At 34.1% G+C, this 57671-nt stretch carries 53 protein-coding genes (1 of these 53 only partly in view); 25 read left to right on the forward strand and 28 right to left on the reverse strand.

The features are described 5' to 3' along the window. Positions 1-38: 38 nt before the first annotated feature. Positions 39-920: a class A beta-lactamase gene (locus tag AMQ68_RS17515; RefSeq protein ID WP_054511908.1), complete on the forward strand. Its 882-nt coding sequence runs from the start codon at positions 39-41 to the stop codon at positions 918-920. Positions 921-983: 63 nt separating this feature from the next. On the opposite strand, the gene paaZ is transcribed toward AMQ68_RS17515, so the two are convergent. The 19 genes from paaZ to AMQ68_RS17610 form a co-directional block, all read right to left on the reverse strand. Continuing rightward, a complete protein-coding gene (gene paaZ / locus AMQ68_RS17520) occupies positions 984-3473 on the reverse strand; it encodes a phenylacetic acid degradation bifunctional protein PaaZ (protein ID WP_054511909.1) in 2490 nt (829 codons plus the stop codon). An 18-nt stretch (positions 3474-3491) separates the two neighbouring features. Continuing rightward, complete coding sequence (locus AMQ68_RS17525) at positions 3492-4040, reverse strand: hypothetical protein (RefSeq protein WP_054511910.1); 549 nt, start codon at positions 4038-4040, stop codon at positions 3492-3494. A 6-nt stretch (positions 4041-4046) separates the two neighbouring features. Further along, positions 4047-4874: an alpha/beta hydrolase gene (locus AMQ68_RS17530; protein WP_054511911.1), complete on the reverse strand. Its 828-nt coding sequence runs from the start codon at positions 4872-4874 to the stop codon at positions 4047-4049. A gap of 76 nt (positions 4875-4950) precedes the next feature. Then, positions 4951-5529, reverse strand: a complete 579-nt coding sequence (locus tag AMQ68_RS17535; protein WP_054511912.1) for a transposase — start codon at positions 5527-5529, stop codon at positions 4951-4953. 61 nt (positions 5530-5590) lie between these two features. Beyond that, positions 5591-6184, reverse strand: coding sequence for a transferase hexapeptide repeat family protein (locus AMQ68_RS17540; RefSeq protein ID WP_054511913.1), 594 nt, complete (start codon positions 6182-6184; stop codon positions 5591-5593). Positions 6185-6313: 129 nt separating this feature from the next. After that, positions 6314-7519, reverse strand: a complete 1206-nt coding sequence (gene pcaF, locus AMQ68_RS17545) for a 3-oxoadipyl-CoA thiolase (protein ID WP_054511914.1) — start codon at positions 7517-7519, stop codon at positions 6314-6316. A 45-nt stretch (positions 7520-7564) separates the two neighbouring features. After that, a complete protein-coding gene (locus tag AMQ68_RS17550) occupies positions 7565-7927 on the reverse strand; it encodes a four helix bundle protein (protein WP_054511915.1) in 363 nt (120 codons plus the stop codon). A 48-nt stretch (positions 7928-7975) separates the two neighbouring features. After that, positions 7976-8389: a hotdog fold thioesterase gene (locus AMQ68_RS17555; RefSeq protein WP_054511916.1), complete on the reverse strand. Its 414-nt coding sequence runs from the start codon at positions 8387-8389 to the stop codon at positions 7976-7978. 3 nt (positions 8390-8392) lie between these two features. Continuing rightward, positions 8393-8710 carry a hypothetical protein gene (locus AMQ68_RS17560; protein WP_054511917.1) on the reverse strand — a complete coding sequence of 106 codons (318 nt, stop codon included), beginning with the start codon at positions 8708-8710 and terminating at the stop codon, positions 8393-8395. A 103-nt stretch (positions 8711-8813) separates the two neighbouring features. Further along, complete coding sequence (locus tag AMQ68_RS17565) at positions 8814-9944, reverse strand: 3-hydroxyacyl-CoA dehydrogenase NAD-binding domain-containing protein (RefSeq protein ID WP_054511918.1); 1131 nt, start codon at positions 9942-9944, stop codon at positions 8814-8816. 118 nt (positions 9945-10062) lie between these two features. Then, positions 10063-10863 (reverse strand): enoyl-CoA hydratase/isomerase family protein, encoded by an 801-nt coding sequence (locus AMQ68_RS17570; protein WP_054511919.1) that lies wholly within the window; start codon positions 10861-10863, stop codon positions 10063-10065. 82 nt (positions 10864-10945) lie between these two features. Further along, positions 10946-11410 carry a 1,2-phenylacetyl-CoA epoxidase subunit PaaD gene (paaD, locus tag AMQ68_RS17575; RefSeq protein WP_054511920.1) on the reverse strand — a complete coding sequence of 155 codons (465 nt, stop codon included), beginning with the start codon at positions 11408-11410 and terminating at the stop codon, positions 10946-10948. Between the two features lie 80 nt (positions 11411-11490). Then, on the reverse strand, positions 11491-12240 hold the full coding sequence (gene paaC / locus AMQ68_RS17580; RefSeq protein ID WP_054511921.1) for a 1,2-phenylacetyl-CoA epoxidase subunit PaaC: 750 nt from the start codon (positions 12238-12240) through the stop codon (positions 11491-11493). A gap of 107 nt (positions 12241-12347) precedes the next feature. After that, the gene (gene paaB, locus AMQ68_RS17585; protein WP_034679196.1) at positions 12348-12629 is read right to left on the reverse strand and encodes a 1,2-phenylacetyl-CoA epoxidase subunit PaaB; all 282 of its coding nucleotides are present in this window, start codon (positions 12627-12629) and stop codon (positions 12348-12350) included. Between the two features lie 113 nt (positions 12630-12742). Next, on the reverse strand, positions 12743-13681 hold the full coding sequence (gene paaA / locus AMQ68_RS17590; protein WP_054512852.1) for a 1,2-phenylacetyl-CoA epoxidase subunit PaaA: 939 nt from the start codon (positions 13679-13681) through the stop codon (positions 12743-12745). Between the two features lie 62 nt (positions 13682-13743). Then, on the reverse strand, positions 13744-13995 hold the full coding sequence (locus AMQ68_RS17595; protein ID WP_054511922.1) for a hypothetical protein: 252 nt from the start codon (positions 13993-13995) through the stop codon (positions 13744-13746). A 39-nt stretch (positions 13996-14034) separates the two neighbouring features. Continuing rightward, complete coding sequence (locus tag AMQ68_RS17600; protein ID WP_054511923.1) at positions 14035-15120, reverse strand: 2Fe-2S iron-sulfur cluster-binding protein; 1086 nt, start codon at positions 15118-15120, stop codon at positions 14035-14037. Then, positions 15117-16436 carry a phenylacetate--CoA ligase family protein gene (locus AMQ68_RS17605; protein WP_082384222.1) on the reverse strand — a complete coding sequence of 440 codons (1320 nt, stop codon included), beginning with the start codon at positions 16434-16436 and terminating at the stop codon, positions 15117-15119. The genes AMQ68_RS17600 and AMQ68_RS17605 overlap by 4 nt, the downstream gene beginning before the upstream one ends. Before the next feature lie 346 nt (positions 16437-16782). Continuing rightward, complete coding sequence (locus AMQ68_RS17610) at positions 16783-17361, reverse strand: TetR/AcrR family transcriptional regulator (protein WP_054511925.1); 579 nt, start codon at positions 17359-17361, stop codon at positions 16783-16785. A 491-nt stretch (positions 17362-17852) separates the two neighbouring features. Between AMQ68_RS17610 and clpB the strand changes: the two genes are divergently transcribed. The 7 genes from clpB to AMQ68_RS17645 all read left to right on the forward strand — a co-directional run bounded on the left by clpB (position 17853) and on the right by AMQ68_RS17645 (position 26469). Further along, positions 17853-20447: an ATP-dependent chaperone ClpB gene (clpB, locus tag AMQ68_RS17615; protein ID WP_054511926.1), complete on the forward strand. Its 2595-nt coding sequence runs from the start codon at positions 17853-17855 to the stop codon at positions 20445-20447. Between the two features lie 676 nt (positions 20448-21123). Then, positions 21124-21684, forward strand: coding sequence for a hypothetical protein (locus AMQ68_RS17620; RefSeq protein ID WP_054511927.1), 561 nt, complete (start codon positions 21124-21126; stop codon positions 21682-21684). Between the two features lie 34 nt (positions 21685-21718). After that, positions 21719-22369 carry a hypothetical protein gene (locus tag AMQ68_RS17625; protein ID WP_054511928.1) on the forward strand — a complete coding sequence of 217 codons (651 nt, stop codon included), beginning with the start codon at positions 21719-21721 and terminating at the stop codon, positions 22367-22369. A 101-nt stretch (positions 22370-22470) separates the two neighbouring features. Further along, positions 22471-23133 carry a sensor histidine kinase gene (locus tag AMQ68_RS17630; protein ID WP_241775170.1) on the forward strand — a complete coding sequence of 221 codons (663 nt, stop codon included), beginning with the start codon at positions 22471-22473 and terminating at the stop codon, positions 23131-23133. Beyond that, on the forward strand, positions 23130-23771 hold the full coding sequence (locus AMQ68_RS17635; RefSeq protein ID WP_054511930.1) for a response regulator transcription factor: 642 nt from the start codon (positions 23130-23132) through the stop codon (positions 23769-23771). Before AMQ68_RS17630 ends, AMQ68_RS17635 begins: the two co-directional genes overlap by 4 nt. Positions 23772-23892: 121 nt before the next feature. Further along, complete coding sequence (locus AMQ68_RS17640) at positions 23893-25260, forward strand: phosphatase PAP2 family protein (RefSeq protein ID WP_054511931.1); 1368 nt, start codon at positions 23893-23895, stop codon at positions 25258-25260. Positions 25261-25473: 213 nt separating this feature from the next. Further along, entirely contained in the window at positions 25474-26469 is a 996-nt protein-coding gene (locus AMQ68_RS17645) for a zinc metalloprotease (RefSeq protein WP_054511932.1), read from the forward strand. A 50-nt stretch (positions 26470-26519) separates the two neighbouring features. Here AMQ68_RS17645 and AMQ68_RS17650 read toward each other — a convergent pair whose 3' ends face one another. The 4 genes from AMQ68_RS17650 to AMQ68_RS17665 all read right to left on the reverse strand — a co-directional run bounded on the left by AMQ68_RS17650 (position 26520) and on the right by AMQ68_RS17665 (position 32360). Beyond that, entirely contained in the window at positions 26520-28385 is a 1866-nt protein-coding gene (locus AMQ68_RS17650) for a M1 family metallopeptidase (RefSeq protein WP_054511933.1), read from the reverse strand. 100 nt (positions 28386-28485) lie between these two features. Then, a complete protein-coding gene (locus AMQ68_RS17655; protein WP_054511934.1) occupies positions 28486-30858 on the reverse strand; it encodes an outer membrane beta-barrel protein in 2373 nt (790 codons plus the stop codon). A 228-nt stretch (positions 30859-31086) separates the two neighbouring features. After that, a complete protein-coding gene (locus AMQ68_RS17660) occupies positions 31087-31923 on the reverse strand; it encodes a GLPGLI family protein (RefSeq protein WP_054511935.1) in 837 nt (278 codons plus the stop codon). Positions 31924-32015: 92 nt separating this feature from the next. Beyond that, on the reverse strand, positions 32016-32360 hold the full coding sequence (locus tag AMQ68_RS17665; RefSeq protein ID WP_054511936.1) for a GLPGLI family protein: 345 nt from the start codon (positions 32358-32360) through the stop codon (positions 32016-32018). Positions 32361-32557: 197 nt separating this feature from the next. Here AMQ68_RS17665 and AMQ68_RS17670 point away from each other — a divergent pair, with 197 nt between their 5' ends. From AMQ68_RS17670 to AMQ68_RS17680, 3 genes are all read left to right on the forward strand, one after another. After that, a complete protein-coding gene (locus tag AMQ68_RS17670) occupies positions 32558-33877 on the forward strand; it encodes a sensor histidine kinase KdpD (RefSeq protein WP_054511937.1) in 1320 nt (439 codons plus the stop codon). Further along, positions 33867-34553, forward strand: a complete 687-nt coding sequence (locus tag AMQ68_RS17675) for a response regulator transcription factor (protein ID WP_054511938.1) — start codon at positions 33867-33869, stop codon at positions 34551-34553. Before AMQ68_RS17670 ends, AMQ68_RS17675 begins: the two co-directional genes overlap by 11 nt. 90 nt (positions 34554-34643) lie before the next feature. Continuing rightward, positions 34644-35456 carry a DUF3658 domain-containing protein gene (locus tag AMQ68_RS17680; protein WP_054511939.1) on the forward strand — a complete coding sequence of 271 codons (813 nt, stop codon included), beginning with the start codon at positions 34644-34646 and terminating at the stop codon, positions 35454-35456. 117 nt (positions 35457-35573) lie between these two features. Here the strand turns inward: AMQ68_RS17680 and AMQ68_RS17685 are convergent, their stop codons facing one another. The 3 genes from AMQ68_RS17685 to AMQ68_RS17695 form a co-directional block, all read right to left on the reverse strand. Continuing rightward, positions 35574-37772, reverse strand: coding sequence for a M1 family metallopeptidase (locus AMQ68_RS17685; RefSeq protein ID WP_054511940.1), 2199 nt, complete (start codon positions 37770-37772; stop codon positions 35574-35576). Between the two features lie 78 nt (positions 37773-37850). Further along, entirely contained in the window at positions 37851-38732 is an 882-nt protein-coding gene (locus tag AMQ68_RS17690; RefSeq protein ID WP_054511941.1) for an SDR family oxidoreductase, read from the reverse strand. A 448-nt stretch (positions 38733-39180) separates the two neighbouring features. Further along, the gene (locus tag AMQ68_RS17695) at positions 39181-39591 is read right to left on the reverse strand and encodes a DUF1573 domain-containing protein (protein WP_054511942.1); all 411 of its coding nucleotides are present in this window, start codon (positions 39589-39591) and stop codon (positions 39181-39183) included. A 171-nt stretch (positions 39592-39762) separates the two neighbouring features. Here AMQ68_RS17695 and AMQ68_RS17700 point away from each other — a divergent pair, with 171 nt between their 5' ends. The 5 genes from AMQ68_RS17700 to AMQ68_RS17720 all read left to right on the forward strand — a co-directional run bounded on the left by AMQ68_RS17700 (position 39763) and on the right by AMQ68_RS17720 (position 46713). Beyond that, positions 39763-41010: a sensor histidine kinase KdpD gene (locus AMQ68_RS17700; protein ID WP_054511943.1), complete on the forward strand. Its 1248-nt coding sequence runs from the start codon at positions 39763-39765 to the stop codon at positions 41008-41010. A gap of 17 nt (positions 41011-41027) precedes the next feature. After that, positions 41028-41708, forward strand: coding sequence for a response regulator transcription factor (locus AMQ68_RS17705; protein ID WP_054511944.1), 681 nt, complete (start codon positions 41028-41030; stop codon positions 41706-41708). Between the two features lie 324 nt (positions 41709-42032). Then, positions 42033-44330, forward strand: a complete 2298-nt coding sequence (locus AMQ68_RS17710; protein ID WP_082384144.1) for a GH92 family glycosyl hydrolase — start codon at positions 42033-42035, stop codon at positions 44328-44330. A gap of 296 nt (positions 44331-44626) precedes the next feature. Further along, the gene (locus tag AMQ68_RS17715; protein ID WP_054511945.1) at positions 44627-45628 is read left to right on the forward strand and encodes an aldo/keto reductase; all 1002 of its coding nucleotides are present in this window, start codon (positions 44627-44629) and stop codon (positions 45626-45628) included. A 188-nt stretch (positions 45629-45816) separates the two neighbouring features. Beyond that, positions 45817-46713 carry an AraC family transcriptional regulator gene (locus AMQ68_RS17720; protein WP_054511946.1) on the forward strand — a complete coding sequence of 299 codons (897 nt, stop codon included), beginning with the start codon at positions 45817-45819 and terminating at the stop codon, positions 46711-46713. A gap of 197 nt (positions 46714-46910) precedes the next feature. Here the strand turns inward: AMQ68_RS17720 and AMQ68_RS17725 are convergent, their stop codons facing one another. Then, positions 46911-48248 (reverse strand): dihydroorotase, encoded by a 1338-nt coding sequence (locus AMQ68_RS17725; RefSeq protein ID WP_054511947.1) that lies wholly within the window; start codon positions 48246-48248, stop codon positions 46911-46913. Positions 48249-48402: 154 nt separating this feature from the next. On the opposite strand from AMQ68_RS17725, the gene AMQ68_RS17730 reads away from it, so the two are divergent. From AMQ68_RS17730 to ribA, 8 genes are all read left to right on the forward strand, one after another. Then, positions 48403-49830: an oligosaccharide flippase family protein gene (locus AMQ68_RS17730; RefSeq protein ID WP_054511948.1), complete on the forward strand. Its 1428-nt coding sequence runs from the start codon at positions 48403-48405 to the stop codon at positions 49828-49830. 155 nt (positions 49831-49985) lie between these two features. Further along, on the forward strand, positions 49986-51002 hold the full coding sequence (locus AMQ68_RS17735) for a sugar phosphate nucleotidyltransferase (protein ID WP_054511949.1): 1017 nt from the start codon (positions 49986-49988) through the stop codon (positions 51000-51002). A gap of 103 nt (positions 51003-51105) precedes the next feature. Then, positions 51106-51951 carry a DUF4292 domain-containing protein gene (locus AMQ68_RS17740; RefSeq protein ID WP_054511950.1) on the forward strand — a complete coding sequence of 282 codons (846 nt, stop codon included), beginning with the start codon at positions 51106-51108 and terminating at the stop codon, positions 51949-51951. Then, entirely contained in the window at positions 51948-53507 is a 1560-nt protein-coding gene (locus tag AMQ68_RS17745; protein WP_054511951.1) for a murein hydrolase activator EnvC, read from the forward strand. The genes AMQ68_RS17740 and AMQ68_RS17745 overlap by 4 nt, the downstream gene beginning before the upstream one ends. Positions 53508-53536: 29 nt before the next feature. Next, positions 53537-53749 (forward strand): twin-arginine translocase TatA/TatE family subunit, encoded by a 213-nt coding sequence (locus tag AMQ68_RS17750; protein ID WP_054511952.1) that lies wholly within the window; start codon positions 53537-53539, stop codon positions 53747-53749. 15 nt (positions 53750-53764) lie between these two features. Then, positions 53765-54376: a DUF4254 domain-containing protein gene (locus tag AMQ68_RS17755; RefSeq protein ID WP_054511953.1), complete on the forward strand. Its 612-nt coding sequence runs from the start codon at positions 53765-53767 to the stop codon at positions 54374-54376. Next, positions 54373-54831: a hypothetical protein gene (locus AMQ68_RS17760; RefSeq protein ID WP_054511954.1), complete on the forward strand. Its 459-nt coding sequence runs from the start codon at positions 54373-54375 to the stop codon at positions 54829-54831. The genes AMQ68_RS17755 and AMQ68_RS17760 overlap by 4 nt, the downstream gene beginning before the upstream one ends. Positions 54832-54851: 20 nt before the next feature. Next, positions 54852-55448 carry a GTP cyclohydrolase II gene (gene ribA, locus AMQ68_RS17765; protein WP_054511955.1) on the forward strand — a complete coding sequence of 199 codons (597 nt, stop codon included), beginning with the start codon at positions 54852-54854 and terminating at the stop codon, positions 55446-55448. A gap of 79 nt (positions 55449-55527) precedes the next feature. Here ribA and AMQ68_RS17770 read toward each other — a convergent pair whose 3' ends face one another. Continuing rightward, on the reverse strand, positions 55528-56052 hold the full coding sequence (locus AMQ68_RS17770; protein WP_054511956.1) for a hypothetical protein: 525 nt from the start codon (positions 56050-56052) through the stop codon (positions 55528-55530). 114 nt (positions 56053-56166) lie between these two features. On the opposite strand from AMQ68_RS17770, the gene AMQ68_RS17775 reads away from it, so the two are divergent. Beyond that, on the forward strand, positions 56167-57671 hold the 5' portion of the coding sequence (locus AMQ68_RS17775; RefSeq protein WP_054511957.1) for a glycoside hydrolase family 3 protein. The gene runs 235 nt beyond the window's last position; 1505 of the gene's 1740 nt are visible here — the first part of the coding sequence; its start codon is at positions 56167-56169; the stop codon falls past the right edge of the window.

Here is a 57671-nt window from a genome sequence, read left to right on the forward strand (position 1 = left end):
AAATTCTAATTTAATAACACAATGAAAAATTATTAATAATGAAAAATTTTAAAATAATTTATTTAGTCTTTTTAATTTGCATAATCGGATGCAAGAACATCGATAAAAGAAAAGAATTAAGCAATAACATTCATGAATTAATTTCAAATAAAAAACTTGATATAGGAATTTCTATTAGAGATCATTCGGGAGATGAGATTGTATCTGTTAATAATAAAAAGTACAAACTTTATAGTGTTTCTAAACTCTTCTTAGCCGTTTATATATTGAATCAAGTTGATAAAGGGAAACTTAATCTTAATCAACCTATCCTATTTTCTAAAAAAGATTTGAAGCCCGATCTTTATAGTCCATTACGAGACAGCATACCTCAAGGAACTACTCTTTCCTTAAAGCAATCTCTCAAGTTTATGATTAAAAGCAGCGATAATAATGTATTTGATAAGCTAGCTGTTGCTTCAGGCGGTCTCAGTAATTTAAATATCTTTATTCATCAAACTTTTAAAGCAACTAAAGATCAATTCTCTATCATGCATGATTATTCCAGCTCTCAACGTGATTTCGAATCCAATATTATTACGCCAAGCATGGCAACTGAAATTCTTTATCAACTCGAAAAAAAAGAAATATTATCTGATCATAGCTATGACTCATTGAAAAATTACATGGAGCATTCTGTTATAAATACAAGAATTCAAGGGCTTATAAAAAAGGATACCCAGTCATTTCATAAGTCTGGTACATCCAATCGAGAAAATGGTATTATAACCGCTTGTAATGATATAGGAATTGTAAATCTTAAAAACGGAAAATCATTTATGATTGCTGTCTTCATATCTAATTCTAAAGAGGATGATGCTACTAATGATAGTTTGATTGCAAAAATTACGGAACTAGCCTATACCAATTTAAATAACTAAACAATATAAAAATCCCTTCCAGTAAAAACCAAAAGGGATTATAAATTTATATTTTATTTTGAATTAAATCAATCCAAACTGCTCAAAATGATGCGTGAAATGTTTTTTATGCATCAGTTCCCACATTTCTTTGTTTAATTTTCCGAATACAAAATTCATGTGTTCAGCTTGTGGATTTTCTTTATAATACACTGAGAATTTCTTCAAATTATCTAGGAAAGACTGTTTTGCAACATCCAGATTTTTATGTCTTAATTCCAGTAACTTTTCATCTTCAGCTAAGAATGGCGCTGGGAAATCTTTAGGCATTTTTCTGTGATTGTAAAGAGAATCCTGCCATTTTTCCAACTGTTCTTCAGGAGTGAAACATTTATCAGCTTCCGGTTCGCCTAAACTTACCAAAACACCATGTTCCAAATGTTCTATCATTTGTTGAGGAGACATTTTACCCCAAGTTGGTTGAGTTGATTCAGCTAAACCTTTTACAATTTTCTGAACATTTTTAAGGTCAATAAAAGGAGAATGCTTTGCTACCAACGTTAAAATGGTGGCTACACAAACTACTTCCTCTCTCTGATTCACCACTTCAACCAGCCATTTTACCACACCGGAAGGAATATTTCTTCCTTTTACGCCTCTGTTGATTTTTTCTTTCGCTGTTAAATAAACCGTAATCGTATCTCCTGCATAAACAGGCTTGAAGAACGAACAGTTTTCTAATCCATAGTTCGCGATAACTGGTCCTTTTTTCCCTGATACGAACAATCCAGCTGCCGCAGAAAGGATGAAATATCCGTGAGCCACGGTTTTATCGAAAATAGTTCCCGTTAAGCTTGTAGCATCTGTATGGGCGTAGAAATGATCCCAAGAAACATTAGAGAAGTTCACGATATCTGCATCAGTAACCGTTCTTCCTGCTGTTTCCAACGAATCTCCTACTTCAACATCTTCAAAATATTTCTGGAAAGGATGCTTGTCTGCATATTTTTTCTCTGCTCCTTGCTGATATACTTTCGTAATAGCCGTCAAAATATCCGGAGAACCTTGAATTGCTGTTTTTTGAAGGAAGAAATGAAGACCATTCAATCCACCCATTTCCTCGCCGCCTCCTGCTCTACCAGGACCTCCGTGCATTAATGTAGGAAGTGGAGAACCGTGACCTGTACTTTCTTTTGCATTATCTCTGTTTAACACGAAAATTCTACCGTGCTGAGAAGCCATTTTCCAAGAAGTTTCTGCAACGAATTTCTCATCGTGAGAAACAATTGAACCTACCAAACTTCCTTTTCCTCTTTTTGCCAAGGCTGCCGCTTCTTCTGCATCTTTGTAAGGCATCAAAGTAGAAACCGGACCGAAAGCTTCTACATCATGAGAGATGTTTTTTGTAAATGGAGAATCATTTAAGAATAACTTTGGACTCATAAATGCACCATTTTCATAGTCTGCATCTACAAGCTCGTGTTTCCCATCATACACAAGTTCGTTTTCAGTTTTTAAGATATTTATTTTTCTTACAACTTCGTCATATTGCTGCTTTCCAACCAAAGATCCCATTCTTGTATCTCTGCTTAACGGGTTTCCTATTTTAGTTTGATCTAAAGCTTTAGACAAAGCATTTTGAACATCCCCAATTAAGTTTTCAGGAACAATAATTCTTCTGATCGCTGTACATTTCTGACCTGCTTTTGTTGTCATTTCTGTACGAACTTCTTTAATGAACAAATCAAATTCAGGCGTTCCCGGTTTTGCATCCAATCCAAGAATTGAACAGTTCAAAGAATCTGCTTCCATATTGAAACGAACAGAATTTCCTGAAACAGAAGGCAAAGCTTTTAATTTTCTACCCGTCGTTGCAGAACCAGTGAACAATACAGAATCTCCATCCTGAACATAATCCAAAATATTTCCCGGCTCCCCGCAAACCAATTGAAGCGCTCCTTCAGGAAGAACTCCACTTTCAATCATATCCTGAAAAACTGCATTCGTCAAATAAGAACCAAAAGGAGAAGGCTTCACAATGGAAGGAACACCCGCCAACAATGAAGTCGATAATTTCTCCAACATTCCCCAAACAGGAAAGTTATATGCATTGATTTGCACAGAAACTCCTTCACTTGGCGTTAGAATGTGAGTTCCTAAGAAAGTTCCGTTAGCAGAGATTTTCTGAGTTTCCCCATCTACCCAAAACGGAGTGTTCGGAAGCATTCTCTTTGCCAATCCTGAATACGTGAAGAACGTACCAAAACCTCCTTCAATATCTACCCAAGAATCTGCATGAGTTGCCCCTGTTTTATATGATAATTCGTAATATTTTTTCTTTCTTTCTAAAAGGTAAAGTGCCACTTTTTTCAACATTTCTCCACGATCGTAGAAAGTCATTGAAGACAAATTCTTGTACCCTACCGTTCTACCATAATCAAGTGCTTGTTCAAAATTCAGCCCTTCAGTATCCGAAACAGCAACCTGCTCTCCCGTCACGGCATTGTATAAAGGAATTCCGTTTCCGGTACCTTCGATCCATTCTCCGTGGATGTAATTTTTTAGTTTTTCCATATTATTATATTGGATATTTTAATACTTAATTTTTTGTTCCATATTAACTTCAGGATGTTTATCTAACAGATAGAGAATTCTATCAGACTCAGAAAAAGAAATTTCATATTCAAAGCAAACCTGTTTTAAGTCAATAAGATATTTTTTGTACAACTCAATTTTCTTTGGTTGACTGAATGGAATATTTAAATTTTCTCCATATAAAAGACGATACACTCTTTGATCGATAATTTGAAAATAATTAGGATTTATGAATCTTAAAAAAGTTGAAGCCATTGGTAAATCAAATCCTTTTGATTCTAATAATTTAATCAAAATATCATCAGCTAAAACTTCATTATACTCAACTCTTAGTTCATTAATTTTCAAAATTAGATCCGGATCAATATCAGCGAATCTATTTGTTTTCCACAGAACAATTTCTAAAACGGTTTCATAAGTGAAATCATCTTTTTTAGTATCCAGCTTCTTCGTTAATTCTTTCTGATATTTAAACTCAGGAAGTTCACTAAGAAGTTCTTGTATATTTTCTATCTCCTTTATATTCTTAATTCCTCTTTTTTCCATATTTTTTTATTTCGTTTCCTTATACGGAAACATTTTCACTAAACCTTCGTATAAACTTCTGTGGAGAATCGTTGCATGATTGTCTCCCTCCATCATTTTATATTCTACCGTCCAGTTTTTTTTATTTGATTTTTTAAGAACATCGTATAGATCTTCTGCGTCTTTTACCATCACTGGATGTTCGCCTTTTCCTACAGAAACATAAACGAACTTTTTAGTATCCGGAATTTTGGATAATAATTGATTGGCCTGTTTCAAAAGACTTTCATCATCCCACCATAAACTCGGACTGATGATGAAATAGTTATTAAACATTTCAGGCTTTTTTAATAAAATCTCTGTTGCTAAAAGTCCGCCAAGAGATTGACCGAAAATATACGTATCCGTAGTCTTAAACTGACTTTCGATATAAGGTTTTAATTCTTTTTCAAGGAAATTGATGAATTTATCCGAATGCCCTGTTGTAGGATAATCTTTCTGTAAATCTTTTAAATCTGTGTGAAAGGTAAAGTCTCTTTTTCTATCAATATTAGCAATTCCAACAACGATTGTTTCCGGCATTGCATACATTTGATTAAAGAACTGAACCAATCCTGTAACATGGATAAAATCTTCATTCATACTTCCATCCAGAAGATAGATGATCGGATAAGATTTCGTTTTATCAAATCCTAGCGGAAGATAAATATTTAACGTTCTTTCTTCATTTAAAACTTTAGACTTTATGGTTCTGATTTCTCCGATTGTTAATGGTTTTACATTTCCATTCTGGGCTAAAACCAGAGATTGGAATGTAAATATAATACTGCAGAAAATGAGAAGCTTTTTTATCATACTTTATTTATTTGTTAACTGTCTTTTCAAAACCTCATAGGTTTTAGAAACCTATGAGGTTTGAGTTAGCTGTATTTTATTCGATTGTTAGAAAATCATACTCAACATTTGATTTATGATATTCTACAAAATCTTTTATTGTATCAAAATATTGCATCATTTCTTCTCTTTCAATTTTACTTTCTTTAGCCAAATTAATGTAAGAATGATAAGATGAATATTTCCAATCATTAATATCTTCAACAAACCCATGATTGACCGGGTTATTGTGAATATAATGTAATAATTTAATCAAATACTTTTCATCGTCTACTCTTTTGCGTTTTAAAAAATCAAGAAAAAGTGATCCTTTTCTATTATATTTCTTATTATATGCTTTTGCATAACCATTTAATAAATTACTAAACTGTCTCATTAAATATTTATGCTCATCCTCATTTGATACTTGGTCTGAATCTTTAAACCTTATTAATAAATGAAAGTGATTTGGCATTAAGCAATAAGCATATATTTCAGCTATTGGAATAATGTATTTTAAAAGCTTGCTTAAAAAATATTTATAATTTTCATCTTCTCGAAAAATTAAATCTTTGCCGTTTGCATGAGTATAAATATGATATACATGACCATATTCAAAACTTTCTGTATTTGACATATTTTTTCTTCATTTGTGTATTTTGAATATTCAAACCTCATAGGTTTTGATATACTTTAAATTATTTCACATCATCCCAAATACTATAGTCAACAACTTTCGTAGGGATTTGCTCAACATATTCTGTAAAGGGCTCGCAAGGAAGAATAGCATCTTTGCCTTCCCTTGCCAATTCCTGATATAGTTTTGTTCCTTCTGTTTTCCATTTTATCATTTCATCGGAAACATCACGGATGATTTTTGCAGGACTTCCCACAATTAATTTTCTAGGTCCACAGGTAAAGTTCGCAGGAACGAAAGCCAACGCGCCGATGATACATTCATCACCGATTACGGCTTTGTCCATCACTACTGAATTCATTCCAACCAAACAGTTTTTACCGATGTGCCCGGAATGAATAATTGCACCGTGACCGATGTGTGCCCCTTCTTCTAAAATGGTTTCAATACCCGGAAAAACATGAAGCGTACAGTTTTCCTGAACATTGGCTCCGTCTTTAATAATAATTTTACCCCAGTCTCCACGGATTACCGCATTGGGACCGATATAAACTTCTTCGCCAATTTCCACATTTCCAATAATCACCGCTTGTGGGTGAATGTATGCAGAAGGCTTTATGATGGGGCGAATGCCGTGATATGAGTAGATATTCATAAATTTTTATTAAAAAATTAATGTAATAATGTATCAATCTAACAGTTTACCAATTGATTCTTCACTTTGTTCAGAATGACAGGAATTGTTACATTGATACATTTTTATATTGTTACATTATTGAAAAAGTTATACTTTTTCAATAACCATTGCATAGCCTTGTCCTACACCGATACAAAGCGTACATAATGCATATTTTTTATTTTGTTTTTGAAGTTCAATCGCTGCAGAACCAATGATTCTTGCTCCCGAAACTCCAAGGGGATGCCCAATCGCAATAGCACCTCCATTTGGATTTACTCTTGCATCATCATCCTGTAAACCTAAACTTCTAGTTACGGCTAAAGATTGAGCGGCAAACGCTTCATTCAATTCAATAACGTCTATATCGTCTAAAGAAAGGTTTAATCTTTTCAATAATTTCTGAGTCGCTTCAACAGGTCCGATTCCCATAATTCTCGGTTCAACACCTGCAACGGAAGATCCTAAAATCTTAGCTTTTGGCTTCAACCCATATTTTTTCACAGCTTCCTCACTTGCTAAAATAAGAGCAGCAGCACCGTCATTCATTCCTGAAGCATTTCCTGCTGTTACCGTTCCTTCTTTTCTGAAAGCCGGACGAAGTTTTCCTAGTCCTTCCATTGAAGAAGTTGGTTTGATGAATTCGTCTTTATCGAAAATTTTTGGATCGCCTTTTTTTTGTGGAATTTCAACTTTTACAATTTCTTCCGCCAATCTACCGTTCTCTTGAGCTTTGGTTGCTTTTTGCTGAGACCAAAGCGCAAATTTATCCTGATCTTCACGGCTGATGTTATGCATATCTGCTAAGTTTTCAGCAGTATCTCCCATTCCGTCAACGCCGTATAATTCTTTCATTTTTGGATTGATAAATCTCCATCCGAAAGTGGTATCAAACATCTGACTGTCTCTACCAAAAGCTGCGCTAGGTTTTGACATTACATAAGGTGAACGTGTCATATGCTCTACTCCACCCGCAATATAAATTTCACCTTCTCCAGAAGCAATCGAACGAAAAGCATTGGCTACCGCTGACATTCCAGAAGCGCACAATCTGTTTACTGTTTCACCTCCGATTTTGTAAGGAAGTCCTGCCAATAAAAGTCCCATTCTTGCTACGTTTCGGTTGTCTTCACCCGCTTGATTTGCACATCCGAAAATAACGTCCTCTATTTCATTAACAGGAACCTCAGGGTTTCTAGCAACAATTTCTTTAAGGACAACTGCTGCCAAATCATCGGCTCTAACTTCTGATAAACCTCCCTGTAATTTTGAAATTGGCGTTCTGATGTAATCTATGATATATACGTTGTTCATAATTCAATTAATTTAACAATGTAGCAATGTAACAGTATAACAATGCTAAATGCCTTGGTTTTTATTTAAACTTGTACTTAAAATTTTATAAATAATTTTTCCTAATTCTATAATTTGATGTTCAAGCTTTTCATCAAATGGGTAATTTTTGGAATGTTTACAGAGATATAGCCAATATTTCGTTTCTTCTAATTCTTTGGCTGAAATTTTCATCTTGTTTACAAAATCATTTTTACTATGAGGATTTTGAGCTTCAAATGCATTTGCTCCAATGCTTGTTCCAGAACGCAACAATTGTTTCGCAATAACAAATTTTCTTTTTTCCTCTAACAATTCACAAAATTCAATAATATCCAACGAAAATTGAACGGTTTTCTGAATCAATGGATTATTTTCAAAATTTATCATCGTGATTAAATTGTTAGATTGGTAAACTATTACATTGTTACATTGAGCTTACAGCTCCGTTACTTTTTTTCCGATCTTGTAAACTGTTCCTACGAATTTCGCAACCAGTTCGTTGTTTTGATTGGTAATTTTAATATCGTAAACAGCTGTTTTTCTGGTATTGTTTTCTAAGATACTTTCTGCTCTGAAAACGTCTCCTTCTTTACCGGCTTTGGTAAAATTGATGATACAGTTTAGAGCAACCGCCGCATCCCCAGAACTGTTGGAAGAAAAAGCCAATGCAGAATCTGCAAAAGCAAACGTTACACCTCCGTGAACTGTTTTCAACCCGTTCAACATTTCTTTTTTGATGAGCATTTCTAGTAAACAATAATTTTCTTTTACTTCGATCATTTTGATATTCATCCATTGGGAAAAATAATCCTGCTCGAACATATAATCTGCAACTTGTCTTGGATCCATTTTTTAATCTATGCTTGTTATTTTTTCGTATAATTCTTCAGCCAACTTTTCATAAATATTCATCGTTTTGCCAAGAATTATCTGCTCATATGAAAGATTTTCTGAGTTTGAAGAATTAGATTCATTTTGATAAGAAGCATCTAAGTCAATACCATTTTCAAGAGCCAACCGTTTAATCAGCTCTTTGTATTTATCATTAAATCTGCCCAATAACTCAAACTTTTCCTGATCATCATCAATCATAGAAAACTCCTGAACGATATATTCTTTTTCAATGAAAAGCCTTGTTTCTAATTCGGCTCTGAAGCCATCTATATCCATCTTTCTAATCTAATAAATTTAACAATGTAACAGTTTACCAATAAGATGCTTCGACAAGCTCAGCATGACAGCACAATTGCTACATTGTTAGATTGGTATATTATTATATTTTACGAAGTAACGGACTTTGTCTGTATCTCTCTTCCTGATATTCTTCGTATAGATTTTGTAAGGTTTCAGAAATTTTAGAATAACCAATTTCTTTTCCCCAAGCCAATAATCCTTTTGGATAGTTTACCCCTTTCTGCATTGCCAGTTCGATATCTTCATCGTTGGCAACACCTAATCTTTTGGCTTCAACTGCTTCGTTAATCAACATTGAAATAATTCTTAAAAAGATTTGCTGATACAATGCATCATCTTTTTGAGCAACGGGCTTTTCTGCTCCTTCTGAATAATCGTAGAAGCCTTTTCCTGTTTTTCTGCCGTGAAGTTTCGCTTCAGACATTCTTTGTTGCAGTAAAGAAGGTTTATATTTCGGGTCGTAGAAATACTCTTTGTAAACCGTTGTGGTTACTGAGAAATTTACATCTACCCCAATAAGATCCATTAATTCAAAAGGACCCATTTTGAAGTTTCCGATTGTTTTCATTGCTTCATCAACCTGTTCTACAGTAGCAATATTTTCTTCAACAATTCTCAATCCTTCCCCATAGTAAGGACGGGCAATTCTGTTGACGATAAAACCGGGAATATCTTTAGCAATAACAGGCGTCTTCCCCCAATCTTTCATGAGGTTGTAGATTTTTTCTGCTAATGATTTTTCTGTAAGTAAAGATGGGATAACCTCAACTAAAGGCATCAAAGGAGCCGGATTAAAGAAATGAATTCCGATGAAACGTTCCGGTTTTTGTAGTTCCGCACCAAGAGAGGTAATGGAAATAGATGATGTATTGGAACCGATGATACACTCGTCAGAAACATAGGTCTCCAATTCTGTGAATACTTTGGTTTTGATTTCTTTGTTTTCGATAATCGCTTCGATCACTAAATCAGAATCTTTTAGATCCTTTAAAGTTTCACCTTTAACGATATTATTTTTTATTTCTGTGGCTTTTTCCTGAGAGATTTTAGCTTTTTCAACTAGTTTTTGAAGTGTTTTCTCTAAGCCAGAAAGTGCTTTATCAATTTGCGGAGTATTTGCATCGAATAAAACAACTTTGCAACCCGCTGTTGCAGCCACCTGAGCAATTCCTACGCCCATGGTTCCTGCACCAATAATTCCTACATTCATAATTTTAAAATAATGTAACAATGTATCAGTTTATCAATGTAACAATTTTGTAAAATTGAACTTTGCCGAAGCATTTTATTGGTAAACTGTTACATTGATAAATTGTTATATTAATTTTTTACTTTCCTTTATAATTAGGCTTTCTTTTTTCTAAAAAGGCACTTACTCCTTCTTTGAAATCCTCTGTTTCAGCGGCTTCCTGCTGTAAATCACCTTCTAATTCCAATTGCTCTTTCAATGTATTGGTATATGAGTGAGCAAATGCTTTTTTGGTTAATTTAATAGCTGCAGTTGGCATGTTTGACATTTTCTCAAGAATTTCCATTGATTTTGGAGCGAATTCTTCTTCACTGAAAACCTCAGCTACCAATCCATAAGATTTAGCTTCGTCAGCATATAATCTCTTGCCTGTAAACGCCAAATAGTTAGCCAATTGTCTTCCCAATAATTTTGGTAAGAAATACGTTCCACCTGTATCAGGAATTAAACCAATATTTGAAAATGCCTGAGCAAAATATGATTTATCAACCGCCAATACAAAATCACAGATTAGTGCCAACATAGCACCAGCACCTACCGCAGGACCGTTTACCAATGCTACAACAGGCTTTCTGCAACGTGTAATTTCTGTAACCAAAGGGTTGTAATAATCTACCACAATTTTTCTGATGATATCATGATCATGGTGTTCGCTACCTTGTACGAAAGCATCATCTAAGTTTTGGCCGGAACAAAAAGCTCTTCCTCTCCCTGAAATTGCGACACATCTTACGGTATCATCATCGCTGCATTCTTTAATAAAATCTTTTAGATCTGCTAAAGATGGTTTTGTAAGGGCGTTTAAAGATTCTGGTTGATTGAGATAAGCAATTTTAAGTTTTCCGTCAAAATGCGTTTCAATATCAAGTTGTGTATACATGGTTTTAAATTTAATGATTAAAGAATTAAAAAATTACACTGCTCTAATTTAACAATATTAAATAACGTAGCAATGTATCATTTTAATGACATTTAAAATAGTCAAAAGGCTCTAAACAGTCTAAACACTGATACGAAGCCTTGCATAATGTAGACCCAAATCTGCTGATTTGTTTTGAATGCATAGAACCACAACGCGGACATTTTTTCGGTTTCCCGATATGATGTTCGTCGGCTCCTTTTTCGGGAGGTGAGATTCCGTACACCCGAAGTTTTTCTCTCGCTTCATCTGTCAACCAATCTGTTGTCCAAATCGGAAACATTTTGGTGACTACTTTCGCATCCCAACCGTTTTCTTTCATGATCTTCATGATGTCTTCCTCGATGGTAAACATAGCGGGACAGGCAGAATAAGTGGGCGTAATTGTTACTTCACAAGAATTCTCGCTCGTAATTTTCGCTTCTCTTACAATACCTAATTCCACGATATTGATTACCGGAATTTCCGGATCGGGAACGAGTTCTAATATTTCTAAAGGATTTTTCAATTTCAAATCTAACAGTTTAACAATGTATCAATGTAACAATCATTGCTAGACTGTTAGATTGATATATTGGTACATTTTTATTACCAAGTACATCCCGGATATGCTCTCTGCATATACTGCAATTCACAAAGCATAAATCCAAAGTATTCTGTATGATATCCCGTTCTGGATTTTGGCTGCATGAAAGGATTTGCCGGATATTCTAAACCGAAATCTGCAAAATCTTTTTGGGTAATTGCAAGGAAATCTTCATAAAGAGCATCAACATTTGGAGCGATATTTAAAGCAATTAAATCATCTTCTCCTTCCACTTTTGCGAATAGACCTTTTGTATATTCCCAAATATTTTCAAGAGATTTCACCAAACGAGCTTTACTTTCTTCTGTTCCCTGAGCGAAAATTTTCATCCAAGATGCAGCGTGCGTATAGTGGTATCTAACTTCTTTTAATGATTTTTGAGCAAGAGCAGAAAGTTCTTCATCCGCAGAATTTGACAATGCTTCGTACATCAATTTCTGATATACAGAAAAAACATATACTTTAAGAATGGTCTGCGCGTAATCTTCATTCGGAAGTTCAACCCAATGTGCGTTTACATATTCGTGCTCGTATCTTAAAAATGCCAAATCATCTTCACTTTTACCGTTATCGGCAACTCTTGAAGCGTAAACATAAAAGTTGTTTGCTTGTCCAAGTTCGTCTAATGCAATATTTGTTAATGCAATATCCTCCTCTAAGTAAGGACCTTCACCACACCATGCAGACAATCTTTGTCCCATGATGAAGCTATCATCAGCAAACTTTAATAAATAATTATATAATGGGTTCATTGTTTAATAGATTTAAAGTAAAGACAAATAGATGATAGATGGATAGAAAATAGACAGGTATTCCTTAAAGTCTATTATCTATCAGTCCATTATCTCCAAGTCTTATTTTACATATTTTTTACATCATTAGGAATATCGTAGAACGTCGGGTGACGGTACAACTTATCATCAGCCGGATCAAAGAAAGCTTCTTTATCAATTCCTTCTGAAGTCACAATATATTTACTTGGAACAACCCAAACGGAAGTTCCTTCTTTTCTTCTTGTATAAACGTCTCTTGCGTTCTGCAAAGCCATTTCTGCTGTTGGCGCCTGTACTATTCCAACGTGTTTGTGAGATAATCCCGGTTTAGTCTGAATAAACACTTCCCACATATCTAAATTTGCCATAAATAAAATTAAATTTAACAATGTATCAATGTACCAGTTTACCAATGAGATGCTTCGACAAGCTCAGCATGACAATGATTGTTACATTTTTACATTGGTATATTGTTACATTATTATATTACTTCTTTTTGTTGTTTCTCTGCAAAAGCAATCGCTGCTTCTTTTACCCAAAGGTTTTCCTGCTGCGCTTTTACTTTTGTTTGTAATCTTTTTTTGTTACAAGGTCCGTTACCTTTTAAGATCTCCATGAATTCATCCCAAGGAAGTTCTCCGAAATCGTAATGTTGTCTTTCCTCATTCCATTTAAGATCTTTATCCGGCATGGTTAATCCTAAGAATTCAGCCTGAGAAACCGTAACGTCAATAAATCTCTGACGAAGGCTATCGTTACTTTCTCTTTTTACTCTGTAATTCATAGAAATTTTAGAGTTGGGTGAGCTGTCATCATTCGGTCCAAACATCATTAGAGCTGGCCACCAGAAACGATTTAACGAAGCCTGAGCCATTTCTTTCTGCTGTTTTGTACCACGACAAAGTGCCATTAAAATCTCGTAACCCTGTCTTTGGTGGAAAGATTCTTCTTTACAAATTTTCACCATTGCTCTTGAATAAGGACCGTAAGAATTCCCCATCAACATTACCTGATTCATAATCGCTGCTCCGTCAACTAACCAACCGATGGCACCAATATCTGCCCAGCTTAATGTTGGATAGTTAAAAATACTTGAGTATTTCGCTTTTCCTTCCAACATATCGTCATAGGTAGCATCTCTATCTGCTCTGATGGTTCCGTTTCCTAGTGTTTCGGTTGCAGAATATAAATATAAACCGTGACCTGCTTCATCCTGAACTTTAGCCAATAAAGCCATTTTTCGTCTCAATGAAGGCGCTCTTGAAACCCAGTTAGCTTCCGGCAACATTCCAACAATCTCAGAATGGGCGTGCTGTGAAATCTGACGAACCAATAGTTTCCTGTAATCATCGGGCATTACATCTTTTGGTTCTACTTTATTTTCGTCGTGTACGTATTGTACAAATTTTTCAATATCTATTTCCATTGTTTCAATTTTTGATTGTTATTAATCTAAAATTTATTTACCAAGTTTTAATATAATTATTCGATAACCTTTTTCTTTAATGGGACAAAATTTTTATTAATTGTCAACACCAAAATATAAACTGCATTAATGGCCAAAATCCATATTGCAACATTGTAATTAATCCAAACTGTCTTTTGAATTAAATCTACATTTTTAAGTCCATTAATGTAATTTAAATTACCTTCAAGTCCGAATGAAAACCAAATATCAAGTATTAAAATTAATACTGTAAAAAATGAGAAAATATATTTTGAAAAAGTTTTCATTGAATTCTTATAATATCAATTGGTGAAAAATTACATTAATTATACATCATAATTAAGCATCACCACATTCGTTGTCGGGTGACATTGGCAAGTCAGAACAAAACCTCTGGCTACTTCGTCTTCGGTAAGCGCGAAATTTTTCTCCATGAAAACTTCTCCTTCCAATACTTGCGCTTTACACGTACAACAAACTCCACCTTTACAAGCGAAAGGCACAGGAAGATTGTCTTTCAATGCTTTATCTAAGATACTCTCTTTTTTAGAATTAAGGTGAAACGAATATTCATCATCATCAATAATGACCGTTACCATACTTTCTAAATTCGCAATAGCCTTAAACTCATCACTCATTTCCTCGGAATTTTCTTCGTCTGGAGCAGTGAAATATTCAAATAAAACCTGAATAGCAGGCACTTTTTTATCTTTCTTTAAATAATCTGCGATACCTTTAATCATTTCTGAAGGTCCGCAAATGAAGAATGTAGATTCTTTAACATCAATATCTACATATCTTTCAAACAACTGATCTAGTTTTTCAGGAGAAATTCTTCCTTCAAAAATCGGATCTTCATGTTGCTCACGGCTTACTAAATAAACAACTTTCAATCTTCCATTAAAAGTTTCAACCAATTTATCAATCTCAGCCTTTTTCATCACATGATTCATGCTTCTGTTGCTGTAAAATAAATAGGCATTAGAATTCGGTTCCTGATAAAGACTTTCTTTAATGTTTGATAACACCGGAGAAATTCCGCTTCCTGCTGCTAAACCAACGTATGTTTTTACGTTTGTCGGGTGATAAGCAGTATTAAAACCACCCATTGGAGGCATTACTTCAAGAACTTCATCCATGTGAAGATGCTCGTTGAAATACCCAGAAACTTTTCCGTTTTCCAGCAATTTCACCAATACTTCCAACGTGTTGCTTTTTTCACTCGGAGCATTACAGATAGAATAAGAACGTCTTTCTTCGTTTCCGTTGATCATCATTCGGAAGTTAAGATACTGCCCTTGTTTGAATCTGAATTTATCTTTCAATTCATCAGGAATTTCAACGGCTACATTTACAGCATCGTTGGTATCTTTCTGAACCCTTACCGTTTTTAATTTATAAAATGAATTCATTTTGTTTTTAGTATTCTATTAATTTTTCCACCTTCGCACTTAGGCAAACTATCCTGAGCATGAACCTTCACTTTCGTGGTGATTCCTACTCGTTTTTTTATTTCGTTTTCTATACTTTTTCCAAAGTTTCCGACAAAAATAGCATAATCATCGGTATTTATTTCAATTTGTTGCGCTTTCACAAATTCATCATCAATTTCCAAATCAATATCCAATGCTACACACATTTGTTCTTTCTCAATGGGTGTTAAATAATAATTGGGAACGACTCCTTTTACATGAGAAAAAGCTTCTTCAACCTGACTCGGGTAAACATTTACTCCTCTTACGATCAGCATATCATCGGCTCTACCAAGAATAGGTTTCATTTTAACCATTGTTCTTTTTGAGTTTTCCTCATAATAAAGACTTGTGATATCATTCGTCCAATACCGTAAAAGCGGCATTGCTTTTTTCGTCAATGTGGTAATTACCAAAACTCCTTCTTCCCCGAAAGGAACGGGCTTTTTGGTAATCGGGTCTAAAATTTCAGGATAAAAGTGATCTTCCCAAATATAAGAACCTCCTTTTTCCTCAAAATCCTCCATTGAAACTCCGGGACCGATAATTTCACTCAACCCATAAATATTGGTTGCATGAACACCCAGCCTTTCTTCAATATGATGTCTGATAATTTCCGTCCAAGGTTCAGAACCTAAAACGGCATATTTTAAACTGATTTCGTCCGCCGAGATTCCTCTTTTAGCAAATTCATCAGCAATTGTTAATGCATAAGAAGGCGAACAACAAATCACTTCAGGTTTAAAATCCATGATTAAATCTACCTGTCTCGTGGTCATTCCTCCAGAAATTGGAAGAACGCTCATTCCTAGTTTTTCAGCTCCGTAATGAAGGCCAAGTCCGCCAGTGAAAATTCCGTAGCCATAAGCATTATGTAACTGCATTCCCGGTTTTGCTCCGGCTGCATTCAAAGATCTCGCCACCACTTCGCTGAATAAATCAACATCTTCTTTTGTATATCCTACTACCGTTGGTTTTCCTGTTGTTCCGCTTGAGCAGTGAATTCTTTGCAATTCATTTTTGGGAACGGTAAATAATCCAAACGGATAATGATCTCTTAAATCTTGTTTGTAGGTAATCGGTAATTTTGAAACATCTTCAATTGTCCTTATTTCCTGTGGCGATATTCCTAATTCATCAAATTTCCTTTTATAAAAATCCGACTTCTCCTCAAGATAGCCCACCAAATCTACCAGTCTTTCCGACTGTAGCTGTCTCAATTGGCCGAGCTCTAAGTATTCAACTGAAAAATCCACATCCATAACTAACTAACATTTGTTAGGTGTAAATTTAAAAAGAATTTGGGAGCTGACAAAATTTTTATGACTTTCGTCATATTTTGAATGATTCTAAATAATTTTGAAAACTAGATGAAGACAAATTTTAGCATCAAGTTTGTCATTCTGAATGAAGCAAAGCGGAGTGAAGAATCTATGTTTTAACTTGATGGCTTATAGATTTCTCCTTTCGTCGAAATGAAAAAAGTTCTGCTCGTCATTCTGAATGAAACGAATTGAAACGTGGAACCTAAGTATTGTTATACAATAACGGTTAAGATTCCTACTGAATGACAAAGATTTTGGTTAAACTTTTATGTAAAAATTACTTTTTATGATTTCCTAAAAGACCAAAAAGTATTTTATCTCGGATTTCTTCGGTAATTTCAGTGGTAGAGTCTATATCTCTTTTAAACCAAAAATAAGAAGTATTTAAGGTATGAAGAATAAATCGTGTGGTAAAATTAGGAGATTTGAGCTCCCATTTTTTGGCTTTATAGATGTCAGAAATTAATTGTTCAACTTCTTGTTGATAATTCTTTCTTAATTCTATGAACTCAGGAAGCCTCTCTTCCAAATGCTTCCATTCATTAGAATAAATATGAGTAACATCACGGTTTTCTAGTACCACCGATAGATGTTTATCAATAAATAAATTCAATTTCTCTTTTGGAGGCATCTTTGTACTTTTTACCACTTGAAGTTCATCAAAGAATTCTTGAGCGATACCAAAACAGATCCATTCCAGAATTTCTTCTTTAGAACGAATGTGGCCATATAAAGAAGCCGCCTTAATATTAAGCTTAGTCGCTAAGTCTCTCACAGAGCTGCCCATATACCCTTTCTCTTTGAAAAGTTCTACGGCAACGTCTAATATTTTTCTTTGTTTTTCTTTTAACTCCATCTGGTAAACGCAAAAGTAATTATTTTGATTTTAATATGTTGATTTTCATGTTATGATTTTTGACGCTAGGCTCGCAAATATTTGTCATTAGCTACGCCCAATCTTCGATTTCTGACGAAGGAAAAATCTCAACTTTATTTTAAAAGATTCTTCATTTCACTTTATTTAGTTCAAAATAATAGCTTTCCCTTATACTTATTTTACCATTTACAGTTTTTGATTTCAGCTCAATATGACGATTTTTCCATCAATTGATTCCAAATTATTGCGAATCGGAAATTTTGTCTTTCTGTTTCAACCTCAAAAATACACAATTCGGAAATTTTGTCCTAAATATTTAAAAATTCAATAATAGAATGCTTTTTGCGATAAGTTAATCGAATTAAATGATAAATAATTGATAACATTAAGAAACTGAGCCTTAAAATTTAGTTTCTTGATGTTTTTAGAAAAATTAATCCGAACTTAACCATTACAAAAAATATAAAAATATGAACTTAAATCAATATACAGTAAAATCACAAGAAGCCATCCAGGCAGCGCAACAAGTTGCTATGGAGTTTGGCAATCAAAGCATAGAACCTCAACATCTTTTGGAAGGGATTTTCCAGACAGATGAAAATATTTCGCCTTTCTTATTAAAAAAATCTGAAGCAGATGCCAATTTGGTAAGAGAGCGCAACCGTGAGAATTTAGAAAAGCTTCCTAAAGTTGAAGGAGGAAACATTTATCTTTCACAATCTGCCAATAAAGTTTTATTGGACGCACCCAACATCGCCAAAAAAATGGACGATGAATATGTAACGATCGAACATTTATGGTTATCTCTTTTAGAAACCAGTTCAGAAGTTTCTAAAATGTTGAAAGATATGGGAGTGACCAAAAGTCTTTTGGAAGGTGCCATCAAAGAATTAAGAAAAGGAAGCAAGGCTACTTCTGCAAGTTCAGAAGAAACGTATCAATCCTTAAATAAATACGCTAAAAACTTCAACGAACTCGCAGCAGAAGGAAAGCTGGATCCTGTGATTGGTCGTGATGAAGAAATCAGGAGAGTATTGCAGATTTTATCTAGAAGAACAAAAAACAACCCGATCCTAATTGGTGAACCGGGTGTGGGTAAAACGGCTATTGCTGAAGGAATTGCTCACCGTATTATTTCAGGTGATATTCCTGAAAACCTACAAGATAAAACCTTGTATTCATTGGATATGGGAGCCTTAATTGCCGGTGCAAAATACAAAGGTGAATTTGAAGAGCGTTTGAAATCTGTGGTCAATGAAGTGATCAAATCAGACGGACAAATTATTCTTTTCATCGATGAGATCCACACCTTAGTTGGAGCCGGAGGTGGTGAAGGTGCGATGGATGCTGCTAATATTCTGAAACCTGCTTTAGCAAGAGGAGAATTAAGAGCGATTGGTGCTACCACTTTAAATGAATATCAAAAATATTTTGAAAAAGATAAAGCGCTAGAAAGACGTTTCCAAAAAGTAATGGTGGAAGAACCAGATACTGAATCGGCAATTTCTATTCTTCGTGGTATCAAAGATAAATATGAAGCTCACCACAAAGTAAGAATCAAAGACGAAGCAATTATTGCAGCAGTAGAAATGTCTCAACGATATATTACAGACCGATTCTTACCGGATAAAGCGATTGACCTTATCGACGAAGCTTCTGCTAAATTGAGAATGGAGATCAATTCAAAACCTGAAGAGCTGGATGTTTTAGACCGAAAATTGATGCAGATGGAAATTGAATTGGCTGCTATTTCAAGAGAAGGGCATCAAACCAAAATTGACCATTTAAAAGAAGATATTTCAAAAATTTCTGAACAAAGAAATGAAATCAATGCTAAATGGCTAAAAGAAAAACAAAAATCTGAGGATCTAACCCAGATCAAAAAAGATATTGAATCTCTGAAACATGAAGCAGAAAGAGCCTCTAGAGCAGGTGACTACGCAAAAGTTGCTGAGATCCAATATGGAAAAATAAAAGAAAAAGAAGATGCTTTGCAGAAACTTGAATTGGAAATGCAAAACCATCAGAACGAATTAATTAAAGAAGAAGTAACCGCAGATAACATCTCTGAAGTGATTGGAAAATGGACAGGAATTCCTGTAACCAAATTAATTCAGTCTGAAAGAGAAAAATTACTTCATCTTGAAACCGAACTTCATCACAGAGTTGTAGGACAAGAGGAAGCCATTGGAGCTGTTGCAGATGCGATCAGAAGAAACAGAGCGGGACTAAGTGATGATAAGAAACCCATTGGTTCATTCTTATTCTTAGGAACAACCGGTGTTGGTAAAACTGAGCTGGCAAAAGCGTTGGCAGAGTTCTTATTCGACGATGAAAACAATATGACAAGAATTGATATGAGTGAATATCAGGAAAGACACAGCGTGTCTAGGCTTGTTGGTGCTCCTCCGGGATATGTGGGATATGATGAAGGTGGACAGTTGACGGAAGCCGTGAGAAGAAGACCTTATTCTGTGGTGCTCTTAGATGAGATTGAAAAAGCGCATCCAGATGTTTTCAACACGTTGTTACAAGTTTTGGATGACGGTCGTTTGACGGATAACAAAGGTAGAGTTGTGAATTTTAAAAACTCGATTATCATTATGACTTCGAATTTAGGTTCACATCTGATTCAGGAAAATTTTGAAAATATTACAGAAGAGAATCAAGATGATATTGTGGATAAAACCAAAATTGAAGTTTTTGATCTGTTGAAACAAACTTTACGTCCGGAATTCTTAAACAGAATTGATGAGGTGGTGCTATTCCAACCTTTAAGAAAAAAAGAAATTGGAAAAATCGTTCAGTATCAATTGAGAGGATACAATGAAATGTTAGCAAAACGAAACATTATCATGACTGCTACTCAAGACGCTGTAGATTATCTAATGAACAAAGGCTATGACCCTGCATTCGGTGCAAGACCATTGAAGAGACTTATTCAACAAGAAGTTCTTAATAAGTTATCAAGAGAAATTCTTGCAGGAACCGTGAATGACGGAGATGTAATCACCTTAGATTATTTCGAAGAAACAGGTTTGGTATTTAGACCTGTAGAAAAATAAGTAGTTTTTTTCATATATATTATTTTTGTAATATCAACAAGAAGTTCTTAATAAGTTATCAAGAGAAATTCTTGCAGGAACCGTGAATGACGGAGATGTAATCACCTTAGATTATTTCGAAGAAACAGGTTTGGTATTTAGACCTGTAGAAAAATAAGTAGTTTTTTTCATATATATTATTTTTGTAATAAGTGCTGTAGACCCAATCTACAGCACTTATCTTTTTTACATTAATAAAAAAATAATTAAGCATCATAATAGTAAACAGTTACTTATATTTACGTACCAAACATTTTATTAATTAAAACAAGTATTATTATGAAAAAATTAAAAAGAAATGATTTAAGTAAAATCATGGGATCCATTGAGTACCCTCCTAAATGTGCAATTGATTGGTCATGCCCACCAGGTCTTTGCTGTACAGCAGATTACACATGCAGAGATTTCAGGAAATACGCATGTATTTAACACAAAGTCTCCCTAATAAAATCAAGCGATGGAAAAATTCCATCGCTTTTTTATTTTCCATGAATACAACCAAATACATAAAAATTTTAATCAAAAATCGCAATCCGTGAAAACACTGAAAATAAACAGGAAAAATACCTGCTTTATAATCTAAAAAAAATACGAAATTTGCGTTACTAACTATTACTATACTATAAAAGCTAACATTATGGAAACAACACCTGATTTTAATGAGGAGGCTGGGAAGCGTGCTCCAGGCCCAAACACGATGTCTTCAGATTTCGTTCAAAAATTAGTAGATAATTACCGAAACAACCAACTCGGTGTCATCAATACTAAAATGGAAATGGAAGATGCACATTCTATCTGTTTTGATTTGGCAACGTTGAAAAAATTTATTTCTGACATTGAAAATGAAGTTCAAAAAGTAGATGCTACGATTACTACAAATCATTTAGGTGTTAGATTTTATTACGCTGCCTATCCGGAAATTAAAAATTGGGATATGATGGAAAATACAGCTATTGAAAAAAACTATGCAGGAAAACATACCTTAGTAATGATTCCTACTTTAAAAAGACCAAACCCAGAAGGAGAAACACTAAACTATGACTTCAATCCTTTAGACGCCGCTACTTACACCGAAAATAGCGGTATTGAAGAAAAAGAAAATATAATGGCATTGGCTAAAAAACCAGCAGGCCTTGTTTTTTCTCAGAACCATGGAGACCTTAATCCACCAGGAAGTAAAATGGGAGAGTCATTTTAGAATTTAAATAAATATATTTACAGGAGCAAATACAATGAGTGAATTTCAAAAAGTACTACAGGACTCTTTACATTGGACGGAAGGAATTGCCGCTTTTATCTCTATACTGTACTATAGACGGGCCAAAGACAATTACTGGAAGTACTTTTCATTCTATCTTGTACTTATATTCTTCTGTGAGTTATTTGGAAAATGGGGAGGTGAAATTATAAAATATGACAAGCAAATGTTTTATAATTATTTTGTAATTCCTATGGAATTTTTATTTTTCTATTGGCTTTATGCTGCAAAATCATTAAAAAAGCCTAAATTATTTTATATAATGTCCTCCTTATATCTGCTCTCCTTTATTCCGAACGAATTTTTTTCACCATCAACAAAAATAATTTTTTCATTTAATTACACGTTAGGCTGCCTAATGCTTATGGTTCTTGTGATTATGGAGTATTATAGACAAGTAAATTCTTCAGATATACTCAATTTTAATAAAAATAAAATGTTTTACATTAATTTGGGAGTTACTTTATTTTATATTGGAACCCTTCCTTTTTGGACTTTTTTCAGCCTGATAAATAAGTACAATGAAGACCTCTGGAATCTTTATTTTAACTATTTTCTATTTTCAGGAATTATTATGTATATTCTATTTTCAGTTTCATTTATATGGGGAAAACAGAGCTCTTAATAACAATCATTTTATTCAACATATTCTTTGTGCTGTTTGTCGTTGCCGTGATGATTTACATCCGAAAATACAAACAGCGCAAAAAAGAATATATCAATGAAATGGAAATAAAAAATGAAATTCATCAGAAAGAACTTTTAGCCACCCAATTGGAAATCCAACATGCTACGATGCAGCAAATCGGTCGTGAACTTCATGATAATATTGGCCAAAAATTAACATTGGTAAGTCTTTATACCCAACAACTTTTGTATGAAAACAGGGTTCCCGAAGTAAGCGAAAGAATCGATCAAATTTCACAGATTATCAACCAGTCTTTACAAGATTTAAGAAGCTTATCTAAAACCTTAACGGATGACAATATCAGTCAGAAAGAAATTGTAACTTTAATTCAGGAAGAAGTTGATAATACCAACTCTTTTAAAAAGTGCATGGTGACCTTTCAGCATAATTTTGAAAACCTAGATTTAGATTTCGTTCAGAAAAATATGCTTTTAAGAATCACACAGGAATTCATACAAAACAGTATAAAACATTCCCGCTGTAAAAACATTTTTATTGATTTGAATATATCTGATGACTATTTTTGGGAATTGAAAATCACGGATAATGGTGTAGGATTTGATCGCTCCAGAATCACTTCAAACGGAATAGGATTAACAAATATGAAAAATAGAGCCGAGATCATTGGGGCAGATTTCAGCCTTGAAAGTAAAAAAAATATCGGAACTACCCTTATTATTATTTTAAAAAAGAAAGCATGAAAAAAACTATAGTTATTGTTGATGACCATTTGCTTATCGCAAAAGCTTTAGAAGGAATTATAGGTAACTTTAAAGATTTTGAAGTTATTTATGTCGCCGAAAACGGAAAAGATCTGATTCAAAAATTTGAAGATAACAACACCATTCCGGATATCATTCTTTTAGACATCAGTATGCCCATCATGGATGGTTTCGAAACTGTACTTTGGTTGAAACAAAATCAGCCAGACATCAAAGTAATGGCACTAAGCATGCAAGGCGACGATAAAAGCGTGATCAAAATGATTAAAAACGGAGCCAAAGGATACTTACTGAAAAATACCCATCCAAAAGATCTTGAAGAAGCTTTAATTAAGCTAAACTCTGACGGATTTTTCTATCCTGAATGGGCTTCAAAGATCATTTTCGCCAACATGAATAATGATAAAAATGAATTTGGCGTAAGAATTTCAGATCGTGAAAAAGAATTTTTACGATATACCGTTACCGAATTGAGCTATAAAGAAATTGCAGACAGAATGTGCTGTAGCCCAAGAACAGTAGAAAGCTACAGAGATCAACTCTGTGAAAAATTAGACTTAAAAACCAGAGTTGGCTTGGCTGTCTTTGCCATTAAAAATGGTTTTGCAGAATCATAGAAAACACACTTCTATATAAATATTTAAATAAAAATCCTTCCTCAGTTATTTGAGAAAGGATTTTTTATATTTTTGCAGCTGTTTAACATTATAATTTAAACAGTTACAAAAAACAACATTGATGAAAAAAATAGCATTCGCATTCTGCATTCTGCTGCAACCGTGTTTTTATAAAGCGCAAGACAGTATTCAGGCAGAAATCAACCCAAAATATAAGGCCTTAGCAGGAGATATTGATGTAAAAACACCTTTCTTCAAAAAGGAATGGGTGAAAAAATCTATTGCGCCTACTCTGCTTTTTACGGCTGCAGCCGCAACCTGGGGAGAAAGAGAGAACATTAAAGAGACCCGAAATCGTTACCTCCCGACTTTTAAAGCAAGATATGATGATTATTTACAATACGCGCCTGCCGCTACCGTATACGGATTAAATCTGGCGGGAGTAAAGGGAAGGAATAACTTAGGACGTGCGACACTCTCTTATGCAGCAAGCATTGTCATCATGGGAATTATAGTTAATGGGGTAAAATATACCGCCAAGGTAGAACGCCCCGATGATTCCAACAATAAATCTTTTCCGTCCGGGCATACCGCAATGGCATTTACCAACGCTAGCTTTTTACACAAAGAATATGGTGTCGTAAACCCGGCTTATAGCATCGCCGGATACAGTGCGGCAACTCTTACCGGTTTGGGAAGAAATTTAAATAACAAACATTGGATCTCTGACGTTTTAGCAGGCGCAGGAATAGGGATTATCTCTACTGAATTAGGCTACTTTTTCATCGATAAAATTTATAAAAACAAAGGAGATAATTTAGGAATACTTTCTAAAATTGAGGGCAATGAGAATCCGTCTTTTCTTTCTATAAAAGTAGGTTCTGCATTGGGAACCTCTAACTTTCTTAAAGAATCAGAATTAGATACCAGAAAACAAAGAGGTTTTGAAGCCGGATTAGAAGGTGCCTATTTTTTCTCAAAGAAATGGGGTGTGGGAAGTGAAATGACTTTCAGCAGTTTTCCTATAAAACCTCAGCAGTTTAGTGACGACTTTGGAAATTTTGATGTGACTACGCAATCATTAGGCTTTCTAAATTTTGGGATAGGCCCTTACTTTTCCCATGAATTTTCAGATAAATGGCAATTGATGCTAAAAGCTACTGGTGGATATTTTCTATCGGCCAGTGGAAAGGTATTTATAAAAGACCCAAGCATTGACCTTCCCAATAATCAACTTGAAATTGCCAATTATAAACCCACTAATAACTTCCGATGGAGCAGCGGCGCCTCTATCACGTATAAATTAAATCACGAATTGGGTATCACCGCCTATGCAGATTATAATCAGGCAAAAACCAATATCAGATATCGTTTTAAAGAAGTCTCTGAAAATGATAGTGGAATCATTAATGAAAGTTTCAGCCAAGAGAATTTTAACGAGAGAATAAAATATTTTTCGTTAGGTCTTAAGCTAACCGCATATTTCTAGCTATAAGGAAATCAAATAGATAAAACTAAATTAGCATTACCCACCACAACCTATTAATTAAATAATTCAACAAAAACATTGTTTTCATCTGAAATTAATAAACAACTACTCCTATTTTAACCGATAAAACACTGAGAAACAAATATTAGTGACAAAAAAATTGCAATTAAATTCTAAATAATATAATTTCACTTCACTAAAATTACATAGCTTATGAAGAAATTATTATTTGGAATCCTTGCTTTAGGATTCATGTCATCTTGTAACAACGATACGCTTTCCAATCAAAATGAAGATTCTACCAACCATCCAGAATCTTCCTCAGACCTTACCAACAAAAGAAACTGCCCTTCAGAAGAGATCAGAAAACAGGCTTTACAAGGCAGTTCAGAACTCAGGCAGCGATATACCGCTTTAGAAGCCAATACAGATAAATTTGCCAACGACCTAAAACTAGGAAAAGTACTTGCAGATGGTACCGTAGAAATTCCTGTAGTCGTAAATGTTTTATATAAAACTGCTGCTCAAAATGTATCAGATGCAAGAATTGCAGAACAAATTGCTGTTTTAAATGCCGATTATGGCGGTACCAATAGTGATGTTAGTAAAATACCTGCAGAGTTTCAAACAGTAAAATCGGGTAATGTAAAAGTAACGTTCAAATTAGTCAATACGATAAGAAAATCTACTACTAAAACAAGCTGGAGTGCTAACGATACCATGAAAAAAGTTTCTACCGGAGGTATTGACGGGACTAAACCTGCCAATTATTTAAATATCTGGGTAGTAGGCAGCATGGGAAATATTCTTGGATATGCCACTTTTCCGGAATCTTCAGGATTATGGAATGATGGTGTTGTTATTGCCGCTCCTTACTTTGGAAAAACAGGTGCCTCATCTCCATTTAATTTAGGAAGAACCGCCACTCATGAAGTGGGACATTATTTAAATCTTAGACACATCTGGGGAGATGCCAATTGTGGAAACGACCTTGTAGCTGATACTCCTACACAAACTACAGCGAGTACCGGTAAACCAACCTATCCGCAATACAATACATGCAGTGGCGTTTCACGATCTATCATGTTTATGAATTATATGGACTATGTAGATGATGCCGCCATGTTTATGTTCTCTGCAGGACAAAAAGCAAGAATGCAGTCTGTAGTAGCTTCTTCAGGCGCAAGATCAGGATTAAGAGTGAATTAAAATTCATCCATAAAACAAATGAAAGCCTTCATCATCTGAAGGCTTTCATTTTATAAATTTTTGAAATTATCTTCCGGAGTATAATCCATAAAAAGATCTCCATCTAAATTCACAGATTTCACTTTCTTTTTAATTGGGATTGTTAATACCGCCTGTTTTTGGTCTTTCTCCCATAATGCAGGGGAAAAATGAAGCTTTTCAACCGTTCCGTCTTCATAGGATAATATGGCATCAAAAGGAATGGCAAATCCGCCTACATTATCAACATTTACGGTTAAAAGATCATTTAATTGTGAAACGTACGTTACTTTTAAATCAATATAATTATTGGTATAAAACCAATTATTCCAAAACCAATTTAAGTTTTTTCCTGAACCCGCATTCATCGAATAAAAATAATCCCACGGAATTGGATGCTTCCCATTCCAGTTATCCATATAATGATGTAGCGCTTTTTTAAATATTTCATCACCCAAATAATCTTTCAAAGCCAGATAAGACAAAGAGGCTTTTACGTAAGAATTGTTTCCGTATCCGGCTCCGCTTACCTGTGTACTCATTGAAATAATAGGTTGATCTTCTTCTGTAGAAGGATCTTTGATCCATTTTTTAACTCTAAAATTTTTATAGAAATCTTTCGCAGCAGCTTCGCCGTTTTCATCAATTCCAATTAAATATTCCAATGTAGTTGCCCAACCTTCATCCATAAAAGCATAACGCGTTTCATTGATTCCCATATAGAAAGGAAAATAGGTATGTGCAATTTCGTGATCAGCCGTTAATCTCGCATCCTGAAAATTATCCGGAATCGTAGAATCATTAATCATCATTGGATATTCCATATCTGCATATCCTTGAATCGCCGTCATTACATTATACGGGTATTCTACACCCGGCCATTTTTTAGAGAACCAATCCAGATTATAACGCATCCAGTCTACGTAATGTTCAAAATCTTTCGCTCCTGCTTTGTATCCTGCCTGAACGCTGGCTCTTTTTGTTTTTAACTGAACGCTGGCCGCATCCCAAACATAATGATTGCTTAATGCAAAACAAAAATCGGTGATGTGGTTGGCTTTAAATTTCCAGACATTCCATTTATTTTGCTTGGTTACTTTTCCCGATTTCATTTCCTGCTCGGTAGCAACATGCATTAGTTTATCACTTTTTAAAGAAGCTTTATATCTTTTTAAATATTCTGCCTGAAGAACCTCATCAGGGTTTAAGAAATCTCCCGTTGACCAAACTACATAATTTTTAGGTGCCGAGATTGCAAATGTATAATCATTAAAATCGTTATAAAACTCCTGTCTGTCAGAATGCTGAATCATATCCCAACCATTATAATCGTCATACACAGAAATTCTTGGGAAAGAATACGCTACATAAAAAGTTTCGGGATCTATCTGTCCTTCTCTTCCACTTTGTACGGATAAAGGATATTCCCATTCAATTTTAACCTCCGCTTTCGCCTTAGATTTTAAAACAGAATTCAATTTCACTTTCTCAAACGTACTCCAATCTTCACTGTTGATGGCATACTTTTCACCATTTACGATGAAAGATTTAATATGTAAACCAGATGACAGAAAATCCTTAGACACCACACCCGATCTTGGCGATTGAGGCTTGTGAAGGTTATTCACAAATCTTATGGCTAATTCATTCAAATCATTTGGGCTGCTGTTGGTATAAACAATTGTTTCTTTTCCTGAGACAATTTTAGTATTGGCATCTACTTTTACCTCAACGTTATAAATTCCTTTGTTTTGCCAGTAATTTTTTCCGGGAGCACCAGAAACATCTCTTGTTCCGTTTTCATACGCTTTTTTAATATTTCTCGGCATGTACAATTCCTGTGCAGAAGACGTCTGCCATGAAGTGACCATTATTAATCCGAAAAGGAATTTCTTCATTTCTCTACATTTTAAAAGATAGGTCTCAAAATTAAGGAAATTGTAACAGACAGCCTCCGATTCTTTGTTCTAGAAATTATAAATTTTAGTTAAAAATATTCTACATTCTATCTTGTTCATCCGCTTTTTTAATTGCTTTTACGTTTTTCACAGCCTGGTTCCCAAAATTAAATTTTAACGAAATAATAAAGTTTTGAGTATCTCTATAGTCTAGAAAATAATTATCCTGATTACCATATTTAGTGCTTATCTTCTCTTTAGACGTTTTAAAAATATCATTAAACATCAAACTTCCCTCTAGTTTTTTATTGAAGAACTTTTTATTCATTACAAGATACGTAGCCGAAGAACTCGATATTCTGAAAGTTCCCTGTATAGAAGGCGAATTATAACGATGCCCTACTTCCAATTTCCAATCACTGCTTTTCTGCAAAGTGAAACTTGTAGAAACATCCGAAACCCAATTCCAAACTTTATTCTTGTATAAAAGGTCATCAACCCCAATAAAATAATTTTCATTATGCTCGATATTTTCAGAAACACTTAAGCTCCACCAAGGCTTAATCTGGAAATTTTTATAGACGCTTAATCCATACGCCTGTCCTTTTTCAATATTTGTGTAATGATAAATCAGATTGTTATTACTTGGGTCCTGGTAAGAGATTTCCATTGAAGGAGAAATTTCTTTACGGTAATAAAAATCGAGATTCCATTCTTTCCAGGTATACGTGAAATTAAGATTATGAATAATCGTGGCTTTCAATTTCGGATCTCCCTGAAAATAAGAAAATAGATTGTAGTATGATTTTGCAGGATTCAACCAAGAATAAGAGGGTCTGCTGATTCTTTTCCCATAAGACAATCCAAATTGATGATTACCTTCTGTAGTATACTGAGCATATAAAGTGGGAAATAATTTCCAGTAGTTATTTTCATTGACCTCATAAGGTTCTGAAACAATCCCTTCTAAATCTGTTTTTTCTGCCCGAAGTCCGGCTTTGAAATTCCATTTCCCAGGATTGTAAGAAAGCGATGAATAGAGGGCAAAATTGTGTTCTTTGTAATCAAAAACATTACTTTTATCTGCTCTGTATTGTAACTGACCGTTTTCATTATCCGAAAAATCTAATTGGCTATTGGTCTTTACAAAACTATATTTGGAACCGGATTCTAATTCCCATTTATCATTTTTCCATTGATAATCAAATTGGGTAGAATACAACTGAACATCACTTTTGTTATTGGTGACAAAGTTATTTTCTTTTGGAGATTGATTTACAAAATCAAGATACGTCAATACGTTTTGATATTTCTGATTGTTGTTTCCTGCGAAATAATTCGTCCATGTCAACTTACTTTTCTTATTCAGTTTTCTATCTGCCTGAAAACTCACCGTATTATTGATGGAGCGAGAATTATGGTCATTAATTGTTGTATAATTGGACTCTACAACATCCTGACTGTTACAAATTAAAGTAGGCACATTATACGTCCCGAAAGATTTCGGATTAAAAGAACCTGAATAATTAAGACTTACATTCGTAAGACTGTCTATTTCATATTCCACATTAAAATTCAAGGTATTCTGGCTTTTATTTTGGTCTTTACGGTTCATTGTGCTGACCCATCTTTGCTGATCTTCTATATAATTTACATAATCAGTCCCTTCTCTGTAATACGTTCCGGTTCCACGATAATAACTTCCCATTACAGAAAGTTTATCTTTCTTATAGTATTGAGAAATCCCCGCTACGCCTTTTGCATACTGACTTTGTACATATTTAGAAGAAAGAACTCCACGATAACCTTCTATCTTATTTTTCTTTAATACAATGTTCAACACAGCGCTTCCTGACGCTTCATATTTCGCAGGCGGATTGGTAATTACTTCTACCGATTTCATATCGCCACCTTGAGTGTTTTCCAATAGATTTTTCAATTCATCACCCGTCAGCATTACTTTTTTATCGTTAATGGTTACGAGAATACTTTGACTTCCTTTAATCGCCAATACATCATTACTTGAAGTTACGCCCGGTGTCTTTTTAAGAATTTCCCATGCGTTGAGCGAAGAAATATTACTATTTTCTACATTAAATTCTAAACGGTCTATTTTCCTTTTTACCAAAGGCTTTTGTTTGGTCATCACCACTTCCTGAATATCCTGAATGTCTTTTTTCAAAACAATCAGTAAAGGCTGATTCTGTTGTTCCAGATCCAGATCTTTTTCAAATTTGGAATATTCTAAGTCTTTAATCACCAGCTTCACAGAATTTTCGGGAATACCTTCCAGCGTAAAAACTCCATTATCATTGGTCATTAATGTTTTCAGCAATATATTTTGAGAATTATAGACTTCAATAGAGACTAAAGAAAGCTTTTCATTCTGAGCATTCGAAACGGTTCCCTCAATCTTTTGTTTTTGTGAAAACATAAAAATCGGAAAACATAAAAAAAGAAAAAATTTATACATGATTAATTTTTTAATGAGGACCGATGTTTATAAACAGGAAATATCAGCCGACAAATATTCTGATACAAAAGTCTAGTTTACCCGAGAGAATTTCGGTTAACAGAAGGTTAATGGTAGGTTAAAGCCTATTTTACCATTTTTGATCTTCCTGCATTAAGTGGGTGCAAAATAAAAAAGGCTTGAACAACAATCTATTCAAGCCTAAAACAATAATTAGTTAAATGTTTTTTAAGGATAAGGAATCACTTTATCTAATTCTATGGGGTTATAATATTTTTTTATTTCTGCCTGAGTTTGTTTAGATAATTCCCCAAACTCTTCTTTACTTTTTATTTTCCTTCCGTTAATCTGAACATTCCAATCTGGCTGAAAATCTGTTCTCATTCTTGCATAAGGGTCATTATAAAATTCTAAATTTAATTTTATCCAATTTTTAAAATTAATCGCAATAGGCATTAATGAGTAATGTCTTTCCACAAAAGCATTCGTATTATAGGTTTTTGGTAAGTTCTTATTTCTTGAGAAAGAATATATAAAATTTTTCTTGCTATCTTCTACATACATAATCAAACCAGGCAGCCCTCTAAATTTATAGGGACCTTCTGAAATAGCAATATCTGAAGTAAACCATGCGACCCAGTTTCTTCCTCCAAATTTAGCGGTAGCTTTTTGAAGATTATAGCCTTCCATTTTCTTTGTTTCGGGTTCTATTTTCCACTGAATATGATCTTCCGTTTCAAAAACATAATAATAAGGCATCATCATAATCTGCACATAATTTTTATTCTTATGAGAATCTTTTTTTCTAATAAGCGTTTGCCCGCTCTGGCTTGTATATTGAGCTGAGCTGTCACCATGCAGAATATTAATCGAGTCACTCACTAGAAAATTATATTCATAAAATTTTACATCATCCGGATTCACATCTAATACCATTTCCTGTTTGTCATACTCCGCAATGGTAGAATCTGGTTTATATTGAAGTTCATAGATAAACCGATGGGTTTGTGCATTTGTAAAAATGCAGCAGGATACTACAATAAAAAGAAGAATTATTTTTTTCATTAAAGGATTAATTATTTAGGATTAAATATTTATAACGCAGAATAATTAATCCCTATTTGTGTATGATATCATGGTTTGTTTTATAGTAGTCTTTACCCTTTTAAATTCTTTTTATACACAAAGTCTTTATCATTATCTTCCAAATACACAACAAATCCCGGAAGGCCTTTGAATGTAAACAGTCCTTCGGAAACTGCAATATCTGTAGTGAACCAAGCCGTCCAGCTTTTTCCATCGAATACAGCTGTTGCTTTTTGAAGATTGTGCCTGTTATTTTCTTTTGACACCTTCTCAATTTTCCATTGAACATGATCTTCTGTTTCAACACTCACCGTTACTTCCCTTTGTTCGTAAACCGTCTTAGATGAATCAATTTTATATTGCGCCTTTACAAAAGTGCCAACTGATAACATCAAAAGAATACTTATTTTTTCCATGGAGTCATTTATTATAATAGACATTCAAAAATTTCATAGAGTTGCCAATTTCTATTTCTTTATTTTTAAACAAAAGAAAAACAGACTTTTATCGACGCTACAAAAATCAATATATAATCTAAGAATTTCGGTTAATGAAAGGTTAATGATGAGTTAACGGCTATTGAAGAAGTCCTAAAGTTTTTATATTTGTTATCATGATTTTGAAAAGTAAAAATCTCATTGCGCTCTTTGCCGCCCTGTTCCTACTTCTTTTAGGGATACAGGCTTATTTTATGTACAAGACCTATCAGGTAAAAGAGCGGGAAATTTACAGAGATGTACATAATAAGCTTACTCAGCATACCGATGATCTTGAAGATAGAAGAGGCTTAAAAAAAGCATCAGATGAATCTCTCCAACATATTTTCATTGAGTATACTGATAAAAAAATCGATAAAAAAGACTTCTTAGAGCTGTTTGAACAAAATAGAAAAAGTACCAAAGATCAGCTCAGTAATTATGTAGATAAACAATTTGAAAAAGAAGGCTATAAAGTTGCCGTAAGAATAGAATACTTATCAATTATCTTTCTCCCTAGCAATACCAATTTGCTTGAAAAACCTGTCATCCTTTTTGAAACAAGAAATAAAATTGTAAAACCAGGAATTTCAAATACGGGAAATTGGCAAACCTCTTCTAAATCAACATCAGACGATGATAAGAAAATAATTAAGAACAACAGCTTCCGCGTAAAAAGCCAGACAGATTTTGAAATATTAAATATTAAAAGCATCGTTTTCAAGGAATTGACCCTGCTTTTTCTATGTTGCATTGCGCTCCTTACAAGTGTATTAGTACTTTATATTTTCACAGTTAAAAATTTAATTAAACAACAGAAACAAGTTGAAATTTTACACACTGTAGTCGATAATATCTCTCATGAGTTTAAAACGCCGATTGCTACTTTAAAAATAGCATCCAAAGCGTTGAAAAAAGATTGGAATCCGGAAATGCTTCCCTTAGTAGAGCGACAGATTTCCCGCCTTGAAAGTCTCATGCAACAGCTTCATAAAGATGAAACAGAAAATGAGATTCAAGAAATACAACCTGAAGATTGGGATTTCTTTATTAAAGATCTTGCTTTTACCTATCCTCAGATTCAATTTGTTTTAAAAAATGGAATTTCTCAGCAGCTTCCTTTTGATAAAAATCTTATGGAAACAGTTATTAAGAACCTCTGCGAAAACAGTGTAAAATACGGATCATCTCTTGTTGAGGTTCATATTTCTAACCTACAAAAAAAACTGGAAATCAAGGTTTCAGATAACGGAGAGGGCATCGAAAAAAAGGAACTTAAGAATATTTTTGAGAAGTTTTACAGAATACAATCCAACAACATCCATAATACAAAAGGATTAGGATTGGGTCTTTATTTTGTTAAAAAGATCATCGAAAAATACAACGGTAAAATAGAAGCAGAAAGCACGATTAAAGAAGGAACAACTTTTAAAATAACCATTCCTTATGAAAATTAAAATTCTATTGGTGGAAGACGATGCTGATTTTGGAATGATCCTTAAACAGTATCTTGAGCTGGAAGACTTCGATGTAACCTGGTTTCAAAATCCTGAAGGTGTTATACCCATTTTAACCTCAGATTTCAATTTCCAAATCGGCATTTTGGATATTATGATGCCTAATATGGATGGATTTTCTCTCTCTAAAATAATTTTAAAAGAAAAACCACAGTTCCCTATCCTTTTTCTGACTGCAAAAAACCAAAAAATAGACCGTCTGACGGGCCTTAAAATTGGCGCTGATGATTATATTGCAAAACCCTGCGACCCTGAAGAATTAATTCTTAGAATTAAAAACATTTTAAAAAGAACTTCCCATTCTACATTACAAGTGCATGTGAAAATCGGAGCCTATAATTTGGATTCTGAAAAGCTATTGCTATCTCACCCAACAGGAGATATCCGTTTAACGATTCGTGAAAAAGATCTTTTGCTGTACCTTTTAAAGCACAATCATCAAATGATAAAACGTGATGATATTCTGGATACGCTTTGGGAAACCAACGATTATTTCACAGGAAGAAGCCTCGATGTATTCATCAGCCGATTGAGAAAATATCTGATTGAAGATCCAGCAATTAAAATTCAATCGCTAAGAGGAATCGGTTTTGAAATAGATTTTCCTGAAAAATAAGTTTTGTTAAAAAGAAATGCTAATTTTATAATGGTGAAAACTCCAATTCATTGTTATGATATTTAATTGATTAACTAAAAAAATAAAGTGATGATCGATTTAAAAAAAGCAATTCATTTAGTGTACAGCAATCCGGGAAGAGGAACGTTAGAATCTTATTTTAGAACTCATTTTCCGAATGACAAAATACAAATACACTGTATTTATAACGACCTAACCACAGGGCCTGTGACTGATTTTACCTCTACGCCCGATTACGAAAAATTCACTTCATACTGGAAAAGCATTGATACTGTTTGCTCTCCCAACAGAGATGAAAATGAGGATGAAAGTCACTTCCAGTTTTCTGATCTTTCTTCTGAATTCACGATTGATTTCCCAAAAGAAAAGCCATTAATTATCTGGCACGGAAGCGAAGCAGGTGAAAAACTGATGTTATATCGCTATTGCAGTCTTTTAAAAGACCGAGAACTCCATGAGATCAATTTAGACGATTGGCCTATGGCTTCGGAAAATGATTACACTACCAATTGTTTAGCCATACAGGATCCTGAAGATTTAGATGGAATTTTCAATATCAGAAAAAAAATAGAAGAGCATCATAAATTATTATATGGCAACGAATGGGAAAGACTAAAAGGAGATCAAAAAACAAACAGAATATTACAGGATGACGGCATCATCTCAGTAAACGAAGAGTATTATGATCAAAGTATTTTAGACAACTGCACTTCAGATTATCAAAAAGCAGCCAGAGTGATTGGAGAAACCATGGGAAAACAAAAATCAACTATCGGAGACTATTATCTTTTGTACAGAATCCACATGCTGATCAAGCAAAATCTACTTGAATGGAAAGGGAATCTGTCTATCATGCGCCATTTAGAAATCAGAAAAAAATAAGTTTTATTTCATTGATTAAAGCTTATCATTTATTTTAAATCAACAAAAAAACTTCTCTGCGAGAGAGAAGTTTTAGAGATCTAATTATATTGTTGTAATACGCCTATTTCAAGAGTATTATTCTTTGGTGAATTTGAATTCTCTTCCACTTTGAGTAAAAGTAATTCCTTTTTTATCCTTGCTAAAAACCACAACAAGCTCTGCCTGATCAAAAGTAAACGTATTGTCTCCCGTGTATTCTAAAGGAAATCCTGACTGCCCGCCAGCTTTTGCATACAGCTTTCCGTCTTGCTCAGAAAATATAATCTTAACCGGAGCATCTTTGCTTCCATAAGTTCCCGTGAAATCTTTAATCGTAATTTTCTCAATTGGTTTTGCCTGCGCGCTGGTCCAGCTGTTATTTTTCATATTGATATCAGGGATTTGAGAATTTGGATCTAATTTCACTTCATCAATTTCTTTATTAGCATCTACTTTGAAAGTCCATTCTGTATTTCTCTTCCAAACCTCAACAGGTAATTTTACAATTTTGGTCGTTCCATCTTTATACTTCACCTGAACAGTTGTTGGCATCGGTAACTGACCAAGGTTTTCAACAGTAATTTCAGCCCCATTTTTAAAATCACCATTCACATATTTTACATTCTTCACAGATTGGTCAATTTTCCATTTGTTGAAGAACCATCCTCTCCAGAACCAATTCAGTTCTTCACCCGAAACATTTTCCATGGTATGGAAGAAATCCCAAGGTGTTGGATGTTTGAAAGCCCAATGATCGATGTATGTTCTGAATGCTTTATCAAACTTTTCAGGACCAAGAATTGAATTTCTTAAAATATCCAATCCCATTCCTGGTTTATAATACGCAAGAACGCCAATATTTCTTTCCTTCATATTATCCGGACCTACCATAATCGGTTCAAACTGATCACTCATTAGATAAGATCCCGTTTGAGCAATATTCGGTTTTTTATAATATTCTCCTTTATTAAAAGCTTCTGTAGAAAGTCCGTTAATAAAAGTATTAAACCCTTCGTCCATCCAAGCAAATAATCTTTCGTTGGAACCTACGATCATTGGAAACCAGTTGTGTCCGAATTCATGGTCTGTAACGCCCCAAAGACTTTCCCCTTTAGAATCCATATGACAGAAAACAATTCCCGGATATTCCATTCCGCCTTCATTTCCTGCAACATTGGTAGCTGCCGGATAGGTATATTCATACCATTTTTGTGAATAATGTTCTATGGCTGCTTTTGTATATTCTGTAGATCTTCCCCATGCTGCTTCACCTCCGCTTTCTGCAGGATAAGCAGAAATAGCGATGGATTTTTTACCACTTGGTAAATTAATTCTCGCTGCATCTAATACAAATGCCGAAGAAGAAGCCCAAGCAAAATCTCTGGCCTGATCTATTTTAAATTTCCATGTCTTAGTTCCTGAAGCCTGATTTTTTCCAATTTCAGATTCTGAATGAATCGTAACTGTTTTATCACTATTTCTAGCCTGGCTCCATCGGTTGTTTTCTTCTTTACTATAGACTTCTTTTTCATTAAGAAGCTCTCCTGAAGCTACCACATAATGATTAGCAGGTACGGTGATATTGGCAATAATGTTACCATATTCTAAGTAAAATTCTGATGCTCCCAGATAAGGCATTGTATTCCATCCCAACACGTCATCGTACACACACATCCTAGGATACCATTGCGCGATGGTAAAAACTTTTCCATTTTTGGTCTGCTGTACACCCATTCTGTCAGATCCATATTCAGGAGAAACAAATGAGTAGTCAATTTTAATTTTAGCAATACCTCCTTTTGCTTTAAGCTCCTTCGGAAGATCGATCTGCATTCTTGTATCAGTAATCGTGTATTTCACGTCTTTACCATCCAATTGTACAGATTTAATTCTATATCCACCATCAAACGCTTCTCCATGAGCTCCGTTTCTACTTCCAGCAATAGGAACAACAGCATTCCCACGGGAATCTTTTGAAAATAAATTTTGGTCAAGCTGCAACCAAAGAAAGCCTAGTTTATCAGGACTGTTATTGGTGTAAGTAATTTCTGCAGTTCCTGAGATTTCGTTTTTAGCATCATTCAGACTCACATTCAGATTATAGTCTGCCGAGTTCTGCCAATAGGCATGTCCGGGCTGGCCACTCGCCGAGCGGGTTTCTGTACCCGTCTGAGGATAAAAGAAAGGCTTGAATACCTCTGCATAATCATATTTTGGAGCTTCCTGCGCAAGAACAGATCCTGAAAACAGGAATACAGCCATTGCAGAAGCAAGGATTGGAAGTTTAAAATTCATTATGAAAAGTTTTATAATCTTAATAGGATAGGTAAAAAAAATCCCGGAATTGTTACAAATCCGAGAGTTTCATAGGTATTAATTTGATTTTTTTGCTTTGATCATCGCTTCCAGTGCATCCCACATTTCTTGCGGAATATCTTCGAGCATATTAAACTCGCCTGCTCCCTGCAGCCATTCACCGCCATCAATGGTTACCACTTCACCATTTACAAAAGATGAAAAATCAGAAACTAAGTAAGCGGCAAGATTTGCCAATTCCTGATGTTCACCTACCCTTTTAAGCGGGTTTTTCTTGGCTAAATCAAATTGATCTTTCATATCTCCAGGAAGCAATCTGTCCCACGCTCCTTTGGTTGGAAATGGTCCCGGTGCTATTGCATTAAATCGGATATTATATTTACCCCACTCTACGGCAAGAGATCTTGTCATCGCTAAAACTCCCGCCTTGGCGCAAGCAGATGGAACTACATACGCAGAACCTGTCCATGCATACGTGGTTACGATATTTAAAACCGTTCCAGGAGTCTTTGAGTCAATCCAGTGTTTTCCGATAGAAAGCGTACAGTTTTTTGTTCCTTTCAATACAATATCCAGAATAGAATCAAAAGCAGAATGCGTCAATCTTTCTGTTGGAGAGATAAAGTTTCCGGCTGCGTTATTTAATAGAATATCAATTCTACCAAATTCTTTCAAAGTAGCTTCTTTCATTGCTTCTACCTCATCCCAATTTCTTACATCACACGCAACGCAAAGAACTTTACCTCCAGTTTCTTCTTCCAGTTCTTTTGCCGTTCCCTGTAGTTTCTCTAAATTTCTGGAAGTAATCACCACTTTTGCGCCCAATTGAAGAAAATATTTGGTCATTGCTTTTCCAAGACCGCTTCCGCCACCTGTAACGATGGCTACTTTATCTTTTAGTGCATCTTCACGCAACATGGGTTGTGTATATAGATTCATATGTTTTAATTTTTCCTAAAAATAATGAATATTAAAATGTAATGCTTTAAAATAAATCAAGAAATAATGCTATAAATAATTGTTTTACATTTTATTGTCTTAACCGTAGAAGAATCAAAAAGAAATGACTGAAAATCCTAACCTTGATATTCTATATGTGAAAACAAACCTCACAGGTTTTGAAAACCTGTGAGGTTTAGAGAAAGATTCCGTTCTAGATTCCTATGGAATAACAAACTGAAGGTTGTTTTTGTGATAAAAAAATATGATGTAGACAAATACCTAGCCCTGATTGGAGCGACATCCTTTTTTGTTGCGGCCGGAGCGAAGCGGAGGCTGTAACAAAAAAGATACAGCGGAAAGCAGGAAATAGCTTCACATAAAAAACAAAAAAGCAGCCTGAAAATAAATGATCAGGCTGCTTTTATATTGAACAAGATTAAATTAATTATGCTGTAACAGTTCCTTTAAATGAAAGTGTTTTAGGCGTTTTGCTTTCACTTGTTGTAACGTTTACCGTTTTCATGAATGGGCCTGCAGCTGCAGCATTAAAACTTGCTTCTACAAATCCTTTTTTTCCTGGAAGAATTGGAGTTTTAGTATAATCTGCTGTAGTACATCCGCATGATGGCGCTACATTTTCTATAACAATTGGCTTTTTAGATGTATTTGTAAATTCAAATCTGATCAACTTCGGTTTTCCTTGAGGAATATTTCCAACATCAATAGATTCTGATTTCCACGTGATATCAGCTGCAATTGTTCTTACAACAGGAGTTCCTTCAGCAGGAAATACATTTGCATAAAACGGAGAACATGCTAACACAGCTAAAAGAGCAGTAATTTTTAAATTTTTCATGAGTATAAATTTTATTAATGGTTAAATATATAAAAAACGATTATTATTTTTCGATATAGCAAATGTAAAGCTGAATGTTGCTCCAACATGTTAACCGCTATCAAACATTTGTTAATAAGTTGTTAATGATAAAAGATTAATAGATATTTTTGGATAATATTGCTTCGGTAAATGGAAATAAAGAAACTCAATATTATTATAACGCTCGGCTTTGTTGCTATTATCGGAATTTTGATAGCCCAACTTTTATGGACCAGACAAGCCTATAATATTGAGGATAAAAAATTTAACCAAACCGTAAACATCGCTTTGCTGGAAGTGGTAGAAAAATTATCCGGAGGAAAAACGTCTTTTAACGAAAGTCCGGTACAGAATATTTCTAACGACTACTATGTGGTTAATATTAATAATGAATTTCATCCTGCCGTGCTGGAACATTATTTGAGAACAGAATTTACACGTTTACAAATAAATACAGATTACGTTTACGCATTATACAATTGCCATAGCGACCAAATGATGTACGGAAAATATATTTCGACTCATCAGGAAAGTCCTAATACCAAGATGATTAAATTTCCAAAACATTCAAATTTAGTCTATTATTTTTCCATCCGTTTTCCGGATAAGGCTACGTATCTTATCAGTTCCCTCCGTTTTTGGTATATACTCACCTTTGCTCTTATTATTATTCTCCTGGTCTATGTTTATTCTATATATACTATTATTCAACAGAAAAAATTCTCAGAGCTTCAACGTGATTTTATCAACAATATGACCCATGAGTTTAAAACTCCTCTGTCATCCATACTCTTGGCTTCAGAAGCACTCACGAAGCAACAGCTCATAAAGGAAAACCCTAAGCTACAAACCTACACTTCTATCATTACAGACCAAGGCTATAAGCTTAATAATCATATTGAAAAAATATTAAATATTGCAAAAAACGATGCTTCTGGTTTATCCTTAAAGCCTCAGAAAATAGTTTTATTGCCTTTCATTCTAGAAATTGTAGACACGATAAAACAGAAGAATGAAAACCTTTCTATCCAAATAGAAATTGAAAACAATACGTCAATATTTGCTGATGAATTTCACTTTACCAATATCGTTTATAACATTGTAGACAACTCCATCAAGTATTGTGAAACAACGCCCAATATTATAATTTCTTCTTTTAAAGATTCAAAAGGTTTATATTTAAAATTTAAAGATAACGGAATGGGAATTCCACCTAAAAATATTCCTCATATTTTTGATAAATTTTACAGAGTAAATACAAAAAAGAGTGATGAGGTAAACGGTTTTGGATTAGGTTTATTTTACGTTAAAAAAATCGTTCAGCAACATAACTGGAAAATTTCAGTGGAAAACAATACGGATGGAGGAATTACGATCACCTTGTTTTTACCTTCTTAAAAATATCAGTGCAAATCATGGAAAAATCTAAAATTTTATATGCCGAAGATGATAATACAATAGCCTTCCTCATTCAGGATAGCTTGGAAAGTTATTATGATATAGATTGTTATCCTGATGGAAAATCTGCATTGGAAGCATTCAATAGCAAAAGTTTTGACATTTGCCTTTTAGATATTATGATGCCCGAACTCAACGGATTTGAATTAGCACAATACATTCGTGATAAAAACGCTGAGATCCCTATTATTTTTATTTCAGCGAAAGCTTTGAAAGAAGACAGAATTAAAGGACTGAAAATTGGCGCAGATGATTATTTGGTAAAACCTTTCAGTATTGAAGAACTCATTCTAAAAATTGAAGTTTTCCTAAAGCGTTCAAAGAAAACAAGCACCACTCCATCAAAATACAAAGTCGGAAAATATGACTTTGATCCCAAAAACTACACATTACAAGATACATTAAGCACCATTAGTCTTACCCAGAGGGAATCTGAATTGTTATTATATTTTATTCGCCATAAAAATAGCGTTGTAAAAAGACAAGATATTCTTAAAGCCATTTGGGGAGATGACGATTACTTTATGGGACGAAGCTTGGATGTATTTATTTCGAGATTGCGAAAACTATTGGCTGATGAACAAAATGTAATTATTGAAAATCTTCATGGAATAGGTTTCCGGTTTTCTGAAAAATAGCCTTTCAATAATTTACTCCATTTTTGTTTTATCTATAAACCTTGAAACAATTAAAAATTTAACCGCAAAAGGGACAAAAGATATCCGCAGATTTTTAATTATTGTTTAATTGTTAGAAAACAAAAGCCACTCAAAAGAATAAAAAATCAAAGATTTTTAAAACTTATGTGCTCTTATTAGCGGTTTAATAATTAACTTAAAATACTAAAGTATTAATCTTTTGTTTCTTTTGTGGTTAAAATAAACACCTCTTTTAAAAATACATAATGATAAAAATTATTCTTTGATTTTATCTAAATTTACTCTTCAAAAAAATATTCATCCATGAAAAATTCGGGAATTTCTATTTTTCTATTATTTTTATCATTTAGTTTACATCTTAAAGGTCAACAATTCGAAAAGCTCTATCAATATGTCAATCCATTAATAGGAACGGAAAAAATGGGACATACGTATCCCGGAGCAACTGCCCCTTTTGGAGCTGTTCAGTTAAGTCCTGAAACAGATACTATTTCTTACGAACTCAATGGGAAATACAACGGTGACGTCTATAAATATTGTGCCGGATATCGTTATGAAGACAAAACAATTGTAGGTTTCAGTTCTACCCATTTTAGTGGAACAGGACATTCCGATTTAGGAGATTTCCTTGTTATGCCAACGGTGGGAAAATTACAGTTGAATCCCGGAACTGCTTCAAATCCTGAAAGTGGCTACCGAAGTAGATTCTCTCATCAAAACGAAAAAGCAGAAGCAGGATATTACAAAGTAAAACTTGACGATCAGAATATTTTAGCAGAATTAACAGCTACAACAAGAGTTGGAGTTCATCGCTACACATTCCCAAAGTCTGACCAAGCTCATATTATTTTGGATTTAATGGCCGGAATTTACAATTATGAGGGTAAAAATGTTTGGACGTATGTTCGAGTAGAAAATGGAAATACCATTACTGGTTACCGACAAACCAATGGTTGGGCAAGAACGAGAACAGTTTATTTTGCTATGAAATTTTCAAAACCATTTAAATCTTATGGTCAGAAAAATTATGACGGAAAACAAGTTTATAATGGTTTCTGGAGAAAATTTGACCAAACCAAAAACTTCCCAGAGATCGCTGGAAAGAACTTGAAAATGTATTTTGATTTCGATACCAATGAAAACGAAGCTATTGAAGTTAAATTGGCCATTTCACCCGTAAGCCAGGTAAATGCTTTAGAAAACCTAGAAAAAGAAGTGGGTAATCTATCTTTTGATGAGGTGAAAGCAAAAACACAGGAAACCTGGAATCAGGAATTAAATAAAATTGTCATTAAAGGTTCTGAAACTGAAAAGACAAATTTTTATACCGCCATGTACCATACCTTTATCAATCCAACGACTTACACAGATGTGAACGGTGAATATAAAGGGTTAGATCAAAACATTCACAAATCAGAAGGTTTTACGAATTATACGACCTTCTCTATTTGGGATACCTATCGAGCACTTCATCCTTTCTTTAACATTATTCAACCTAAAAGAAATGGAGATATGGTAAAATCGATGATGGCTCATTACGATCAATTCTCGATGAAGATGTTACCTATTTGGTCTCATTACGCGAATGACAATTGGTGCATGAGCGGTTATCACAGTGTGAGCGTAGTTGCCGATGCCATTATTAAAGGAAATTATAACGGTAATGCAAAAGCTGCATTAATGGCTTGCATTGAAACAGCCAACAAAAGAGATTACGAAGGCATTGGACAATACATTGATTTGGGATATATTCCTGCAGAAAAAAGTGGAACTTCGGTTTCCAACACCTTAGAATATGCGTATGATGATTGGGCAATTGCTCAATTGGCAAAACATTTGGGGGAAACAGAAATTTATAATCAATTCATCAAACGTTCTGAAAACTGGAAAAACAATTTTGATAAAACCATCGGATTTATGCGTCCCCGTTTAGCAGATGGAAGTTTCAAAAAAGATTTTAATGCACTGAGTACACACGGACAAGGTTTCATTGAAGGAAATTCATGGAATTACAGCTTCTTCGTTCCTCAAAATCCGGATGAACTAATTAAAATGATGGGCGGAAAGAAAAAATTCGCTTCAAAATTAGATGAGTTATTCACAATGCATTTGCCCGACGAGTTTTTTGCAGATACAGAAGATATTACAAGAGAAGGAATTATTGGCGGATATGTTCACGGAAACGAACCGGCACATCATGTTGCTTATTTCTACAATTGGGCAGGACAACCTTGGAAAACTCAGGCGCAAATCAGACGAATTTTAGAAATGCAATACAAAGCGACTCCCGATGGATTGGGCGGAAATGACGATACCGGACAAATGAGTGCTTGGTATATTTTGAGTTCACTTGGTTTTTATCCCGTGGCTCCAGGTTCAGAAGATTACGCGATTGGAAGTCCGGCTGTAGATCATGCTGTTCTGAATTTAGAAAACGGAAAAACTTTTGAAATTGAAGCCATCAATCAAAGTCCTAAAAATGTATATGTTGAAAAAATTCTTCTCAATGGAAAAGAAATAAAAAACTTTACATTGAAGCATTCTGATATTATGAATGGTGGAAAACTGAGTTTTTATATGAGTGCTAAGGCGAAGAAATGATTTGTTTAAACACAAATGACACTAATGTTTAGCACTAATTTTCACAAATAAAACCCGTAATACTGTTATTCAGAATTAAGTAAATTTGATTGAAGAATATTCTCAAAGTTTGTCATTCTGACGAAGGAAGAATCTCTATGGTAAAGTAGATTCTTCACTCCATTCCATTTCGTTCAGAATGACAGAATTGGGTTAAAATTCATTTATCCGTAATTCGCATACAACATCCATCGTTTTGCATACATCCGATTTCTAATTTCTGTTGACTTTTGTATTGTTAAATCAACACTACGAATATGAACAAAGTAAAATTAGGAAATCAAGGATTAATAATTTCCAACATAGGTTTGGGATGCATGGGAATGACCGGTTTTGGTGATGCAGATATGTATGGTAAAACTGACGAAAAAGAAGCCATTGCAACCATTCACCGTTCTTTGGAATTGGGAGGGAATTTTCTGGACACTGCCGATTTGTACGGTCCTTTCAAAAACGAACAATTGATTGCAAAAGCGATTGACGGTCATCGAGATCAGTATATTATTGCTACAAAATTCGGTTGGGAAATTGATGACAATGATAAAGTAACGTGGGCAATCAATGGAAGCAAAGATTATATAAAAAAGGCAGTTGAACGTTCGCTTAAAAATCTAAAAACAGATTACATCGATTTGTATTACATGCATCGGTTGGATAAAAACACGCCTATTGAAGAAACGGTGGAAGCGATGACTGAATTGGTTAAAGAAGGAAAAGTAGGATACATTGGTTTATCAGAAGTGTCTTCTGAAACAGTGAAAAGAGCGCATGCTGTACATCCTATTACGGCAGTTCAAAGTGAATTTTCCCTGTTTGAAAGAACAGTAGAAGAAAAAGGAGTCATTAAAACATTAAACGAATTAGGAATCGGTTTCGTTACTTATTCTCCTTTGGGAAGAGGATTTTTATCCGGGCAGATCCGTTCTATTAATGATTTACCCGAAAATGATTTCCGTAGAGGAATTCCTCGTTTTCAGGAACAGTATTTTCATAAAAACATTGAGCTCGTAGAAGCCATAGAAAGTCTTGCCAAAGAGAAAAATATTAGTGCATCCCAACTGGCATTAGCCTGGATCATCAGCAAAGGAATCATTCCTATTCCGGGAACGAAACGCAGAAAATATCTTGAACAAAATATTGAAGCAAGTACAATTGTGCTAAGTGAAGCTGATCTTCAGAAGCTGGAAAGTATTGTACCTTTGGGTACAGACACCGGAGCAACCTATGACGAATTCGGAATGGGACTTTTGGATTATTAATGAGTACCTTTAATTGTTAAAAATAACTCAAACCTCATAGGTTTTTGAAACCTATGAGGTTTATATTAAAACGCATTACGATCACAGCCCGACTTGAGCGGAAATCCTTTTGTGAGGAACGAACAAAAGATTGGGAGCGGAAGGCGGATAAAGCTGCCCAAGAAAAAAAACATTAAAAAACTGCACTTATGAACACCATAAAATCTGTTTCTGCATTCCACAAATTACTTTCTTTGCCTGAACCCAAGCATCCTTTGGTAAGTGTTATCAATCTATCTGAAAGTAATTTTATTGAAGATAAAGTTTGGGAAGGTTTCACAAACAGATTTTATTGTGTCGCTTTAAAAAGAAATGCCACAGGAAAAATAAAATACGGACAGCAACATTATGATTATGATAAAGGAGTCCTAAGTTTTACCGCTCCCAATCAGGTTCAGTATCTGGATTTACAAACGATGGATTGTGAAAGTAAAGGATATTTATTGATCTTTCACGAAGATTTTTTATTAAAACATCCGTTAGCCAATACGATTTCAAGCTTTGGATTTTTCTCTTATGCTGTAAATGAAGCCTTACATTTATCTGAAGATGAAGAAAATAATCTGATTGAGATTCTGAATAAAATAGACAAAGAATGTCAGCATATCGACAGACATACTCAGGAAATTATTTTGTCACAAATTGAATTGCTCTTGCAATATTCTAACCGTTTTTATGAACGACAATTTCTTACCCGAAAAAACAACAACCATCAACTATTGGTAAGATTTGAGCGTTTTATGAATGATTATTTCGACAATGAATCTTCAGAGAAAGGTCTTTTAACCGTTCACCAAATTGCTGAAGCAATGAATCTCTCTCCAAATTATTTAAGTGATCTTTTGAGAATTCATACCGGACAAAATACCCAGCAGCATATTCATGAGAAATTGATCAGTAAAGCTAAAGAGAAACTTTCTACCACAACACTTTCTGTAAGTGAAATTGCTTATGAATTGGGATTTGAGCATTCGCAGTCTTTTTCTACACTTTTTAAAAAGAAAACGAATATGTCGCCGTTGGAATTCAGGCAATCTTTTAATTAATTTTTTCTCTCGCAGATTTGGCTGATTACGCAGATTTTTTTTAACGCAATCATCTGCTAAATCTGTTTGATCTGCGAGAGATAAAAAAAAATAAAGACTGCAAACTACAGTCTTTATTTAGCTCTAATACGATTTGGCTAAAGCCAATTTTGTACATTAATAAAAAAACGGGCTAAAGCCCGCTTCTATTGATATTTTTATTCCTGAACTTCAAAAAGCAATCGCTCTCCGAATTTTGTATCATTAATTTTCCCGTTGTCAAATACCAGGTTTCCATTAACAAAAGTATGGGTCACTTTAGAATGGAAGTTCATTCCTTCCAATGGACTCCAACCACATTTGTAAAGGATATTTTCTTTGGCAACTGTCCAGTTTTCATTTAAGTCAACCAACACTAAATCGGCCTTATATCCTTCTTTCACGAAACCTCTTTTCTCAACCCTGAAAAGAATTGCAGGATTATGAGACATTTTTTCAACAATTTTCTCTAATGTAATTTTTCCGTTGATGTAATTCTCTAACATCACAACTAAAGAATGCTGAACCAAAGGCGCTCCCGACGGGCATTTTGTGTAAACATTTTGTTTTTCTTCCCAAGTATGAGGTGCATGATCTGTTGCTATGACATCAATTCTCCCATCCAACAACGCTTCCCAAAGTCCGTCTTTGTCTTTTTGCGTTTTTACGGCAGGATTCCATTTAATTAATCCACCTTTTGTTTCATAATCTTCATTGGTGAAAGTAAGGTGATGAACACAAACTTCCGCCGTAATTTTTTTATCTTTTAAAGGAATATCATTTCTGAAAAGTTCTGTTTCTTTTGCCGTTGACAAATGGAAAACATGAAGTCTTGCACCTGTTTTTTGTGCCAATTCAATTGCTTTTGAAGATGATTTATAACAAGCCTCCTCACTTCTGATTAAATGATGAAACTTTACGGGAATATCTTCACCATATTTATCAATATATTCTTGAGTATTTGCTCTGATTGTCGCTTCATCTTCACAGTGAACAGCAATTAGCATTTTTGTATTGCTGAAAATATTTTCCAACGTTTCAGGATTATCTACCAACATATTTCCTGTAGAAGAACCTAAAAACAGCTTAATTCCGGGAACATTTCTCGGGTTTGTTTTCAATACTTCCTCCAAATTATCATTGGTTCCTCCCATCATGAATCCGTAATTCGCATACGCTTTCTGAGAACCTATTTCATATTTATCAGCTAATAATTCCTGCGTAACTGCATTCGGAACCGTGTTGGGCTGATCGATAAAACTTGTAATTCCTCCTGCAATGGCAGCCCTTGATTCAGTTTCAATATCGCCTTTGTGAGTCAATCCCGGATCACGGAAATGCACCTGATCATCAATAACTCCCGGCAAAAGATATTTTCCTTCACCCTCAATAATTTGATCTGCTTCTTCCGAGATATTGGAATCTATTTTAGAAATTAAATCATTTTCAATTAAAATATCACCTTCAAAGATCTGGCATTCGTTAACGATTTTTACATTTTTGATTAAGGTTTTCATTTACTTTTTACTTTAGATACCAGACTTTGTCTTACGATATTGTAAAATCCGGCTGTTATTTCATTGTAAGCAAAATTAAGGTTTATGAATGAATTTTAAGATCGTTCATAAAAATCTATTTCTAAATATTTACATTTGCAAGAAATTTCACATTTTGTATAAGAAACTATTAGGGCAAACACTCATCTACGGAATAGGGGCAATTGCACCTAGGATTATTTTGTTTATTCTTAATCCCCTTTTGATCTATAAAATCCCTAATGAGGGCTTTGCCATATTCACGCAACTTTATGCATGGATTTCTTTTGTTAATATTATTCTTTCTTTTGGATTTGAAACAGCTTATTTCCGATTTTCTGCCGAAGAAGGTAACGAGAAGAAAACTTTCAACACTTCATTTTGGTTTTTATTTTCAACCTCCTCTGTTTTTCTCGCATTATGCTATTTGTTCAACCAGCCTATTGCAGATCATCTAGGATATCACGACAATCCGGAATATATAAAATGGTTTGCTTCGATTGCTTTTTTTGACAATCTATTAGTCATTCCATTTGCTTGGTTACGATTCCATAATAAGCCAATAAAGTATTCGGTTGTGAGAATAGTTCAGGCAATTTTTCAAGCAGTTTTTACTGCCGCTTTATTTTTCTGGATTCCAGAAAATCTATCACAAAAATTTGGACTGAATCAAAATGTTGATTTTCCATTTGTCAGTAATTTAGCAGGAAGTGCTTTGGGACTTTTATTATTGTTACCTATTATATTAAAAGTAAGATTTCAGTTTGTGACGTCTTTATTTACTCGCATGATTAAATATTCATTTCCATTGATGTTGGCAGGTTTCGCGTTTATGGTGAATGAAAATTTTGACAAATCGATCCAAAGAAACCACATATCAGGAGATGAAGCTGGAGCTTATGGTGGCTGTTATAAATTGGCTGTTTTGATGACATTATTCGTTACTGCTTATAGAATGGGAATTGAACCTTTTTTCTTTAAACAAATGGATAAAGGGGATGCTAAAAAAACATACGCCAAAGTTGCTGAATATTTCGCCTTCTTTGCAAGTGCTGTAGCCTTAGGTATTATTGCCAATATTGCTTGGCTGAAAGACGTTTTTATCCCCAACAAATCCTATTGGATTGCAATAGATATCATTCCTATTATTATTGTTGCCAACCTATGTTTCGGGATTTATTATAACTTTTCTACATGGTACAAAGTAACAGATAGAACCAGCGTTGGAACTATTATCTCATGGATTGGAGCAGGTATCAATATCGGCCTTAACTATTTAGCGCTAAGCTATTATCACAGCATGATGGGATCTGCTTGGGCCACTTTCGGAGCATACGTTATCATGATGATTATTTCTTATGTACTTGGGCAAAAATATTACCCTATCCCCTACCGTATGAAGAAAATGTCATTTTTTCTTATATTACTCAGTGTTTTCAGTTTTATTATTGTAAAATATCTGAATTATAATATCTGGATGAGTAACTCATTATTTTTGGTTTTCATAGCCATATTATTGTACAGCGAAAAAGATATGCTTCTCTCCCGAATAAGAAAAAACTAAGCTTTGGTCTCTCTTTTGATGATTACCAGGTCTGTTTAAAAAATTAAGCAAACTGGCTAAAGCTGATAAATATTACTCATAAAAATATTTTTAATTATTACCTTTAGCCAAGAAAATAAAAATAATTAAATTTAGAAAACACTAGAATTATATAAATGAAAATTATAGTACCTATGGCTGGACGTGGTTCCAGATTACGTCCACATACATTAACTGTCCCAAAACCTCTTATTCCTATCGCAGGAAAACCAATTGTACAAAGATTGGTAGAAGATATTGCTAAAGTTGCAGGAGAAGAAATTGAAGAAGTAGCTTTTATCATTGGAGATTTTGGTCCTGAAATTGAAAAATCATTAATTCATATTGCCGAAAAACTAGGCGCTAAAGGAAGCATTTATTATCAAAATGATCCACTAGGAACAGCTCACGCTATAAAATGTGCTGAGGCTTCAATGCAGGGAGATGTTGTTATTGCTTTTGCAGATACTCTTTTCCGTGCAGATTTCATATTAGACAAAAACTCAGATGGTGTAATTTGGGTAAAAAGCGTAGAAGATCCTTCTGCTTTTGGGGTGGTAAAATTAGACAACTACGGTTTCATTACCGATTTTGTTGAAAAGCCAACGACTTTTGTTTCAGACCTTGCTATTATTGGTATCTACTATTTTAATAGTGCTGAAAAATTAATGAGCGAGATTAATTATATCATGGATAATGATATTAAAAACGGTGGAGAATACCAATTAACAACAGCATTAGAAAACCTTAGAGCAAAAGGGGCTAAATTCTCTTTAGGAAAAGTAAACGACTGGATGGATTGCGGGAACAAAAATGCAACCGTAGAAACCAATAGTAAAATCCTTGCCTATGAAATAGAGGAAATGTCTACGTATCCGGCTTCTGCGGTTATTGAAAATTCATTGATCATTCAGCCTTGTTTTATTGGTGAAAATGTGAAAATTTCAAACTCAAAAGTAGGTCCTGGAGTTTCTTTAGGAAACAATACAATTGTTGTAAATTCAAACATTGAAAATTCATTGATTCAGGAAAATACAAGAATCAATCATGGAAACCTTTCTAATTCTATGATTGGAAATTCTGCTCAGTATTTTGGAGTTTCAAGAGAGATCTCTTTAGGAGATTATTCTGTTTTAGATTTTTTATCTAGATAAGAGTTTATTTAATTTAAATTATATATCTTCAAACCACACAAAATGTTTTGTGTGGTTTGGCGTTAATATTGCAAAGTATTGCCTTAATCAAAAAGATAAATACATGAAAAACTGGATACCATTAATTTTACTACTTCTCGTTTTGTCATCCTGTAAGACAAGGAATGCCGCTAAAAAGAACAACAGCAATATACAAGACAGCACTGTCGCAGTAAAAGACGATGGAAATCCGAAAGATGCCAGCCAGCCTGTAAGAGATAAGCTTGCATTCTATGAGCATGTTCTTATTCCACCCAAGTTCGATCAAATAAAGATTAGCAGTAAAGTAAACGTAGAGACTGGAAGTTTTATTCCTACGCTTGATGCTACCATTTATATCGAAAATAATCAGAAAGTTTGGATGAATTTATCCGCATTTTTATTTACCGTTGCACGAGGTATTGCAACTCCTGAGGGAATAAAAGGGCAGGATAAAACCAGCAAAACTTATATCGATTCCGATTTTGATTATCTTAATAATTTATTGAACGTCAACTTTATTGATTACAAATCATTAGAAAAAATACTAATGGGAAGAACTTTTGTAAAAATCAGTGATTCTCAGTTTACCCTTACAAAAAATGCACAGGGGTATAAAATGGCATCCAACGTCAATCAAAAAATCGTTACGGAAGAAAAAACACGAGAATATAAGATTACGTTACAATATGATACCAATTATGATTTATTAAACGTAAACTTAAAAGATGTTTTATCACCAGACGAATTAGAAATATCTTACAGTAATTGGGATGAATATAATGCAATTCGTTTACCTAAAAATGTTAAAATAATTATAAAAGGGTCAAAAAGCAGTCAAATTTTACTAGAAAATACGAAATTTGATTTTTCCAGGATAGAAACACCGTATTCAGTACCATCCAGTTATAAGAAAATCGAGATTAAATGATTAAAAAAATTAGCTTTTTAATAGGTATTTTGCTGTTCTCATTGCAATATGGGCAAAAAAAAGAGCAATTACAAAGCCAAAATGCCGACCTTAAAAAACAAATTGCACAAATAAATTCAGATTTAGCTAAAACCAGAAGCGAATCTAAACTTTCTATAGCATATCTTACCAACGTTAATAAAAAACTAGTCTTAAGAGAAAAAGTATATACCAATACTCAAAAAGAAAAAAGATTTATTGAAGATGATATCTACCTTCGTCAGTTAGAAATTAACCGTCAGAACAAAGAATTGGCCGTTCTTAGAAAGAATTATGCCGACGTTTTGGTAAACGCATACAAAAACAAAGGAGTACAAAATAAGGTAACTTTTATTCTTTCTGCCAAAAATATGGGAGAAGCCATAAGAAGAGTTCAATACTTAAAAGAATACTCTGATTATCAAGATAAAAAAGCGGCTGAAATTTCAAATGCCGCAGCCAAGATAAAAAACACCATTACTCAGAGACAAAAATCTATTAAAGATAAAGAGCAGCTTTTAGTAAATCAACAAAAAGATTTAACCACAATAAATGCTGAAAGAGCTCAGAAAGAACAACTTGTTGCAGACTTCAAGAAAAATGAATCTCAGTTAACGGTTGAACTTAAACAAAAACAAACTCAGTCTAAAGCGCTTGAAGGGCAAATCAGATCAATCATTGCTGAAGAAATAAGAATAGCGAAAGCTGAAGAAGAAGCAAGAAGAAAGGCTGAAGCTGAAAAAATTCGTCTTGCAAAGATTGCTGCTGAAAGAGAAAAAGCAAGAATCGAAGCTGAAAACAGAGCCAGAGCTGAGGCATTAGAAAAAGAAAGACTATTAGCTGAAGCTGAAGCTAAAAGAGCAACAGAATTAGCGGCTAAAAGAGCGGCAGAAGAAAAGAAACGTACCGAAGAAGCGGCAAGAGCTGAAGCTAATGCAAAAGATGCGGCAAGAAAAGTAGCGGCAACTAAAGCATCAGAAGAAGCCAATGAAAGAGCAAGAGAAGCTTCAAATAAATTAATTGCTGCAAGAGCCGCGGAAGCTGCCCTTACAAAGAAAAAAGACGACGAGAAAAAAGCTGCTGAAACCAAAGCAATGACCAATTATGGGGTTGCTCCTGCTGCTGCAGGCAATAACTTTGCAGAAAACAGAGGAAGACTAGGCTTCCCGGTAGATAAAGGACAGGTTACACACCGATTCGGAAGACAGCCTCACCCAGTGTTTAAAAACATTGTTGAAGAAAATAATGGGATTAAGATTTCTGTACCTTCAGGAACACGTGCAAAATGTGTATTCCCAGGATCAGTATCCTCAATCTTAGCCAACAGTGACGGAACGAAAACCGTCATGGTAAAACACGGAAACTATTTCACCATTTATTCCAACTTAGGAAGTGTAAGCGTTTCTAAAGGTCAACAAGTATCTGCAGGCACTCCTGTAGGGGTCGTAGGGCAAGATTTTGACGGCTCTTACACCCTTGATTTCCAGGTATGGAGCGGAACTACACCAGTTGATCCATTAGGTTGGGTTTCTTATTAAAAAAGATTAACTTTGTAAAAAATTTAGCAATGCAAACACTAACAATATTAGCCTTATCTTGGCAACATATCCTTATCGTAGCGGTACTTCTTGTATTACTTTTCGGAGGTAAAAAAATCCCGGAATTAATGAGAGGTGTTGGTTCAGGTATTAAAGAATTCAAAGATGCTGTAAAAGAAGAAGACAAACCAGGTGCTGAAGAAAAAAAGCCTTCTCCTGATAATAACCCTACCAGCAACTAAAATTCTATAGAATTAATGAACTTTACAGAGATTGCATGGCCAATCTTCAATCAATCAATTGAAGATTATCACGTGCTTGATAACGTTAACGCTCTAGTTAATAACCCATTCGAAAAAGACAGTTTGGAACGAATTTTGTATGCAAAGAACTGGATTGATACCGTTCAATGGCATTTGGAAGATATAATTAGAGATGAGAATATAGATCCCACTGAAGCTCTTCAATTAAAGAGGACAATAGATGCTTCTAATCAGAAAAGAACTGATTTAGTAGAATTTATAGACAGTTGGTTTCTTAATAAGTTTGAAAATATAACTCCTAAATCTGATGCAAAAATCAATACTGAAACACCCGCTTGGGCTGTAGACAGATTATCAATTCTTGCATTAAAGGTTTATCATATGTCTTTAGAAGCTAACAGAGAATCTGCTTCTGAAGAGCACCGTCTAAATTGCCAAGCAAAATTAGATGTACTGCTTACTCAGAAAGAAGATCTGTCTACTTCTATTAATCAGTTGCTTACTGATATTGAGAACGGTGATGTTAAGATGAAGGTATACAAACAAATGAAAATGTATAACGATGACAGTCTTAACCCAATCCTTTATCAAAAGGGGCAAAAATGAAACGACTATTTTTTTTCGGAGTACTAATAATTATAACATCATCCTGCGCAACGGAAAAATTAAATTTTTCTCCGCTGTCTAATAATTTTTATAGCGAAGCCAAAGGTTCTGATTCCGATAGAGGAGTAAAGAAAAGCATCGACATCAACATTAAAGAAAATGTAAATGCATCAGAGATCTCTAACCTAATTTCAACTTTTCCTAAGTTCAAAAATTCTGGATTAAATGAGGAAGTAATAAGCTTGAAATACAGTTTACAAAACTACCTGTATGCTATTGATGCCAATAATCTTTCAGGAAAGAACAGAGCTATTAAAAGCTTCGAAAAATCGTATAAAAAAATTCAGAAACTGAGACAGCATCTCAACAAAGATGATGACGAAGTACTTAACAGATATTTGGTAAGATTAAAAACCAATATTACCGTTATCGAAGATTCTTTAAAAGGAAATTAAAAAACTAATTCGAATTATTAATGATAAAAATTCAGGCGGAAGCTAACGTTCCTACAGAACACGGCAATTTCCGAATGATTGCTTTCTCCGAAAATGAGAACGACTGGATGCCTCATATGGCTATTATCGCCGAAAACACAGACTTTTCTAAGCCTGTAAATGTACGTTTCCACTCAGAATGTATTACGGGAGAAGTTTTCCATTCAAAAAAATGTGAATGCGGGCAGCAACTTGATGCCGCAATGAAATATACCTATGAAAAGGGAGGAATTATTATTTATCTTCGACAGGAAGGAAGAAATATAGGAATCATCAATAAATTAAAAGCATACTCTTTACAAGAAAAAGGATTTGACACCGTAGAAGCCAACCTAAAACTGGGACTTCCTGCAGACGACAGAAACTTTGGAGTTGCCATTGATATCTTAAATTTATTGGATGTAAAAGATATCAATCTTCTCACCAATAATCCTGAAAAGGTAAAACATGTAGAGAATAGTAATATCCATCTCAACTCAAGGATACCTTTACAAATTCCGGCTAATGAGAATAGCAAAGGATACTTACAAACAAAGAAAGATTATTTTGGACATCTTCTCGATGACAACGATAATTAAACTCAATACAATCAAAAGCTCCGTAAGAAATAATTCTTACGGAGCTTTTTTAATTATAAAAAATTGAAAAGATATATTCTTAATTTACTTTAGTATTAGTAACGTTAGAATCATTAAGATTGTAATACTTAACTACAGCATTGTAATCACTGTAATCAACAGCTGCTTTTTTAGCATGTTGACCTGTGGCATTAGCAGGTACAAGTACAACTCTAAAAGTTTGATTATTTAAAAACTGATTTCTTTCTGAAGTCGACAATGTATTATAATCAATACGATCTGTATAAATTTCTACTTCTTTAGTGCTAAAAAGAAAATTATAATCTAATTGTCTACCTCCCGACAAGTAATATGTTTTAGGTATAAGTTGCCAAGCATTACTTGCATTTGGATCCCGTCTATATACTAAAACTACATCTGTATTTTCAATACTAATATCCATTATAAGCTTATACCCTTCACTACTTATAAATGATCCTGTTGCGTCTTTCATCACAGCCACAGTATCACTATCTTTATATTGAACATTATCATCACGATTATCACAGCTAAATATGAATAAGCTCACAAAAGCTAAAAGTAAAATTGGAAGAAATTTTTTCATTTTATAAAAGTTTAATTATTATTGATATGGCTTATTCAAAACATATACCAAAAAACTTAAAAACATTGTTTTCATCCTTATTTTAATTGTATTTTTGTTCATATTCAAAAAGTAATGAAGAAAGTAGCTTATATTTCCCTCTTTATATTCTTAGGCATGAGCACAAAAACGGCAGCTCAATACCAGCCTAAAAATATTTCTCAAGCAGATATAAACAAAGCCAATCAATGGGTTGACACCACCTATAAATCCCTTTCTCAGGACGAAAAACTAGGTCAGCTTTTTATTGTTGCTTTATACACCAATAAAGATGAAAACCACATTAATCAGGTCCGAAACATTGTTTTAAATGATAAAATTGGAGGGTTGATCTTAATGCAGGATGATGCAGCAAGAGAAATTACTTTAGTTAATGAATTCCAGCAAAAATCTAAAGTCCCATTAATGATTGGGATGGATGCTGAATGGGGATTGTTCCAAAGAATTGCTGCCGCTCATAAATTTCCTTGGGCCATGACTTTAGGGGCTATCCAGGATAAAAATTTAATTGAGCAGATGTCTGCCAAAATAGCCGAAGACTGCCACCGAATGGGCATCAATTGGGATTTTGCGCCAGTTGTTGACGTTAATACAAATCCTAATAATCCGATTATTGGAAACAGAAGTTTCGGATCTGAGGTTGACAACGTAATTAATTCGGCATTATCTTATTCAAACGGACTTCAGAATAATAATATTCTTGCTGCAATAAAGCATTTCCCTGGACATGGTGACACGAGTACAGATTCTCACCTTGACCTTCCCGTGGTTTCACACAGCATCAACAGATTAAATAAAATAGAATTAGCACCATTTAAAGCCTTAATGAATAAAGGAATCGGAGGAGTAATGGTGGCACACTTATATGTTCCAAGCTTAGAATCAGGAAAAGGAATTCCCGCCTCTGTTTCTAAAAATATCATCACAGGTTTATTAAAAGAAAAATTAGGCTATAAAGGTTTGATTATCACCGATGCCCTGAATATGGGTGCCGTAGCCAATAAATACAAACCGGGAGAATTAGACGCCTTGGCTTTCAACGCAGGAAATGATATTATGCTTTTTTCTCAAGGTGTTTCTGAGGGGAAAAAATTAATTCAAAAAGCTATTGATAAAGGAGATATTCCACAATCAAGAGTGGAAGAAAGTGTAAAGAAAATATTATTAACAAAATATTATTTAGGATTGACTCAATACACTCCTAAAAATCCTGAAAATGTAAATCAAGATCTGAATAACAGTTCACATATAAACTTAGTTCAAAACTTATATGCAAATGCTTTAACGTTATTAAAAGACGATAAAAAATTACTTCCTCTTACTGGCAAACAAATTTATTATGTTCCATTGGAAGAAGCCCCATATCAAACATTTACCAATCAATTAGGTTCAAATATTATCGTAAAAAAAGCAAGTGAGATTAATTCAATTCCTGCTCATTCTACAGTAATTGTAGGTTTCCATAAAGATAATTCTACCGCTTACAAACCTTATAAAATTTCAGAACCATCGAAAAAAGCCTTGGCTGATCTAACGAAAAATCAAAATGTTATTCTAAATGTTTTCGGAAGTGCTTACGC

It is taken from the genome of Chryseobacterium sp. ERMR1:04 (assembly GCF_001297705.1).
In the GTDB taxonomy this organism is placed as follows: domain Bacteria; phylum Bacteroidota; class Bacteroidia; order Flavobacteriales; family Weeksellaceae; genus Chryseobacterium.

Coding starts and splice junctions, on each gene's coding strand:
- AMQ68_RS17650 (WP_054511933.1), bottom strand. CDS start 28,385: ATGAAGAAATTCCTTTTCGGATTAATAATGGTCACTTCATGGCAGACG.
- paaB (WP_034679196.1), bottom strand. CDS start 12,629: ATGGCAAATTTAGATATGTGGGAAGTGTTTATTCAGACTAAACCGGGA.
- AMQ68_RS17755 (WP_054511953.1), top strand. CDS start 53,765: ATGAACTTTACAGAGATTGCATGGCCAATCTTCAATCAATCAATTGAA.
- AMQ68_RS17555 (WP_054511916.1), bottom strand. CDS start 8,389: ATGGATCCAAGACAAGTTGCAGATTATATGTTCGAGCAGGATTATTTT.
- AMQ68_RS17635 (WP_054511930.1), top strand. CDS start 23,130: ATGAAAAAAACTATAGTTATTGTTGATGACCATTTGCTTATCGCAAAA.
- AMQ68_RS17735 (WP_054511949.1), top strand. CDS start 49,986: ATGAAAATTATAGTACCTATGGCTGGACGTGGTTCCAGATTACGTCCA.
- AMQ68_RS17570 (WP_054511919.1), bottom strand. CDS start 10,863: ATGTATACACAACTTGATATTGAAACGCATTTTGACGGAAAACTTAAA.
- AMQ68_RS17655 (WP_054511934.1), bottom strand. CDS start 30,858: ATGTATAAATTTTTTCTTTTTTTATGTTTTCCGATTTTTATGTTTTCA.
- AMQ68_RS17700 (WP_054511943.1), top strand. CDS start 39,763: ATGGAAATAAAGAAACTCAATATTATTATAACGCTCGGCTTTGTTGCT.
- AMQ68_RS17740 (WP_054511950.1), top strand. CDS start 51,106: ATGAAAAACTGGATACCATTAATTTTACTACTTCTCGTTTTGTCATCC.
- AMQ68_RS17665 (WP_054511936.1), bottom strand. CDS start 32,360: ATGGAAAAAATAAGTATTCTTTTGATGTTATCAGTTGGCACTTTTGTA.
- AMQ68_RS17705 (WP_054511944.1), top strand. CDS start 41,028: ATGGAAAAATCTAAAATTTTATATGCCGAAGATGATAATACAATAGCC.
- AMQ68_RS17695 (WP_054511942.1), bottom strand. CDS start 39,591: ATGAAAAATTTAAAAATTACTGCTCTTTTAGCTGTGTTAGCATGTTCT.
- AMQ68_RS17710 (WP_082384144.1), top strand. CDS start 42,033: ATGAAAAATTCGGGAATTTCTATTTTTCTATTATTTTTATCATTTAGT.
- AMQ68_RS17525 (WP_054511910.1), bottom strand. CDS start 4,040: ATGGAAAAAAGAGGAATTAAGAATATAAAGGAGATAGAAAATATACAA.
- AMQ68_RS17550 (WP_054511915.1), bottom strand. CDS start 7,927: ATGATAAATTTTGAAAATAATCCATTGATTCAGAAAACCGTTCAATTT.
- AMQ68_RS17600 (WP_054511923.1), bottom strand. CDS start 15,120: ATGAATTCATTTTATAAATTAAAAACGGTAAGGGTTCAGAAAGATACC.
- AMQ68_RS17745 (WP_054511951.1), top strand. CDS start 51,948: ATGATTAAAAAAATTAGCTTTTTAATAGGTATTTTGCTGTTCTCATTG.
- AMQ68_RS17535 (WP_054511912.1), bottom strand. CDS start 5,529: ATGTCAAATACAGAAAGTTTTGAATATGGTCATGTATATCATATTTAT.
- AMQ68_RS17530 (WP_054511911.1), bottom strand. CDS start 4,874: ATGATAAAAAAGCTTCTCATTTTCTGCAGTATTATATTTACATTCCAA.
- paaZ (WP_054511909.1), bottom strand. CDS start 3,473: ATGGAAAAACTAAAAAATTACATCCACGGAGAATGGATCGAAGGTACC.
- AMQ68_RS17565 (WP_054511918.1), bottom strand. CDS start 9,944: ATGAATGTAGGAATTATTGGTGCAGGAACCATGGGCGTAGGAATTGCT.
- AMQ68_RS17770 (WP_054511956.1), bottom strand. CDS start 56,052: ATGAAAAAATTTCTTCCAATTTTACTTTTAGCTTTTGTGAGCTTATTC.
- AMQ68_RS17540 (WP_054511913.1), bottom strand. CDS start 6,184: ATGAATATCTACTCATATCACGGCATTCGCCCCATCATAAAGCCTTCT.
- AMQ68_RS17645 (WP_054511932.1), top strand. CDS start 25,474: ATGAAGAAATTATTATTTGGAATCCTTGCTTTAGGATTCATGTCATCT.
- AMQ68_RS17610 (WP_054511925.1), bottom strand. CDS start 17,361: ATGGAGTTAAAAGAAAAACAAAGAAAAATATTAGACGTTGCCGTAGAA.
- ribA (WP_054511955.1), top strand. CDS start 54,852: ATGATAAAAATTCAGGCGGAAGCTAACGTTCCTACAGAACACGGCAAT.
- AMQ68_RS17595 (WP_054511922.1), bottom strand. CDS start 13,995: ATGAAAACTTTTTCAAAATATATTTTCTCATTTTTTACAGTATTAATT.
- AMQ68_RS17620 (WP_054511927.1), top strand. CDS start 21,124: ATGGAAACAACACCTGATTTTAATGAGGAGGCTGGGAAGCGTGCTCCA.
- AMQ68_RS17685 (WP_054511940.1), bottom strand. CDS start 37,772: ATGAATTTTAAACTTCCAATCCTTGCTTCTGCAATGGCTGTATTCCTG.
- AMQ68_RS17715 (WP_054511945.1), top strand. CDS start 44,627: ATGAACAAAGTAAAATTAGGAAATCAAGGATTAATAATTTCCAACATA.
- clpB (WP_054511926.1), top strand. CDS start 17,853: ATGAACTTAAATCAATATACAGTAAAATCACAAGAAGCCATCCAGGCA.
- AMQ68_RS17560 (WP_054511917.1), bottom strand. CDS start 8,710: ATGGATATAGATGGCTTCAGAGCCGAATTAGAAACAAGGCTTTTCATT.
- AMQ68_RS17630 (WP_241775170.1), top strand. CDS start 22,471: ATGGAAATAAAAAATGAAATTCATCAGAAAGAACTTTTAGCCACCCAA.
- AMQ68_RS17660 (WP_054511935.1), bottom strand. CDS start 31,923: ATGAAAAAAATAATTCTTCTTTTTATTGTAGTATCCTGCTGCATTTTT.
- AMQ68_RS17750 (WP_054511952.1), top strand. CDS start 53,537: ATGCAAACACTAACAATATTAGCCTTATCTTGGCAACATATCCTTATC.
- paaC (WP_054511921.1), bottom strand. CDS start 12,240: ATGAACCCATTATATAATTATTTATTAAAGTTTGCTGATGATAGCTTC.
- AMQ68_RS17515 (WP_054511908.1), top strand. CDS start 39: ATGAAAAATTTTAAAATAATTTATTTAGTCTTTTTAATTTGCATAATC.
- AMQ68_RS17670 (WP_054511937.1), top strand. CDS start 32,558: ATGATTTTGAAAAGTAAAAATCTCATTGCGCTCTTTGCCGCCCTGTTC.
- AMQ68_RS17675 (WP_054511938.1), top strand. CDS start 33,867: ATGAAAATTAAAATTCTATTGGTGGAAGACGATGCTGATTTTGGAATG.
- AMQ68_RS17690 (WP_054511941.1), bottom strand. CDS start 38,732: ATGAATCTATATACACAACCCATGTTGCGTGAAGATGCACTAAAAGAT.
- AMQ68_RS17680 (WP_054511939.1), top strand. CDS start 34,644: ATGATCGATTTAAAAAAAGCAATTCATTTAGTGTACAGCAATCCGGGA.
- AMQ68_RS17625 (WP_054511928.1), top strand. CDS start 21,719: ATGAGTGAATTTCAAAAAGTACTACAGGACTCTTTACATTGGACGGAA.
- AMQ68_RS17760 (WP_054511954.1), top strand. CDS start 54,373: ATGAAACGACTATTTTTTTTCGGAGTACTAATAATTATAACATCATCC.
- AMQ68_RS17640 (WP_054511931.1), top strand. CDS start 23,893: ATGAAAAAAATAGCATTCGCATTCTGCATTCTGCTGCAACCGTGTTTT.
- AMQ68_RS17720 (WP_054511946.1), top strand. CDS start 45,817: ATGAACACCATAAAATCTGTTTCTGCATTCCACAAATTACTTTCTTTG.
- pcaF (WP_054511914.1), bottom strand. CDS start 7,519: ATGAACAACGTATATATCATAGATTACATCAGAACGCCAATTTCAAAA.
- AMQ68_RS17725 (WP_054511947.1), bottom strand. CDS start 48,248: ATGAAAACCTTAATCAAAAATGTAAAAATCGTTAACGAATGCCAGATC.